Genomic DNA, 54733 nt, shown 5'->3' with positions numbered 1-54733 from the left:
GGATCCGGCATCCATTCTTGGTGATCTGATCCCACGCAATATTTCCGTCCAGGTTTTCCGCGCTCTCCTTGAAAACGCGGCATCGGAACAGGGTGCGCGCATGTCCGCCATGGACAACGCAACCCGCAATGCCGGTGACATGATCAACAAGCTGACGATGTCGTACAACCGCCAGCGTCAGGCTCAGATCACCAAAGAACTGATCGAAATCATTTCGGGCGCGGAAGCGCTCTAATCGCGAAGGTAAGGATCGATGGCAAAAGCAGCGACCCCGAAAACACCCGCAGCCGCCAAAGCAGCTGCACCCAAGGCAGCGGCTGCAAAGACCGCTGCTCCGAAGGCTGAGGCAAAGGCTGCTCCTGCAGCAAAGACGGCCAAGGCATCAGCAACGCCAAAGACGACCGTGAAGGCAACCGGCACTGCGGGCCGCATCAGCCAGGTCATCGGCGCCGTTGTGGACGTTCATTTCGAAGGCGAACTGCCAAAGATCCTGAACGCGCTGGAAACCGACAACCTCGGCAATCGCCTTGTTCTGGAAGTAGCCCAGCATCTTGGTGAGAACACTGTTCGCACGATCGCCATGGACTCGACCGAAGGTCTGGTTCGCGGTCAGCCCGTGTACGACACCGGTTCGGCCATCATGGTCCCGGTCGGCGAAGCAACGCTCGGCCGTATCATGAACGTTATCGGCGAGCCGGTTGACGAAGCAGGCCCGATCAAGACGAAGCTGACACGCGCTATCCACCAGTCAGCTCCGGCATATGTCGAGCAGTCGACGGAAGCCCAGATCCTGGTAACCGGCATCAAGGTTATCGATCTGCTGGCGCCTTACGCGCGCGGCGGCAAGATCGGCCTCTTCGGCGGTGCCGGTGTTGGCAAGACGGTTCTGATCATGGAACTGATCAACAACGTGGCGAAGGCGCACGGCGGCTATTCGGTATTTGCCGGTGTGGGTGAACGTACCCGCGAAGGCAACGACCTTTACCACGAAATGATCGAGTCCGGCGTGAACAAGGCTGGCGGCGGTGAAGGCTCCAAGGCCGCACTGGTTTACGGTCAGATGAACGAGCCGCCAGGGGCACGTGCCCGCGTTGCGCTCTCCGGTCTGACGGTTGCGGAACATTTCCGCGATGAAGGCCAGGACGTTCTGTTCTTCGTGGACAATATTTTCCGCTTCACGCAGGCTGGTTCGGAATTGTCGGCGCTGCTCGGCCGTATTCCGTCCGCCGTGGGTTATCAGCCTACGCTGGCAACCGACATGGGCCAGATGCAGGAACGCATCACCACGACGCACAAGGGTTCGATCACATCCGTGCAGGCCATTTACGTGCCCGCCGACGATTTGACCGATCCGGCTCCAGCGACATCCTTCGCGCATCTGGATGCGACGACGAACCTCAACCGTGCGATCTCCGAAAAGGGTATTTATCCGGCTGTGGATCCGCTCGACTCGACATCGCGCATGCTCGATCCGCTGATCGTCGGTGAAGAACACTACCAGATTGCGCGTCAGGTTCAGTCGATCCTGCAGCGTTACAAGTCCCTGCAGGACATCATCGCCATTCTCGGCATGGACGAACTGTCGGAAGAAGACAAGATCACGGTCGCCCGCGCCCGCAAGATCGAACGCTTTCTGTCGCAGCCGTTCTTCGTTGCTGAAATCTTCACCGGCTCGCCGGGCAAGCTGGTTGATCTGGCTGACACCATCAAGGGCTTCAAGGGCCTTTGCAACGGTGACTACGATCACCTGCCGGAAGCAGCATTCTACATGGTCGGCTCGATTGACGAGGCGATCGAAAAGGCACAGCGTCTGGCAGCGGAAGCTGCCTGATCTGGAACATAATGGCGGGCTCCGGCCCGCCCTTTCTTGTCAAGGCCATCCCTTCTATCAGGTCAATGACCGCAGGAATTGAGTGAATATCATGGCAGAAGCCTTCCATTTCGAACTCGTATCGCCAGAACGTCTGCTGCTCTCGGAACAGGTCACCGAAGTTGTGGTTCCGGGCACGGAAGGTTACATGACCGTGATGGCCCATCACGCGCCACTGATGGCCACCGTCAAGCCAGGCGTTGTCACCGTGAAGACGCAGGATGGCAAGCCGGACAGCTATGTCGTGTTCGGCGGCTTCGTCGATGTGACGCCGGATGGCTGCACGCTCCTCGCGGAATCGGCGGTACACGTCACCGATATAAAGGCTGATGAACTTCAGAACCGTATCAAGGACGCCCGCGAAGACTTCGAAGACGCGACGTCGCGGGAACAGAAGGCCAAGGCGGAAGATCTTCTCGGCCAGCTGACGACGCTGCAGGAAGCCATCAAGGCTGCCTGACCGGTTTCAAATCACTGATACTGACGAAAGCGGGCTTTTGGCCCGCTTTTTTGTTGTTTCAATTGCGCTTGCGCCGCGGATCAACCTGCCAGATGCTTGAACGCGGCGACAACCTGCTCATAGACGGTGCGCTTGAACGGCACTATAAGGTCGGGCAGCACGGTCATGGGTTTCCATGCCCAAGCGTCGAATTCAGCGGTGTGACCACCCGGAGGCGGGTTGATCGCGATCTCGCTTTCATCGCCGGTAAATTCGTAGGCGAACCACTTCTGTGTCTGGCCGCGATACTTTCCCTTCAGGGCGATTCCGACAAGCGCGGGCGGCAGGTCATAGTTGATCCAGTTCGGCGCCTCGGCGAGCAGGGAAACGGTTTTCATGCCCGTTTCCTCGTAGAGTTCGCGGCGGGCCGCAATTTCCGCGTCCTCGCCTTTGTCGATGCCACCCTGGGGCATCTGCCATAGCTGGGTCGACCCGTCCATTTCATCATTGGGTATGACAATGCGATGGCCCGCCCAGACGAGTTTATCGGCATTGAGCACCATAATGCCGACGCAGGGCCGGTAGGGGAGCGTCTCGGGGTCGACATGTTTCTTGCTCATGCGAATACTCCGCTGGATGATGGGATAGTGATGGGTGCCTAGCCCTTTTCAGGATCGCGGACAAGGGCCGAAACCGGTACGATCTCGATGCCGCGGGTCTTGGCTTCGTTGGTCCAGGCGGCCACGGCATCCACGGTCACGCTGAAGGCCGAACCGGTTCCGATCGCCGTGCCTTTGGCTCGGGCGATACGCTCCAGCTCATCCAGTTTCTTGAGGATGCTGCCCCGGTCCTGCGTGCCATCAATCAGCACATCGGCGGCAGCAAAGGGCGTTCCCTGCTGACCGGCGATTGTGTCGGCCTGGCTGCGCGCGGAGCTGCCGTCATCGAGATAGAGCAGCCCGCGTTTCGCGATATCCTGCATGACAGGCGTCATGGCTTTGGCATCCGCGGTAAAGCGGGCCCCCATGTAGTTTATGATGCCGGTGTAATTGGTTATGCGGCCCATGGCCTTGTGCAGATTGTCCAAAGTCTCGGCGGTGGGCGCATCGACCGTCAAGGTGTTGCGGCCGGGATTGACCCGCGGATAGTCAAAAGGCTCAAGCGGCACCTGCATCAGCAGTTCATGGCCATTCTGGCGCGCCGTCTGCATCCACCGGATGAGGCTGTTGCCTTCAGGCGCAAAAGCCAGCGTCACCTCCGCCGGGAGCGTCGCGATTGCCTGCTGTGTGCCGGTCTGGGACATGCCGAGCCCGCCAATGACGAGGGCGATCCGCGCGCCGCGGGCGCCCGACCATGACCGCGCATAGACATCGAGTGGCCGTCGTCCGTCCGGCCCGATGACTGGCAGAGAGCCGAGCGCAGTTGTCTCCAGCAGATCCCGGTCGGGGATATGGGCGGTCAGCGGATTCTGGCTCGCTCTGGCGGGATCGCCTACGACGATGATTTTCGGGCCGCCCGGACTGGTGGTAACATTTCCCTGCGTGACGACGCCTGCAGGGGCCTTGTCGGATGCTGGTATCGTCTTGGCCGGCGCTGGCGGAGTTACCGCTGCCTGTTCGGGCTTTTCCATTTCCGGAGGCGGATTGCGAAATCCGTGATTGCTGGTGAACGAGATCAGCAGTGCGGCACCTCCCACCCCCAGCACGGCGATGGCCGGCAAGAGCCAGCGAGCGCCAGCCTTCGGTTTGTCCTTGGGCCGTTTGCTGTTTTGTCCCAGCGGCCTGTTGATGTCGGAATTCACGCGCTTTGGCCGATGAGGAGGATGAAACGGAAGGAATGATCGGTGGGAAATGAAGTGGGGACCAGGTGTGTAAGAGCCAGCCTGATCCCCTTTGTCATATCAGTTCGGTACGCCCTTGGACGGGTCTGCCGGGAATGCCGCATTGGCCTGTTCGCCGCGCAGCAGCTTCAGGGCTTCGATCAGCTGCAGGTCATCCTTCGGATCCGGCGGGACATAGGCAATCGAGCCCGATCCTTCCGCATCCTCCTGAACGCCCTTGATATGGCCCTTCAGGCTGGATTCGCTCATCGGCTCGGCCCGGCCCTTCAGATCGTCCGGCAGCGGCTGTTCGACCGCGATATCCGGCACGATGCCCTTGCCCTGGATCGATTTGCCGGCCGGCGTGTAATACAGCGCCGTCGTCAGCCGCAGTGCGCCGTTCTCGCCCAGCGGGATGATCGTCTGGACCGAGCCCTTGCCGAAGGACCGCGTGCCTAGCACCGTCGCCCGGCGATGATCCTGCAGCGCACCGGCAACAATCTCCGATGCGCTGGCAGAACCGCCATTGATCATGACGATCATCGGCTTGCCGTTGATCAGATCGCCCGGACGGGCATCGAAGCGGGTGATGTCCTGCGGGTCGCGGCCACGGGTCGAGACGATCTCGCCCTTGTCGAGGAAGGCATCGGAGACGGCAACCGCCTGGTCCAGCAGGCCGCCCGGATTGAGGCGAAGATCCAGCACGAAGCCCTTGAGCTTGTCGGCGGGAACCTTGCTCTGGATGTCCTTGATCGCCTTCTGCAGGTCTTCAAAGGTCTGTTCGGTGAAGGAAATCACCCTGACATAGCCGACATCGTTCTCGACGCGGTACTTGACGGCCTTCACCTTGACCACGTCGCGCACGATGGTCAGCTTGATCGGCTTGTCGGCGCCCTGACGGATCAGCGTCAGCTCGATGGGGGTGTTGACATCGCCGCGCATCTTGTCGACCGCGTCGTTTAGCGACAGGCCGCGGACATCGGTCCCGTCGATCTGCGAGATATAATCGCCGGCAAGAACACCGGCCTTGGAGGCAGGGGTGTCTTCGATGGGGGCAATGACTTTCACAAGCTCATTTTCCATCGTGACTTCAATGCCAAGGCCGCCAAACTCGCCCTTGGTCTGCACACGCATATCCTGGGCCTGGTCGGCGTTCATGTAGGACGAATGGGGGTCAAGCGACGTCAGCATGCCATTGATGGCGCTTTCGATCAGCTTCTTGTCATCTGGCGGCGTCACATACTGGTTGCGCACCCGCTCAAAAATATCGCCGAAAATCGACAACTGCTTGTATGTGTCAGTGCCCGCAGCTTCTGCAACGGTTGTGGGCAGTGCACCCTGCACAACCACCATTGCCGTTGCACCCAACAGGGCTCCGGCCATGAGAAGCGTTAACCTACGTATCATTTGTGGTCCTTCCAGCGAGCCTATCCGCCCACCAAGGAGCGGGATTAACAGGTTTTGTATCTTTTCGGAACTCAATGTAAAGCATTGGCGCTCCATTTCCCAACGGAACGGTGCCGGTACTCGCAACAAGTTGCTCGTTCATCACACCAACCGGCTCTCCCGCCAAAACAAACTGATTCTGCGAAACATTGATTCTCTTCATTCCTGCCAACACGACATGATAGCCATTGCCGGCATCCAGGATCAAGAGTTGGCCATAGGAACGAAAGGCGCCGGCATACAGCACCACGGCGTCCGTGGGCGCGGTAATTGTTGCGCCTGCCGGGGTTTCCAGCGTGTCGCCCTGCACGACACCGCCCAATCCGTCCTCGTCGCCAAAATGCCGAACCAGTTTTCCGGCACCCGGCATGGGAAGATGTCCCTTCAGCGAGGCAAAATTCACCTTGGCTGACAGGCGTTCCTGGTTGGAGGCGAAATTGTCGGCCCGCTCCTTGCTGGCTGCAAGCTTCTGTTCTTCCTGCTGGTTCGCCGCGCTGGCTGCCTTGCGCGCCTCTTCCATGTCCTGTTCCATAGAGGCGATCAATTCGCGCAGGGATGTCGCCCGCCGGGCCAGTTCTTCCGCCCGCTGCTGTTCGGCCTTGTGCGTTTCCTCGGATGTTGTCTGCAGTTTCTGCTTTTCGGCCAAAAGCAGATCGAGGCGCTTCTTTTCCTCCGCCTGTCCTGACAGGGAAGCGGTCAGACGGGTCTGCTCATCGGAAATCGATGTCCTGATCCGCGAGAGCTCCTTGAGATCGGCAATCAGCACTTCCGTCTGTTCGCGCATTTCCGGAACGACAGCGCCCAGCAAGACGGCGCTGCGGACCGACGCAAGGGCATCGTCGGGGCGAACGAGGATGGCGGGAGGCGGATTGAGCCCCATGCGCTGCAAGGCGGCAAGGACCTCAGCGAGCGCCGCGCGCCGGCCTTTGAGAGAGAGCTTTATTCCGTCTTCCCGTTCATGCAGATCGGTCAGCTTGTCGCCGATAGCGGCTATATCTTCAGTCAGTTTTTTCTCGGTCTTGGCCGACTGGATCAACGCGGCCGTCAGGGTGGTCTGATCCTTCTTCAGATCGGCAATTTCCTTGTCGAGGGAAGCCAGGCGATCAGCAGACAAACTGATTTGGCCGGTGAGTTCGTCCAGTTGTTTGACGGTTTCAGCGCGCTTTGCGTCGACCTGTTCCTGCGCGTGCACCGGCGAAACGCAGGCAAACAGCAGGACAAGGAGGCCAGCACCCATGCGGGAACTCTTCCTTGAACCAATGATTGCATCTGTAACCCGAAAATGCATATGCGGACCGAAATGAATTAAGATTAGAGCCCGACAATAGGAAGACTTCGATTAATGAACTATTAACCATAGAGCATCCACGCGGGATATTAGCGTGATGCTAGCATTTTAGTGCCGATCGGGATGGCGGAATTACGACGTCAGCTTCACTCTTGCGTGAAACCGCGGCGGGATCAGCCGGTATAAGGGGAAGCGGTTTCCGTTCGACGCGAACATTTGTTTTGCTTTCTCCTTTTGAATGCTATGGGAACGGGCAGAGAACGTATCGAACATCCTGACGCATTGCGCCGATGCAATGATCTTTCGAAGCTGACCGGCATGACCGGATTTTGATCGTAGTGCGGAAGGTTCACCTTGGTTTCTGGATTTTTCAAATGACCGATCTGTCAGTCGTAATTCCTGCCTATAATGAATCCGGAAACATCGGCGCCCTTGTCACCGAGATCAATCAGGCTCTTTCGGGTGTGGCCAGCTATGAGATCTTGATCATCGATGACGGCTCGAATGACGGCTCGGCGGAAGAAGCGTTGAATGCGGGTCGCCACGTTCGCGTGCTGCGCCATAAAAACCGCACGGGCAAATCCAGGGCTCTTGTCAGCGGTTTTCAGGCCGCAAAGGGACAATGGATCGCGACGCTGGACGGTGACGGGCAGAACAATCCGCTGGATCTGGCGCGCCTCTGGCCGCGTATTGCGCAATCCCAGCCTGCGCTGTTTGCCGGGGTCAGAAAACGCCGCAATGACGGGGTCGTGAAGTTGCTGACATCGAAATCCGCCAATTTCATCCGCAAGCGTCTTCTCAGGGACAATTGCCGGGATGCAGGGTGCGGATTCAAAGTCCTGCCGGCGTCCGTGGCAAGAGGGCTGCCCTACTTCGACAACATGCACCGTTTTCTTCCTGCCCTCTCGATCCGGGCCGGGCTGACTGTCGTCGAAGTCGATGTGGAGGATCGTCCCCGGCTGGCCGGTGTCTCCAAATACGGGTTTTTCGATCGCGCTGCGGTTGCGTTTCTCGACACTGTAGGTGTCTTCTGGCTTATCCGCCGATACTCTGATCCGGCAGGGGTAAGTGAGATGAATAACGCTGAAAGCTGAACGTCCTGATCTGGCCGTTGAAGTTTCTCAATGGGCTGTCAACGCGGGTCATGGGACCGGTCGCGGCCGCATCGGCGGGCAGGAGTTCGAGCGTTTCTTTATCCGGTGCAGCGCCGCCCTCCCAGACAAGGACGATATCGTCGGCCTTGCCGCTTGCCGGCGGCCAATGGAGCTGCACGGCGATGTTGGCGGCGTCATCCTGCCGCTTCGCTGCTATCCGCGCCGGGGTTGAATTTTGCACGTGAATGGCATTGGCAACCGCATCGAATGGTATCGACAGGCGATCGTCACCGAACAGCAGCACAATGGCGAAGGCAACGGGCGCCAATGCGTAGAAGCCGCCGGATATGATCAGCAGGTTTCGCGCGCCATGCTTTTGCGGGAAGTACAGCGCCAGCAAAATGGCAGTCGGAGCCAGAATGGGTGCCATATAGCGCTCTGCGACGGAATGGTAGTCGGCAAAAAAGACGATCAAGCCAAAGGCCGTCAAACCGAGTACGACGGTACGGAACAGGACTTTCCTGACGTCAGTGTCTCCGTCCGGAGCGGGTTTTGGATCGTCCTGCCAGCGGCCGATCAAAAAGATCACAAGAGCCGGGCCTGACCAGAGGAAGGTCGAGATGAAGAGACTGAGAAGCCCGTCCACCCCAAACCCAGGAAGATCAAAAGGCTGGAGCATCGGGATCAGGTGGTTGAGCTTGACCATTCGGCCGGCTGTCGCAGCCAGGGGTGCATTCAAGGAGGCCAAGGCCACAGGGCTCATGGCAAGCATGAAAATGCCAAGGGATATCAATGCAGGTCTGCAGAAAATCTGACGGCGAATGGTCCTGTTGAGCGCGCAGGCGATCAGAAAGCTGAACAGGAACATGAAGAAGTTATACTTTGCCAGCCCGCCAATGGCGGCCCATAGACCAAGCCAGACATAGGCGCGGTATCCTCGTCCCGATCGGATCAGAGCCAGAGCATGGATCGTGCCGATGGATGCGACGATCACCAGAAGCGTATGCGCCGTTGTCTGGATCGACATCCAGACAATCTGCGGCAGAAGGGCGGATGCCGCCAGGGCCAATACCCCGGCACGGTCGCCGCCCAAGCGGCGTGCGGTATCGAATGAAAGCCAGTGATAGAGGCCGAGCAGGCAAAGACGGACCAGAACCGTCGCAACAACCCAGTTCCAACCGGTAAGATCGAGGGCCAGCCGCACCAGCCAATTGTAAAGCGGCGGGTGCGAATTGCCGTAAATCCAGGAAAAATCAACCGATCCGACAAACTGGGCTTCATCGATGTCGAGGAATGGCGACAGTGCCAGCCTGATCGCGATAAGGCCCGCTGTGTAGCATAGTATTGCAAGGGGGATTCGCCGGGCGAGGCAGGTCCAGTTGATCATCGGGCCGTCCAGTTTCAACGCTGCATGGAATCGAGAGGTGAATGCAGCCTGACCGTCAATTTCACATGTGTCGTATCCCACTACAACCAAGTGCCGGTCGCTGCAATGCTACAAATTTCCAATGAGAAACCGCGCCAATAAACAAAGGCCACCGGCTTGATGCCGGCGGCCTTTCACGCATTCAAATTCCTGTGACTATGCCTTGCGAAGCAGACCGGCGATCAAGGAGACGAGCAGCAACGCCAGGAACACAAAGAAAACAATCTTGGCTATCCCGACAGAAGCCCCGGCTATTCCGCCAAAGCCAAGTGCACCGGCCACGAGGGCAATAATAAGAAACACAACCGCATAATATAGCATTATCAACTCCCTATCCTGTTGCATGCACAACGATCTCGGGGGTGCCTTTGTTCCATGCGGCAGCAGGTGCGAATGCTTTGCCGGCTCCTATGCCTTTGCCTTGCTGCTTTCCTTGAAGAACAGCGCCTGTGTAATCAGGGCCTTGACCATGTCAGGGTTGAAAGGCTTGGTGACAAGGAAGGTCGGTTCCGGCCGTTCGCCGGTCAGGAGCCGCTCAGGAAACGCTGTGATGAAGATCACGGGAACCGCGTCCTGGCTCAGGATGTTGTTGACCGCATCGATGCCTGAGCTGCCGTCGGCGAGCTGAATGTCGGCAAGAATCATGCTCGGATGTGTTTCCGCATAGAGTTTCACGGCCTCGTCGCGGGTACGGGCGATACCGACAACCCGATGACCCAGACTTTCCACCATATGTTCGATGTCCATGGCGATCAGCGGTTCGTCCTCGATGATCATGATATCGGTGGCGATCTGCTTGGAGATGCCGACGGAAGCCTCGTCGAGGAGAGCATAAAGCTCCTGCTCGTCTATATCGAGAATATCGAGGGTTTCAGCCTGGCTGAAGCCTTCAAGGCTGATGAGAAGGAAAGCCTGACGCGCGCGGGGGGCGATGGCCGTCAGGTTTGCCGCTGCGTGCTTTTCCCAGCCGAATTCCGATTGCAATTCGAGCGGGCGGACATTGACGGAATTGAAGTGCTTGATCAGCAGCTTGTAGAGGCTGACCCGGTCAGAGGTGGCTTCAGGAAAAAGGGAGACATCGCTGATAAGGATTTCGAGCGTCGCCGCTACATAAGCATCGCCTGATGATTGCGACCCGGTAATGGCGCGGGCGAAGCGGCGAAGATAGGGCAGATGTGGAGCGATCCGAGTGGACAATGACATTATGGTGATTTCCCGTTCCCGTTTGGGCATTGAAGACTAGTACGAACCAAAACACATTGGCGAAAAAAAAGTTCCCTGGCATGGAACTTTTCCTTCTCCAGGGGATTATCGACATTAATGTGCCTGCCAAAAGCTTTTGCGACGAACGACCAGCAAAGATAGTAGAATGAACGCCAACAAAAGTATCTCAGACGGCTCCGAAAAGGGTCGTGTCCGCCGCCGCGACGTCAGAAACGCGGAATCAGAAATTGGTTTGAAGCTGCGTGCGCTTTATGCCTCCGTACAGGAGGAGGAAATACCGGCACGTTTCCTCGACCTTCTGGAAAAGCTCGACGAAGCTGAACGCAACCATGCTCAGTCGTCAAAATAACAGGCGGTCGAATGGTACATGAATCCCCTGATTTCAAGAGAAATCTGATTGCGTCCCTGCCGAAGCTGCGCGCATTCGCAGTATCGCTGATCGGCAATCCCGACCGCGCGGATGATCTTGTCCAGGACACGATCATGAAAGCGTGGGCCAAGCAGGATTCGTTCGAGCCCGGCACCAACATAAAGGCCTGGCTGTTTACGATCCTGCGCAATGAATTTTATAGCCAGATGCGCAAGCGCGGGCGCGAAGTGCAGGACTCGGATGGCATTTTCACCGAACAGCTTTCGGTGCATCCCTCGCAATACGGCGCGCTTGATCTGCAGGATTTCCGCAAGGCTCTGGAAAAGCTGCCCGACGATCAACGCGAGGCAATCATTCTTGTCGGTGCGTCCGGCTTTTCCTATGAAGAGGCGGCGGATATCTGTGCATGCGCCGTTGGCACAATCAAGAGCCGCGTCAGCCGTGCAAGAACACGGTTGCAGGAACTTCTCGATGTCCAGGGAGAGGTTGATTACGGCCCAGACTCCATTTCCACGCAGGTAACATCAAACAAGTTCGCCTGACGCGCCGTCTTCTTTTGCCGGCAGTGTTCTCAGAGCCATTCTGGCAAAAGCGGTGGTGACGGCTTGCAGGATCTGGGTCTTGCCATAGGGCTTCAAAACCACGGGAACATCGGCAAAACCGGCAATGCCGCTCCTTTGCTGATCATAGGCGGTGGCAAAGACGACGGGAACGCCCCGTTGCAGCATGAGGCTTGCGGCGTCCAGAGAGGAGGTGCCCCGTGCCTTGACTTCGAGAATGGCGATGTCGCATGGCGGCTGGCTCTCAATCCAGAATAGAAGCTCTGCAACGGTCGAGACGACATGAACGGATTTTGCGCCACATTCCTCCGCAATGCGCTCCAATTCGAGTGCGATCAGATATTCGTCCTCCAGAACCAGAAGTCGCTTGCCGGTCAATTCCATATCAACTGCTCCTAAAAGCAGTGCTTATGCGCTGAACGGAATAGGGTGTCATTTAACTATGACATGTCGAACGCGAAGAATTATCGGTCATTTCAATGGCAGCATGTTAGCGTGCTCAACAACTCTTAATTGAGAAATCAAATGAAAACAGCAACAGCTTCAGCAGTACGGCAATTCCCCTGCGAAAAATGCCCCTTGCAGGATTTCCCGCATTTCCAACCGCACGACAAGGACGAACTGGAGTTCCTGTCGGGCTTCAAGACGGGCGAGCTTGTTGCCGATGCCGGGACGACATTTCTGGTCGAAGGTGCCAACAGCGCGCACCTTTTCACGGTTCTGTCCGGCTGGGCGTTTCGCTACAAAACACTGGAAGACGGCCGCCGGCAAATCCTCAACTACGTACTTCCCGGCGACCTCATCGGGCTGCAGGGATCGCTGATGAAGGAGATGCAGCACTCCATCGAAGCCATGTCGCCCGTGATTTTGTGCGTTTTCCAGCGTGACAAACTCCCCAACCTTTTCCGCACCTTTCCAAGCCTTGCCTACGATATTACCTGGCTGGCGTCCCGCGAAGAACAGATGCTGGATGAAATCCTGCTCAGTGTCGGGCGTCGCACCGCATTGGAGCGCGCGGCCTATCTGTTTGCCTTCATTTTTCAGCGTGCCAAGTCGGTCGGCATGGTCAAGAACAACAAGCTGTTTGTGCCGCTGAGACAACAGCACGTTGCCGATACGCTCGGATTGTCCATCGTGCATACGAACAAGACGCTCAAGAAACTAGCGGCGCGCGGTGCTTTGCGATGGGTTGACCGGGGCTGTGAAGTCCTCGATGAAACGACCCTTCTGGATATATCGGGATGGCAAGGTTTGCCGAAGCTGCCAAGACCCTTTATCTAGTTCGTGTATATGGCGGGCCGAGCATACGAGGCCTGTTTTGGCAGGAGCAGTGCAGTTGGTGCAGTGGCGCAGAGTTTTGGCAGGTTTTTCGGAGAGACCCCGGCGCGGGTTGGCCATCATCATCTCGCTTGCCCTGATCATCACCGCTGCGACGTCGACCATCATCCTGACCCGCGGCTTCAACAACCAGATGGACGACGTCATTGCCACCTACCGGGTCCGGGAGCAGGCGGATGGCGCACTCGCCCTCTTGAACGAAGCGCATACCAGTCAACGCGGTTATCTCCTGACCCAAAACCCCGCCTTCCTCGATCTCTACCGTGCGGCCGCATCCCACCTTGCCGAATCGCTGAATACGCTGAACGAGATGACAAGAGGCAATCCCCGGCAACAGGCCATTGTCAGCCAAATTCAGGATTTGGCGAAGCAGAAGCAGCAAAAGGTCGAAGCGGCCATATCGATGTCTCTTGCGGGGAACAACAGCGAAGCTCTGGCTTCACTCGGTTCCGATTTCGGCATCGGCCAGATGGATGAAGTCAGGAAAACCATCAACAGTTTCCTGGGTGAAGAAGATCGTCGGCTTATTGCCCGCAACATAGCCATGGACAAGTTGCGCTTTTGGCTGACCATTGCCTCGATCCTCGCCCTCGCAGGTGCACTGATACTCGCCTATATCCTTGCCAGCCGCACCAAGCGCTATGTGCGCAAGCTGACCGAAGGTCAATCGACGCTGCTTTCTGAAAAATCGCAACTGGAAGAAATGGTTCAACTGCGCACCGCCGAGCTCGAAAAGGCGATGCTGATTGCCAAGCGGGAGAGAGCGCGCGTGGAAACGCTCCTGCAGGATTCCGATCATCGCATCGGTAATTCGCTGGCGACCGTGTCATCGCTTCTTGGCATCCAGATGCACGGCGTTTCGTCAGACGAAATCCGAGTGGCCCTCGGCGCGGCGCGTGATCGAATCCAGACGATTTCTTCGGCACACCGTCGGCTCCGGCTGGGAAAGGATCATGAGACCGTTCGGGCCGATGAATATTTGCCGGAGATTATGGCCGACATCAGGGAAGCGCATTTTCACGGCCGGGATATCCGGATCGAAGCCCATTTCGAACCGATTGATCTGAGCTCCCGGGATGCCACAACCCTCGGTATCATTATCGGTGAGCTGACGATGAACGCGATCAAACACGCATTTCCGCATAATCGGGCGGGGTTGATCGAAATCGGCCTGCAGCGCGATGCCCACGGCATTATAGCCCTCACCATTGCTGACGATGGCATCGGCATCCAGAAAAAACTCCACAAGCGGGCGACAGGTTTGGGCTCCGTGATCGTCGCACAACTCTGCCAGCAATTTGGCGGTGCGGTGACCTATGGCGCCAAAGATGGTGGCGGCACGATCGTGACGGTCACGTTCCCCTCCCTTCACAGTGCAGCTGCGCCCGAAAACGCGAAGGCGGAAGACGAATGAGTGGCAGTCAGAGGGTTGCCGCCCCGGTTTCCGGCATGTCGGCGTTCAGCTGTTCCAGCGCAAGTTCGATGTCGCGCAAGGTCCGGGTGGAGCCATCCTCATTGTCCATTCCGCCTTCCGTCGCTGCCCGCTGCAATCCTCTGGCTTCGCTGAGCAGTTCCCGCAGCTTTTCGATTTTCACGGTCCTGTCCAGACTATTGTCCGATAGAATGTCCTTCGCGTCGCGCATAGATTTCTCCTTTGCATTCTTCACGCAACAGAAACGACGGGCGCTATTAAATGTTCCGGGCGGGGAACAAAGGGGTATGCGTTGCGTTGATAATCGAAGCTGTTTCAACGTTAAGAGTAAGGACGGCTCGATGAGGGGCGTCATGTGACTATGAAGTCAGACCAAATTTCAGAAAACATGTCAGGATTTCTGTCAGAGCCCGCTCGTCTGGATGCTGTTTCCGTGCTGAGCGGCCTTGAATTTCAGCCTGAAAGCGAGCTTCACGGACTGGCCTCCCTGGCCTTGTCATTCTCGAATGCCGATGTTGCGCTGATCGTGGCGGTCGGTGAGACGCAAATCCGGATACTGGCGCAGGCCGGAAACGCGCCGGCGGGACGCACCGATTTCTGGGCATTCGGCGCAAATGCGCTGGTCCTGCCAGAGGGAGAATCGCTGGTCGTTCCCGATGTGACGGCAGACAAGCGATTTTCCGGGGGTGTGGCGGGCTCGGCCGGCAACGATGTGCGGTTTGTTGCAGCGACGCCGGTCGAGGTTGGTGGCGCGCGTGTAGCTGCGCTTGTCATCGCCTCGGCGCAGCCCGGACAAACGGCAAGCACGCTGCTGCAATCCCAGTTGAAGCAGGTGGCCAGGCTTGCCGGTTCCTTTCTCAAGATGAAGTGCGATGCACAAAGCAATGTTCGGTCCATCGAAACCCTGAACAGGGATGAACTGCGCCATGATATGGCGCTGGAGGTCGGGAATGTCGGCAGCTGGGTTTGGGACCTGAAGACCGGAAAATTCACCGGCAACAAGATGGCTTATTCCATGCTCGGCCTCAGCGACGACAAGCCGATAAGCGGCGAAGATGTTTTCCGCGCCATGCATCCGGATGATTTTCCATTGATGAAATCGGCGTTCACCCGCGCAATGGCACATAACCAGGATTACGTCGGCGAATTTCGCGCCGCATCCTCCGGTCAGTGGCTGCTCGGACGCGGCCGTGTTTTTGAACGGGATGCCGCCGGCAGGCCGCTGGTAGCCGTTGGTGTCAATATCGATATCACCAGCACGCGAAATGCCGCCGAGAAAACCCGGCTGCTGTTGCGGGAATTGAACCACCGGGTCAAGAATACGCTGGCCATGCTGCAATCGCTGGCGCGGCAGACCTTGAACCGGACCTCGGATCCGGCGGAATTCATGGAGGCTTTCTCCGGCCGGCTGCGGGCGATCTCCGAGGCACACACGCTTTTGTCCGATCGTGAATGGAGCGGCATCAGTCTCGTTGACCTCATCACCAAGCAGGTCGAACCCTATGCGATCTATGATCCGGCCCAGGTCGTGCTGGAAGGCGAGGACATGATTCTCCCGCCCGATCACGCCTTGGGACTTGGCATCGCATTGCACGAACTTGCCACCAATGCGGCCAAGCATGGTGCGCTGTCCTCCGCGCGCGGCAGGGTGCGTGTGTCATGGCAGACGGAAACCGGGCTCGATGAATCCAGGGTGGTCATTCACTGGGTCGAATCCGATGGCCCCCGTGTCATACCTCCGGCCGCCCGCGGACTTGGCGAGCGGCTGATTGAACGCAGCCTGGACAAGGTTCTGTCGAGCAGTGTTCGGTTGAGTTACCCCGAAACCGGCATGGAAGTTCTGATTTCGATGCCGATAAAGGAAGGGTCAGCTGCTGTCGTTGGATGATGGTTTCTTCCTGGTGAGAAGCGAAAGTCCGGCAAAGGCGATGACCGGTACGGCCAGCATCAGCAACCCCCGCGATTTCAAGACGGTTGGTGCGGCGGCAAGTGCAGCGACGGTCAGCAGGGTTGATGTATCGACCTTTGACCGCTCGCGCTGCCGCTTGCGTGCAACCGTTTCAGCAACTTTCATGATGATGTAGGCCAGAAGCGCAAGGGCGATCGCGCCGCCGGCCAGGATCAGGGCGGTGTACAAATCGCCGAAATGCCGAGAAAGCGCGATATAACCCGCGAGGAGCAGGAAGACGCCGGCAATCGCCAGCAGAATGCCGATCAGCGCAAGGAAGACCGCACGGCGCTTTGCCCGGCTCACAGCGGAACCGAGCTCTCCAGAAACCGCACTGGACAGAAGGGGGGCCAGCAGTTTCAGCATGTCAGCGGCGGGCGATCAGAGCCAGAAGAAATCCGACGCCCGCAGCGACGGCAACGGTTGTCAGGGGGTTCTCGCGCACGGTCTCTGTCAGTTGATCCTCGAGCGCCTTGGCCTGAGACCGTATTTCATCCAGAGCGTCTTCGCCGCGTGCCCTGGCGTTCTCGAAGGTCGAGGATGCATTGCTGCTCGCCTCTTTTGCCGAGGTCTTGCCAATTTTGGCGAGTGTTGCCGCAATGTTCGCGATGTCCTCTTTCAACGCGGCAACCTGAGCTTGCAGATCCGGGTTGGACTCCGTTGCATCGTCCACGGCTTTGCGAACTTTCGAAGAAACTGACGCCATTAAAGGAACTCCTTGAGAAATATAAGTTTCATAGGGATTGAAACGCCCCGCATGCGGTTTGGTTCCATGCGGAAGCGGAGACCGCTGCTCACGCAGCGGTCTCCCTGCATTGGGCTGCGAACACTGTTATTCGGCGCTGCCGCGCAGCAGGATTTTCTCGCTGTCGGCCTTGTAGGCTTCCTCGCTATAGGCGGGATGGGCCTGCAGCTGCTGCTTCGTGAAGGGCGTGTAGACGGCGATCTTGCCGTCCTTGCCCGACAAAAGGTCGAGATTCTCGATGGAAATGGCGATGGGTTTCTTGCCCAGGCCAAGGAAACCGCCGACGTCCACGACGAAGGCTTCCACCTGACCGTCTGGGGTCATCAACGCGTCACCCACGGAACCAAGGGTCTCGTCATCCGAGCCATAGACGGTCGTGCCGATCAATTTTTCCGCGCTGACGGCAGTTGCCGGTACAGCTTTCAGCCCGTCACGCGTCGCCATCGTGGCTTGCGGCGCCGTTTTCGCAGGCGCAAGAGACGGCTTCAGAACATCGGTCGCGGGGTGCCCGTCGAGCAAAGCCGCCTTGTCAAAGGCAGGCGCCTTTTCCAGCTCTTCCTTGCTGGTGGCGATGATGAGCCAACGTGTGCCGTCCGCCCGGTCAGCCCAGGCCAGACCATCCAATCCAACAGCCACATCCTTCTCGCCGATGCCGACAAATCCACCAACGCCGATGATTGCCGCCTCAGCCGTGCCATTGGCGTCAAGCACCAGGTCTTTGACCGCGCCGATCGAGACGGAATCGTCCTTGGCACCGTTATAGACTTTCTGCCCGATCAAGCCGGAAGCCAGGATTTGCCCGGCTGCAGATTTGACATAGCGCCCGGTATTTTGTGCCGGCTTGCTTTTGTCGTGGAAAATGCCGTGCGTTGCCGCTGAACCGGGTTCCTGGGCCTGGGCGAAACCGGATGTCGCCAGGACTGTGATCAAGGCAGTGGTCATCAAGAGACGTTTGGTCATGCGAATATGATTCCTGTATAATATCGTGATGTGAAGAAGCGCCGGGACAATGGCCGGCATGAAGGCAGCGCCGCGCAACGTTCCTAAGAGAGATAGCCGAGGAACCAGAGAATAAGGATGATCGGTAGTGGCAGGCCGATGAGCCAAAGTAAAACTCCACGCAGCATAGTGTGTCGATCCTTTCGTCAGGTCTGATCCGGGCAATCAGAGTTCAAACAGTTCCGTTAGATGCGGCCCAAAAGCAGCAAGATGAGCAGAATCACCAGGACAATCCCAAGCAAACCGGAAGGGCCGTAACCCCATGCCCGCGAGTGGGGCCAGCTTGGAAACACGCCGATCAGCGCCAGTATCAGAATGATGATCAGGATCGTTGTCACCGGCATTCTCTGCTTCTCTCCTTTGAGCGGCCCGATGCATTGAAAACTTCCGATATCGATTTTTGTTCCGGCCGCTGCAGCGTTTCGGTGCTGCTCCATGCAGTGCGAAGGAACGGGTTGGCGTCGTTTTCGCAGGTCTTGGCGGGGGGCATGCAACCAAATTCAGCCGGCTTCGTTTCAGAGTGTCATTGAACGGAGAGGGATTTTCATGAATTCGGAGAAGCGGGCTGGTTATGCCGTCTGAGAATGTAAGGGAGGCGTCGCCGCGCGCCGTTGAGCGCGTCAGTCAAAGGTCAATTTATGCGCCTGCTCCTCCCGATACCGACGGGCGAATGCAGTTCCCGCCCATCATTGTTGCCATTGCAGTGGTCGCTGCGCTGTATTTTGCCCGGGATATTTTTGTCCCGCTGGCGCTGGCGCTGCTCTTGACCTTTGCCTTGTCGCCGCTGGTCACGCAGCTTCACCGCTTCGGTGTGCCGAAGATTCTTTCGGTTATCGCCGTGGTGCTGACCGCGTTTATCGCCATATTCCTGTTTGCCACGATTGTGGTTGGGCAGCTCACGGTTCTGGCGCAAAACCTGCCAAGCTACCAATACAACATTGAGGCAAAGATCAGGACCATCAAGGACGCGCAGTCCGGTAACGGTATTTTTGACCGCGGTGCGCGCATGTTCAAACGGCTCAATGAAGAAATAGGCCGCTCCGATGAAGTGGAGCGGTTTCCCGCACAAAACGGCGCGGGCACACAGGCACAACAACCTCCTGAGAACGTGACGCCGAACAATCAGGCAGAAAACAAGTCTCCCCTGGCGAAAGGTGATCCGGATAAACCCGTTCCGGTTGAAATCCGTTATCCGGCCCCGGATCCCCTGCAATTGCTGCAAACCGTCGCCGTGCCGTTGATTCAGCCGCTGGCAACGGTCGGCATTGTCGTTGTCTTTGTCATCTTCATGCTGCTGCGGCGGGAAGATCTGCGTGACCGCTTCATCCGGCTTGTGGGAGCCAGCGACATTCACCGCACGACCACGGCATTGCATGATGCGGGGAAGCGGGTCGGGCAATATCTCCTGATGCAGCTTGTGATCAATATCTGCTTTGGTGTCCCGATCGGCATCGGTCTTTGGCTGATTGGTATCCCCAATCCGATGCTGTGGGGCCTTCTCGCCATCGCCCTGCGTTTCGTGCCCTATATCGGACCATTCATTGCCGCATCTTTCCCGCTCATGCTTGCGTTGGCGGTCGATCCCGGCTGGATGCTCCTGTTGTGGACCGCCGCCTTGTTCATCGTTCTCGAGTTGATCAGCAACAATGTCATGGAGCCGGTGCTCTATGGCTCGAGGACCGGACTCTCGCCGGTTGCCATCCTGCTTGCGGCGATCGTCTGGACCTGGATATGGGGCCCGATCGGGCTCCTGCTTTCCACGCCGCTGACGGTCTGTCTCGTGGTGCTCGGGCGTCACGTGCCGCGCTTCGAGTTCCTGGATGTGCTGCTTGGCAACGAACCGGTGCTGTCGCCGCCGCAACAGCTTTATCAGCGGTTGTTGTCCGGCGATCCCGACGAGGCGACGGAAAAAGCGGAAGACTATCTGCAGTCATCGGCGATTGCGGATTACTACGCATCCGTTGCTGTCCCTGCGCTGTTTCTCGCCGAACATGACCGGGGACGGGGCGTGCTGGATGCTGCGCGCCGCAGCCGCGTGGCACAAAGCATGATACGCCTTGTGGAAAATCTCTCGGAACATCAGGATATGCAAGGCGAGGACGATGAAGATCATGTCGAACCGGCCAGGAGCAGGCGCAGCAAGAGCGAAGAGCCAAGGACGATCATTTCAGCGGGTGGGCGAGGCGATCTCGACGACGCGGCAGCGGTGATCATTGGCGATATCCTGGAGCGGGGTGACTTCGAGGTTCGCGACATCACGCATGACGAGCTTGAAGCCGTGAATATCGGCAAGCTCGACCTTGCCGATGCGAGTGCGATCTATATCAGCTATCTCAATATGTCTTCGGTGGCCCATGCCCGTTATCTCGTCCGCCGTATTCGCAGGCGGAATGCGCGCATCAAAATCATTGTCGGCTTCTGGGCCGAGGATGCGGGCACTGTTGAAGGTGACAAGATCGTTGGATCAAGCCGAAACTGCTATTTTGCCTCGAACATCGAAGCGGCAATCAAACAGGTTGCCGGGTGATATCCGGGATATTCGGGAAAGCCTTCCCGCGGATGGGAACCAAGATGACTCTGTGACGTTTCGCAGAAGCTGGTCACACGTTGACCGGCACGTTCAGAACCCGGTGCCTGTTCCCCCGTGGGCACCGGGTTTTTGCTTTGATCTGAAAAATTATCATTTTAATTCAATATTTTAAGTATTCTCGATTTCACGGGAACCGGAAGCGTCACCGCCCGTTTACCTCTGGTGAGTGAACATTCAAGGAGTGTACCGATGGGTAGCACAGGTGACAAGATTTCCGGGCTTGCCAACAAAGCCGCTGGCAACATCAAACAGGCAGCGGGCAAGGTAACAGGCTCCAAGAAGCTGCAGGCCGAAGGCAAGGCTCAGGAACTGAAGGGCGATGCCCAAGAGATGAAGGGCAAGGCCAAGGATGCCGTGAAGAAGGTCGTTGACCGCGCTTGACTGTTCCTGTGGCTGAAGTTTGAACCGGCTCGCAATCGAGCCGGTTGCTTTTTGCGCAATAGTCTGTCGTGCTGAGCTGCGATTTTCAAAAAGCGATATTCTTATAGGTTGATGGGGATGTGTTCATGAGACTGAATGTCGGGTGTGAATTGCGTTTTGATTTTGTTCAGGAAACACCCTTGATTGCCATCTTGAACGTGCACCATTCGCGCGTCGAGGACATTGAAGGCATCGAGACATTCCAGTCGACATTCGGTTCGAGCGTCGACGGTTATCACGACCAGTTCGGCAACTGGTGCAACCGCATCCTGGCTGCGCCCGGCCCGTTCATCTGTTCGACCAATGCGATTGTCCGCGATAGCGGTATGCCGGATTCTGTTGTGCTGGAGGCTGTTCAGCACCGCGTGCAGGACTTGCCTGCGGAGACACTGGTCTATCTCCTGGGCAGCCGCTATTGCGAGACGGATGTCTTGAGCGAAGAAGCATGGCGGCTGTTCGGCAATACGCCAGAGGGTTGGCAACGGGTGCAAGCCGTTTGCGACTACGTCCATAATCACATCACATTCGGCTACGCGTTTTCCAATCCGACACGGACCGCCGCATCGGGCTATGCGGAAGGCCGAGGCGTTTGCCGGGATTTTACCCATCTGGCCGTGGCTTTTTGCCGGTGTCTCAATATTCCGACGCGCTACAGCACGGGCTATATCACCGATATCGGGGTGCCGCCGCCCCACTCGGCGATGGATTTCTGCGCCTGGATGGAGGTCTATCTGGGTGGACAGTGGCATGCGTTCGATCCGCGCAACAACAAGCCCCGTATCGGACGGATCAAGGTGGCGCACGGAAGAGATGCGGCCGATGTTCCATTGACCAATATTTTTGGTCCCAATGTGCTGACAAAATTCACGGTTTGGGCTGAAGAGGCGGTGTGATATCCTGCTTTTTTCGCAACCTTCTCCGCTGCCAGCAGTTTTGACTGGTGATACACAGGAGGAAAGCATGAGCCAACGTGCGATTGATTTCGTCAATAGCTGGATAGAAGCCAATGTTCATGCCACGCGTCCGGCGGATATGGCGCATCATGATCCAAGGCCCAAACAACTGGTCGCCAAATGCACCGCCGCAGCGGAGGCTATCGGCATCTCGAAGGAAGAGATTCTGGATGGCTTGGGGGATCTGGAAATTTGCATGATCGCCGCCATTGACCGGGCTGTATTGGCCAAGGATATCAAGCGGGCCTAGGCTGCGACTCAATGAAAATCCCGGGATTTTGGCAGAATCCGGACCTTGCGCGGATGACGGGCTCTCGATTGATCGGGAACCGGATGAACCACTTCATCGGCATGCGATACCGGCAAGGTCGGCAGTTGTTCCGAAAGCCGATATAGATCCGCCGTCCGGTCAATCAGTTTCCGGGCAACGATATGCGTGACATTATCGCTGCTCTGGACCGTTCCCTCGATCAGGATGAGGCGGGAACTCATCACTTCCTTGCGATAGGTGGCCATTGTCTTCGCCCAGACGATGATGTTGGCAATGCCGGTTTCATCCTCGATCGTCATGAAGACAACACCTTTGGCGCTGCCCGGCCTCTGGCGGACCGTGACCACGCCGGCAAGCTTGACGCGCCTGTTGCTGGCCAGAGCAGTGGCCTGTCTGCAGGTCACGACGCCTTCACTGCCAAGCATGCCCCGCAGAAACTGCATGGGGTGTCCCTTGAGCGATAGCCGGAAGGATTCATAGTCGGCAATGACATGCTCAGCCATCTGCATAGGCGGCAACCGTGTCTGCGCTTCGACTGCAAGTTCGTTGGTTTCGGCAATCTGGAAGAGTGGCAGGGTTGTACTGTCGGGAAATCTGCGCACGGCCCAGAGTGCCTCGCGCCGGTCAATGGCTAACGAGCGAAACGCATCCGCATCGGCGAGCAGGACAAAGGCGCGGCGCTCCAGCCGCGTCAGACGGCGAACCTCTTCAATGTCCACATAGGGTTTTTTCCGCTTTGCGCAAATTTCGTCGGCCCAGGCTTTCGAGAAGCCGTCGACCTGCCGAAAGCCCATGCGCATGGCAGGATTTCCACTGCTTCTCTTTTCCAGCGTGTTGTCCCATTCGCTGAAATTGACATCGACAGGACGCACTTCGACATCGTGTTCCCGTGCGTCACGGATGATCTGGGCCGGGGCATAAAAACCCATGGGCTGCGAATTCAGGAGAGCGGCGGCAAACACTTCCGGATGGTGGTATTTGATCCAGGAGGAAATGTAGACAAGAATGGCAAAACTTGCCGCATGGCTTTCCGGAAAACCATATTCACCGAAACCCTTGATCTGGTTGAAGCAGTTTTCGGCAAAGCTGCGCTCATAGCCGCGGCGTACCATGCCCTCGACCATCTGCTCCTGCATCTTGTGAATGGTGCCGCGGTTGCGGAATGTTGCCATGGCGCTGCGGAGCTTGTTGGCCTCATCGGGGGTGAACCCTGCCGCTTCAATGGCAATGCGCATGGCCTGCTCCTGAAACAGGGGAACACCCAATGTTTTAATCAGAACCTTTTTCAATTCGTCCTTGTCGCCATATTCGGGAGACGGCGATGGGTAATCGACGTTCTCGATGCCTTTGCGGCGCCGCAGGTAGGGATGAACCATATCGCCCTGAATCGGACCCGGGCGCACAATGGCGACCTCGATGACCAGGTCGTAAAATTTCTGCGGGCGCAGGCGCGGCAGCATGTTCATCTGGGCACGGCTTTCCACCTGAAACACCCCAAGGGAGTCCGCCGCGCACAGCATATCGTACACCTTCAGATCACCTTGCGGGACAGTCGCAAGTTCTAAGCGCTCGCCCCCCTTATGCAGATGAATGAGATCGAAAGCCTTGCGGATACATGTCAGCATGCCGAGTGACAGCACATCGACCTTCATGATCCGGAGCGTGTCGATATCGTCCTTGTCCCACTCGATGAAGGAACGGTCCTCCTTGGCTGCGGGGCCGATGGGAACGGTTTCATCAAGCCGTTCCCGTGTCAGGACGAAGCCGCCGACATGCTGCGAGAGGTGGCGCGGAAAGCCGAGCAGCTCCGTTGCCAGTTTAACGGCACGGCGGATCATGATGTTGTCGGGGTCAAGACCCGCCTGCCGCACATGCTGCCGGTCCACGGTGGAGCCCCAGCTGCCCCAGACCGTATTGGCAAGCGCAGCCGTCACATCTTCGGTCAGCCCCAGGGCCTTGCCGACATCGCGGATGGCGCTGCGCGGGCGGTAGCTGATAACCGTCGCGACGATGGCTGCACGGTCGCGGCCGTAGCGCTTGTAAACCCATTGCATGATTTCCTCGCGGCGCTCGTGTTCGAAGTCGACATCGATATCGGGCGGTTCCTTGCGCTCGGCCGAGAGAAAGCGCTCGAACAGCGCATTGCCGTTCGTCGGATCGACAGCGGTGATGTGCAGGCAATAGCAGACGGCTGAATTGGCTGACGAACCCCGGCCCTGGCACAGGATATTCTGCGACTGCGCATAGGTGACGATATCATGCACCGTCAGGAAATACGGTGCGTATCCCAATGTTGCGATCAGTGTCAGTTCCTTGTTCAGGAGGTCGCGGACCATTTCCGGAATGCCGTCGGGATAACGTTTCGCCGCGCCCTTCCATGTCTCGTCAGCCAGATGCTGCTGCGGGGTTTTGCCCGGCGGCACGGGTTCATCGGGATAATGGTATTGCAGTTCACCAAGAGAGAAGGTGACCGGCGCGGTGAAACGGCGGATTTCCTCAAGGGCTAAGGGAAAATGCCGGAAGAGATGCTGCATTTCCTCCGGTGATTTCAGATGCCTTTCTGCGTTCTTCTCCAGCCTTCGCCCGGCCGTATCAATGGTGACGTGGTCCCGGATGCAGGTCAGCACATCCTGCAGGGGGCGGCGGGAAGGGGTGTGGTAGAGCACATTGTTGACCGCCAGCAGCGGAACACCGGCTGTAGTGGCGATACGCTCCAGCTTTTCGCCATGACGCCGGTCAGCGCCTTCGTAAGACACGGCAAGACCAAGCCAGACACATCCCGGCGCGACGACGCTTAGTTTTTTCAGTACAGGTCCGAGATTTTCATCCGGCTGTCCTGATGGCATGACCACCGTCTGGAAATCCTTGGCGCGGAAAAGGAAATCCTCCAGCACCAGATGGCACTCGCCCTTGATCTCAGCCCGCTTTTTCCCCTCGCTCAAAAGGCGGCACAGCTGCCCATAGGCCGGGCGGTCGCGCGGATAGACGACCAGATCGGGCGTGCCATCGATGAACATCAGCCGACAGCCGATAAAGAGGTTGAGCTTTATTCCCTGCTCCTCCGTCAGTTCCTGATGCGCCTTGTAGGCCCGGACAACCCCGGCAAGCGTGTTGCGGTCGGCGATGCCTATACCTTCAAGGCCGAGCAATGCTGCTGCCTGCACCAATTCCTCCGGCTGCGAGGCGCCTTCGAGAAAGGAGAAATTGCTGGTGACGGCAAGTTCCGTGTAGCCGGGCATCAGGCAAAAAGCCCATGCAGATACCAGCGCGGGGTGGTCTGGCCGCGCTCGTACAGGCCTTCGCGAAAGACCCAGAAACGATGCCCCTGATTGTCTTCGAGACGATAATAATCCCGCGTCAGCGCGCCGGCATGTTCCCGCCACCATTCCGGCGCGATGCGCTCCGGCCCTTCGGCCAGGACGATATTGTGCCGGACCCGCCGCCAGACGAATTGTGCCGGGGCGCCATCGGGAATTCCTGCCGTGGTTTCAATCTGTTCCGGCGGCTGGAACAGCCGGACCGGGCGCTCGGGCGGCTCGCCCGGGTGCTGAACGGGCGCCCATTCGACAGGCAGATTTGCGGTGGTGTGAACAGCCGGTTCCAGTGAAACGGCGCGCTCGGGAATATGCGTATCGACGGGGTGCGGACGCAGAACCCGGCTGGTGCCGAGACGAATGGACAGGCGGTCGATCAGCCCGCCAATCTCTTCGGTTTCCTGAACAGTGCTGTCGAGGCTTTTTTGCATGGTTTGGGTTCGCTCGGCCCGCACCGCCGCAAGACGGATGATGTCAAAGCCGTAACCGGCATCGAGCGGTTCTGCGAGGGTGGTGAGCCGCTCCTTCAGCAGCCTGAACAGGGTTTTGGTGTCGGTCAGCGGCCGGCCGGCCTGAATGCAGATCCGCCTGACTTCGCCATCGACGCGGAAAAACGAAGCCTCGACTTCCCGCGCGCCCTCGACACGCTGCTGCAGCTGCCGGAAAAGTTCATCGCCCAGCGCATGCAGCACCAGCTCAACACTGTCCATGACAATCAAGGGTTCGGCCATGCGCCGCTCGACCATGCAGGCGGGTACGATGCGTCGGGGGGAGATCGGGTGGTGCGCATATCCGAAAAGGGCATCGAGGCGATCGACCAGCCCGGCGCCGAAACGCGCGGCAAGGGCAGCACGGGGAAGCACTTCGACATCGCCGACGGTGCGCAGCCCGGCCCTCTTCAGACCGGCCAGATGAACATCCTCGATCTCGAGGCTGACGAGGCGCAACCGCCGCAATTTTTCCTTGAGCGCGGAATCCTCGATCACATCTCCCGGTGAATGACGGGCAAATGCGTGGGCTGCCGCCGCATTGCCCGTAATGGCCGAGCGGACCACAACGCCATGCTGGCTCAGGCGCTGGTGGATATCCCGGCGCAATTGATGCTCGTCACCGAAGAGATGCACGCAGCCGGTGATATCGAGCATAAGCCCATCGGGGCCGTCGAGTGCGACCAGTGGCGTGTAGCGGTCGCACCAGTCAGCGAGTTTCTCCAAGAGGGCGGCGTCCTTGCGCGGTGAGGCGAAGGCGATGTCTAGGTTTTCAAACTGCGCCCGGGCGTCGGTCAAAGCCATGGTCTTGAACAGGCCTGCCTTGGCGGCACGTTCGTCAAGGGCTGTCAGGCGCAAGGCGTTGGCGACCTTGTCGACGACAATCAGGAACTGTCCGGACTCAGCCCGTTGCGGATTTTCGCGTTTGAGGCGGTCGGTGGGCAGGTGTGGAAACCACAGCGCCAGAAACCGGTTCGATCTGTCTGAAAACATGATTGTCACTCTCCCATTGCAGGATCCAATGGCCTGTCATGCCCTGCCTGTTGCGTATTAGGGTGGCGTCAAACACCGGGTGACCCGGCGCACTGGCGCCGCTCGACCGCGACGCGTTCGAGCGGATCATCCAGCGTGTCACGGCGGAATTGTCGATTGGAACGGCGCCGAGCCGCAGCAGGAAGGCGGGCACGCCCGTCTGCTGGGCGGTCAGCAGCAATTTGCGCGTGGCTGTCAGGTCAAGGCATTTCGGATTGCTCCACGGCGCTATGATGACCGCGCCCGTTCCCCGGATGCCAAGGCTGTCCGACGCAGCTTTCAGTACATCCTGCGGCGACGAACAGCGCACGATGACGAGCCGCTGCGGATCAAGCCCGAGATGCTTCAACCCCGGCGCATAGGGAAAACCGTGTTCCTGCGCGGCAAAATCCTCTTCCAGCCAGATAAGAGGGCTCCGGGCGCTGGATGAGCGCAGGGCAAGGGCGATGACGAAGCCCGTTGCTGCGCCCGCATCGTGCATTTCCGCCGAAAAGACCTCATGCAGCGCGCCGCGTTGCAATCCCTTGCCAAGCACCCTGTCGATGCTTCTGTCGCCAAAACCAAAGGCACTGCGCGGCGCCTGCGCTTCCAGCGCATTCCGCTCGCTTAAAGACGCGATGTCGCGCCGCAACGCCGTAAGGTCGACGGTTGTCACCACGGTTACCTCTGAATGTTCATGATATGTTCTATTATGGAATCCATTCGACCAAAGAGTCAAGCGGAGTCCATGGAGGGACGGATTATATGACTCAGCGGTCGATGCGTGTGGAAAGGATGATGGACGAAATGGTGCGTTCCACGCCTTCCAACGCGCCGATCCGATCCAGCAGTGTATCGAGTTCGCTGATGGAGGGCGCTTCCAGGATGACAATCATATCGTACTGTCCGCTGACCGAATGCAGGGTCCGCACCCAGGCAATCTCGCGCAATGCCGCTTCGACCCGCTTGGCAAATTTCGGCAGGGCCGTGACCAGCACATGCGCCTTGACCAGATCCCGCTCATATTCGGGGGAAAGCAGCACGCTGTAGCCGCGAATCATGCCGCGCTTTTCCAGCCGTTCGATGCGGCTTTGTACGGTGGTGCGCGACACGCCGAGCTTGCGGGCAAGGTCGGCGGTCGAGGCGCGGGCGTTCTCGCGCAGCAGGGAAAGCAGGGCGTGGTCGGCATCTGTCAGCATAATGTCAAACTCATACGGCGTATTGCCAAAAAATAGGGTGTTATATCGTCAGTTTACACACTTCATTTCGACGAACAAGGGTGAGAAAATAATGAAAGTTCTGAAATCCTGAGGGGAATCACATGAAAGAGATCGTCATCGTCGGTGCAGGCAAAATCGGCGGAACAATCGCCAACCTGCTCGCAAACACCGGAGACTACCGCGTAACGGTCGTCGACCGGGCCCAGGCACAGCTTGATGCCCTGGATGTTTCCCCGCTTGTCGTTACCCGTTGCATCGAGATTGCTGAAGAGGGCGCGCTTGAAAAGGTTCTCGCCGGCAAATTCGCCGTGCTCAGCGCAGCTCCCTTCCACCTGACCACGCGGATTGCGCAAGCCGCTGCGTCGTCGGATGTGCATTATCTCGACCTGACCGAAGATGTTGCCAGCACCCGCATCGTCAAGCAGCTTTCGGCGACGGCAAAGACAGCCTTCATTCCCCAGTGCGGTCTGGCCCCGGGCTTCATCTCGATTGTCGCCAATGATCTGGCCAAGCGCTTCGATACGCTGGAAAGCGTGCGCATGCGCGTCGGTGCATTGCCGCAGTACCCGTCGAATGCGCTCAACTACAACCTGACCTGGAGCACGGACGGCGTCATCAACGAATATTGCGAGCCATGCGAAGCCATCGTCGACGGTGAGCTGACCGAAGTGCCGCCGCTGGAAGAGCGCGAGGAATTCTCTCTCGACGGCGTAACCTACGAGGCGTTCAACACGTCGGGCGGTCTTGGCACCTTGTGCGAAACGCTGCTCGGCAAGGTCCGTACGCTGAACTACCGCACGATCCGTTATCCCGGGCATGCCGCCATCATGAAGGCCCTGCTCAACGATCTTGGCCTGCGGGACCGCCGCGATGTGTTCAAGGACATCCTGGAAAACGCCCTGCCTTCGACCATGCAGGACGTCGTGGTGATTTTCGTCACGGTCAGCGGCCGCAAAAAGGGCCGTCTCTTGCAGGAAACCTACGCCAACAAGGTCTATAGCGGCCATATCGGCAACGTGCTGTACAGCGGTATCCAGATCACCACGGCATCGGCCATTTGCGCCGTTCTCGACATGCTGGCCAATGGCGACCTGCCGCAGCAAGGCTTCCTCAAGCAGGAGGATATCGCGCTTGATGCCTTCCTCGCCAACCGTTTCGGCAAGGCCTATGCCCAGACCGAAACGGCGGGGCGCCTCGTCGCCTGATCGCTCCACTCGTCGGCTAACCTTTAAAACAACGCGCCGGATCCCGTATCCGGCGCGTTTTTTGTTGCGGTGTTTCGTCCATTTCCTTGCCTTGCGCTTCCGGAATCCGGGTGGTAGCGTTTTGAAAACATGTGAAAACAGTAAACATCACGCGGCTCGCCAAGGCGTTTCTATGTCTTGCTGAACGGGAGGTGATGCCGGGAGGAAGACAATGGAACGGCGTGAATTTCTTGTGGGCGCAGCGGCCCTGTCCATGCTGGCTGCATCGAACACGGGACTGATGGCACAGACAGGCGGGGCGCTGGAAAAGACCAGCCTGACGCTGGGTGTCGGCGGAAAGCCGCTTCTCTATTACCTCCCGCTGACCATTGCCGAGCGCCGCGGCTTTTTCAAGGATGCCGGTCTTGATGTGACGATCAACGATTTCGGCGGCGGGGCAAAATCCCTGCAGGCGCTGGTGGGCGGCTCCGTCGATGTGGTGACCGGTGCTTACGAGCACACGATCCGCATGCAGGCGAAGGGACAGGATGTCCGTGCACTGTGCGAGCTCGGGCGTTTCCCGGCCATCGTCATTGCCGTGCGCAAGGAACTGGCCGACAAGGTCAAATCTCCCGCCGACTTTGCCGGCCTGAAGCTTGGTGTCACCGCCCCCGGTTCGTCGACGGCCCTGACCATCCAGTATGCCATGGTAAAGGCGGGCTTGAAGGCCAACGATGCGCCGCTGATCGGCATTGGTGGTGGTGCCAGCGCTGTCGCTGCGATCAAGCAGGGGCAGGTGGATGTGATTGCGCATCTGGATCCTGTCATTGCCAAACTTGAAGCGGATGGCGATATAAAAATCCTCATTGATACGCGGACCGAAGAAGGTACCCGTGCCCTGTTCGGTGGCTCCAATCCGGCGGCAGTTCTCTATGTGAAAAAGGACTTCGCCGATGCGAACCCCAACACCTCGAAGGCGCTGGTGGGTGTCTTCGTCAAGACGCTGAAATGGCTGCACAGCGCTACGCCGGAAGAGATCGCCGACAGCGTTCCCGCTGAATACCAGCTGGGTGACAAGCCGCTTTATCTCAAAGCCATTGCCAATTCGCTGCCGACCTACTCGCTGGATGGGGTTCTTCCCATGGAGGGCATGCAGTCGGTTCTCAATACGCTGAAAATCCTCGACCCCGAATTCGCCAATGCGACGATTGACCTTGCCGCGACCTATGATGACCGCTTCATCAAGGGGTGAGGCATAAGGCCCAATGATCATTGCACGGAAGACCACGCGGGACCTGAACGAGGCCCAGGATGTCAATGCCGTTGAGCTCAACGGCATCCATATTGCGTTTCCCCTGCAGGGGGGCGGCACCTATGAGGCTGTCGGTGAGACGAACCTCGTGGTCAGCGACCGCGAGTTCGTGGCGATTGTCGGCCCCACCGGCTGCGGGAAATCGACACTGCTCAATGCCACGGCGGGTCTTCTCAAGCCGGCGCAGGGGCAGGTCCGCACGTTTGCCAAGCCGCTGTCGGGCTTGAACAAACATGCAGGCTATCTCTTCCAGCAGGATTCACTGATGCCCTGGAAGACCGCGATCGACAATGTGGCCATCGGGCTGGAGGTGGCGGGCACGCCGCGCCGCGACGCCTTGGGGCAGGCGCGGGTCTGGCTCGGTAAAGTGGGTCTCGCGGCCTTCGCCGACCGCTATCCGCACATGCTGTCGGGCGGCCAGCGTAAGCGCGTCGGGCTGGCGCAGGTGCTGATCCGTCATCCCAAGATATTGCTCATGGACGAGCCGTTCGGACCGCTCGATGCCCAGACACGGCTGATCATGGGTGACCTCCTGCTCGATCTTTGGTCGGCGGACCGCAAGGCGGTGATGTTCGTTACCCACGACCTTGATGAGGCCATCGGTCTTGCCGACCGGGTTATCATCATGTCGGCAGGGCCGTCATCCCGCATCATCGGCAATTACACGATCCCGCTGGCCCGACCGCGCAACATGGCCGACATCAAGTCGGAGCCGCAATTCCACGATGTGCACCGGGAAATCTGGAATGCCTTGAAAGAGGAAGTCCTGAAGGGTTATCGGCAGACGGAAGAGGTCCGGCCATGAACAGGCTTACACTGATCAGCCTGCAGGTGCTTGTGGCGGTTGTCACCTTGCTGTTCTGGCACATTGCCTCGACGACAACCCTCATCGGCAACCCGAAAACCATCAGCTTTTTCTTTGCCGAACCTCTCGCCGTCGGCAAGCGCATGATCCAGTGGTTCATGGAAGGATCGATCTGGTACCACCTCGGCATCACGCTGACCGAGGCGGCGCTTGCCTTCATCATTGGTTCGCTCGGCGGGGTCATCATCGGGTTCTGGTTTGCCCGCAAGCCCTTGCTCGCTGCGGTGTTCGATCCCTATGTCAAGGCGGCCAATGCCCTGCCGCGCGTCGTGCTCGCGCCGATCTTTGCGTTGTGGCTGGGGCTCGGCATCTGGTCCAAGGTGGCGCTGGGCGTGACGCTGGTGTTCTTCATCGTCTTCTTCAATGTCTATCAGGGCGTCAAGGAAGTCAGCCCTGCCGTTCTTTCCAACGCCCGCATGCTCGGAATGAACGAGCGCCAGCTGCTGCGGCATGTCTACATGCCGTCGGCCCTTTCATGGATGTTCTCGTCGCTGCACACATCCGTGGGTTTTGCCGTGGTCGGTGCGGTGGTGGGAGAGTATCTGGGATCCGCTGCCGGGCTCGGCTACCTCATCCACGAGGCCGAAAGCGTGTTCGATGTCACCGGCGTTTTCGCGGGGATGTTCGTGCTGATGGGCTTTGTCATACTGGTGGACTGGCTGGTTACGCTGGTCGAAAACAGGCTGCTCGTCTGGCGGCCCAGGGCCTCGGTCATTACCAACAGATAAGAGACTGCCACCGGCATTCCGGTGGCAGTCTTTGCTCAGATGGCCGTCAGATCCGCTCCGCGCGTTTCCTTCGACAGGAGCACGCAGATAATGCCCGGTATGACCATGACCGCCGCGTAGATGATGACCGCATGCGGCGTGCCGGTTGCGTTGAGGAGCAGCGTTGCAATCAGCGGTGCAACAGAGCCGCCGACCACCGAGGCGACCTGATAGCTGATGGACATGGCGGAATAGCGCACATGGGTCGGAAACAGCTCCGTGAAGAACGGGGCCATGCTGCCGACGATAATGCCGTGGAATGTCAGGGTGAGCAGGGTTGCCTGCAGGACCAGACGCGGATCGGCACCGTGCGGCAGGCTGAACAGATAGGCACCCGCAGCAAGGCCGCCAACCAGTCCCAGCAGCATCAATGGCTTGCGGCCAAAACGATCCGAGGCATAGGCTGCGGCCATGATGACGATGACTTCAAGGATCGACCCCCAGAACAGGGCGCCCACGCCGACGGACCGCGCCAGTCCAAGGAACTGGACGGTGAGAACGAGAAAGAAGGTCGTGAACAGATAGAACAGGGTGTTTTCGGCTGTTTTGACCAGAAACACCTGGCCCATGGGCTTGCTGAAATGCTTGAAGGCTTCCGACAGAGGGGCGGCCGGTACGGATTTGCGCTTTTCGACCAGCTCGATGAAGGCAGGGGATTCCTCCACCTTGCGGCGCATCCAGAAACCAAGGACAACCAGAACGATTGAGAACAGGAACGGCAGGCGCCATGCCCAGTCGACAAAGGCCTGCTCACCGAAGCGTAGGGTCAGGAAGCTGATCGTGGCTGCGGCCAGCACGTTTGCGGCGGGGCCGCCGATCATCGGGAAACTGGTCCAGAAGCCGCGCTGCTTGCCCGGCATGGATTCGGCGACGATGAGCAGCGCTCCGGTGGCTTCGCCGCCCACGGCAATCCCCTGGAAAATGCGCAGCAGCACCAGCAGGGCGGGTGCCAGAACGCCAACCGAGGCATAGGTCGGCAACAGGCCCATGGCAAACGTTGAACCGCCCATCATGGCGAGGCTGACCACAAGCGCGTTCTTGCGGCCGATGCGGTCGCCCAGCACGCCGAAGATAATGCCGCCGAGCGGGCGGGCGATAAAGCCGATGGCAAAGGTGCTCAGGCCGAGCAGAATGCCGATTGCCGGGTCGGCGGTCGGAAAAAACGCCTTGTCGAAAACCAGCACCGCGCAGGTGGCGAAAACAAAGAAGTCATACCATTCGATGATGGTGCCCACCGCGCTGGCAAAAAGCAGCCGCGCGCGTTTTCCGAATCCGTCCTGAGCCATGAATTTTCCTCCCAATGGCATGGTTGACCCCGGGAGGCGTTCTACTGGCTCATTTTGTAACCATCAACGCATGCGTTTCAGGTGTTTTTCAGGCCCATTCTCCCCGGCGCATGACGGGGACTGTGTTGCCGTCCGCATTGACGCCATCCACATCGATCTCGCCCGATCCGATCATCCAGTCGATGTGAATGAGGCTCTTGTTGCCGCCGCGTGCTGCAACCTCTTCGGCTGACAGCGTGTCGCCATTGACGAAGCACTTGGAATAGCACTGGCCGAGCGCGATATGGCTCGCGGCATTTTCATCGAACAGGGTGTTGAAGAAGAGAAGGCCGGAAGCAGAGATCGGCGAGGAATGCGGCACCAGCGCCACTTCGCCCAGACGCCGCGCCCCGTCATCGGTGTTCAGCACCTTGTTGAACACCTCTTCGCCGCGCGAAGCCTTCGCCTCGACGATCCTGCCGCCTTCAAAACGCACCGAGATGTCTTCAATCAGCGTGCCCTGATGGGACAGAGGCTTTGTGCTGGAGACATGGCCGTCCACACGCGAGGCGTGCGGCGTGGTGAAAACCTCTTCTGTCGGGATGTTCGGGTTGCAGGTGATGCCATTCTTGGCGGTCGAGGCGCCGCCCTGCCACCGGTGCTCGTCGGCAAGACCGACAACCAGATCGGTACCCGGGCCCTTGAAGTGCAGGGAGGCGAAGTTGAGGCCATTCAGCCATTCGCGGCGTTTGGCAAGCACGGCATTGTGCTCCCGCCATGCGGTGACAGGATCATCAATGTCAACGCGTGATGCGGCAAAGATGGCGTCGGCCAATTTGACAACCGCTGCGTCCTCGGAAAGATCCGGGAAAACCTGCTTTGCCCAGGATGGATTCGGATACGAAACAATGTTCCAGTTGACGTCGAAACCGGCAATTTTCTCCAGTGCCGGCTGATAGGCCTTGGAGGTTGCCCGGTTGGCGCGGGCGACCTTTTCCGGGTCTTCCGCCGAGAGCAGCATCGGATTGTCACCGGCTATGGCAAGCCGCGCTGTGTTCGATGAAAAGGCCTTGGCCATTCCCTCGAAGAGCCATGTGGCGGCGTGGTCGAAACTCTCCGCCGGCGCGTGGCGATAGCGCATCAGCGTCGCTTCTTCGTCCGCATAGAAGGAGGTGACCAGACCGGCGCCCGCCTTGTAGGCGTGCTCGGTGATGCGGCGCACCAGCGGCAGGGCAGCCAGCGGCGCGGTGATCAAGAGGTCTTGCCCCGCTTGTAGTTGCAGGCCGATTTTGACGGCAACTTCGGCCAGACGGTCGAGCTTTGCGGAATCGATGGAGGTGGTCTTTGCGGATGTGGTCATGGCGGTTCCAGGGTGACGGCGGAATGGAAAACGGGAGATAAGGCGGGGATCGCGGGATAGTCTGCTCCCCGCCTGTCTGATCAATCCTCGTGGATCAGGCTGTGGTCGCGGCTGTCGCGCATCTTGATATAGACGATCAGGGACAGGCCGATCATGATGGTGACATACCAGAAGAACCAGGTTTCGTGGCCCTTCTCCTTGAATTTCAGCGCCACCCATTCGGCAGTGCCGCCAAAGAGCGTGTTGGCAAGCGCATAGGGCAGGGCAACGCCAAGCGCCCGGATATGCGCGGGGAAAAGCTCAGCCTTCACCACGGCGTTGATGGATGTATAACCCGTCACGATCAACAGACCGACCAGCGACAGGGCAAAAGCGGTATAGGGGTTGGTTGTGACCGCCAAAGTCGAGAAGATCGGATAGGTGAAGAGAACGCCGAGAATCCCGAAGCCGACCATCAACGGCTTGCGGCCGATCTTGTCCGAAAGAGCCCCGGCAATCGGCTGGCACAGCATGAAGATCAGCAGGGCAAGCGCGGTGATTTCGGTGGAGGATTCCTTGCTGAAACCGGAGGTGTTGACGAGGAATTTCTGCAGGTACGTGGTGTAGGCATAGAAGGCGAGCGTACCACCGGATGTCAGCGCCAGAACGGTGAAGGCTTCTTTCGGATAGTGCCGGAACAGGGCAAACCCGCTGGATTTCGGCTTGTCATCGTTCTTGGCATTGTGGAAGGACTGGGTTTCGGCAAGGCCGCGACGAATGTAGAAAACCGCGATGGCCAGGAAGCCGCCAATGGCGAAAGGAATGCGCCAGCCCCACGCTCCAAGCTGTTCCGGCGTCAGGATACGCTGCAGGATAAGCAGAACCACAAGGGCAACGAGCTGCCCGGAAATCAGCGTCACGTACTGGAAGCTTGAATAGAAGCCGCGACGGTTCTTGCCGGCCATTTCGCTGAGATAGGTTGCGCTGGCGCCATATTCGCCGCCGACGCTCAGGCCCTGCAACAGGCGTGCCAGGACCAGAAGGGTTGGAGCCAGAAGGCCGATCGATTCGTAACCCGGTGTGATGGCAATCAGCAGCGAGCCCAGGCACATCAGCGTCACCGACAGGGTGAGGCCAGCCTTGCGACCCTTGCGGTCGGCATAGATGCCCATGACCCAGGCACCGATCGGACGCATCAGGAAGCCGACGGCGAAGACAGCTGCGGCGCTCAGAAGCTCGGCGGTCTGGTTGCCGGAAGGGAAAAAGACGGGCGCAAAATAAAGCGTGAAAGCGGCATAGACATACCAGTCATACCATTCGACAAGATTACCCGCTGAACCACCGATGATGGATTTCAGTCGGGTTTTAACGTCGGGTGCAACGGCAATGGGTGCGGTTTCGGCAATATCGCTCATGAAAATTCCTACCTTTGATTGTGGCTGACCGTCTGCGCGGCGCTGACTTCCGGCATGGCGTTTCTTCGGTGTGAAACAGGGACTCCCTGCCTCCAAGTCTTAGGGCAGCCCCTGCCAGAATTCAAATCCTTATCTGCCCGGCCGATTTTGACGCGATCCGCTGACGTGCAACTGCACCAAAGCGTGATCGAAAAGATCAGAAAATTGCCATGATCCGGGAACTCCCTCTGGCCGGTGCCGTTTTTCACGATGGGAAGGACGCGAGACAAGATACGTTGCACTCGAACACCCCTGTCATTTTGCCCGCAACAATCCTCAGGAGAAGAAGATGGATCTCAACAGACGCGATATGCTCGTCCTCTCGGGCGCCGTGGCAGCCACAACGCTCTTTGCTCCAAACATCCAGGCGCATGCGGCCGCCCCTTTCAAGCAGCCGGAACTGCCCTATGCTGAAGACGCTCTGGCGCCCGTGATCTCCGCGCGCACGGTCGGACTGCATTACGGCAAGCATCATGCGGGCTATTTCAAGAAGCTGAACACCCTGGTGGAAAAGACGCCCTATGCCGACCTTTCCCTTGAAGAAGTGGTGGTGCGGGCGAAGAAGGAAGGCAATGCGCCGGTCTTCAACAATGCGGCGCAGGCCTGGAACCATAACCTGTACTGGCAGCAATTCCAGGGCGGGTCCGCGCCCGCCAAGGGTGCCTTTGCAACGGCGGCAGAAAGCGGCTTTGGTGGGCTCGATGGCCTGAAGAAGAAGATCGTTGCCGAATCAGACAATGTTTTCGGGACAGGCTGGGTCTGGCTGGTCAGGGATGGCGACAAGCTTGCCGTGGCGGGTATGAAAGACGCTGGCGATCCGTTGGCTGAAGGCGGCAAGGCCGTGCTTGGCATCGACGTCTGGGAGCACGCCTATTATCTCGACTATGAAAACCGCCGTGCCGAGCATGTGGCCGCGGTTCTCGACAAGCTGGTTAACTGGCAGTTCGTTTCCGACCGGTTTGACGCCTGATCCGGCTCTTGCTGCGATGGTTCAGAAAATATCCTAGCCGAAATTCGGGACGCGGATGTAGTGTTCGAGCGGGCTGATGTGTCCTTGCGATTCATCATCCTGCCCGTCATCCGCCGCTTCCTGCGCCAGCGCTGCATCCTTCTCCAGGCGCGCCTCGCGGATTTCCTTTTCCGAACTTTCGCCCATGCACAGGGCGCCAAGCAGGATCATGCGCGCCTTGCCGGCAAGGCCGGAATGGTCTTCATCCAGGGCGATATCGAGAATGACCCGGCTGAAATCGGTTGGCTCCGGCGCAGCTTCAGCGGTGTGGCGGCGCCGATTCTCCGCATCGATCAGGCTGTAGAGCTTTTCGCGCAGGTCCGCGCCGACGTTCTCGTATTGAGCTGCAAGGCTCGGTGCAGCCGCGGCGAGCTTCTGCTTTTGCCGCTCCCGGTGCCGTTTCTGTCTCTCTGCGTTGGATAGTGCCATGGGTATGTCTGTGCCGTAACGAACGCGAATCACTTGCATGAACTTGATAGGGGTGTGTTCCCTAACGGGCAACATTATGGTCACGTAACACACAGACTGTGGATAACAATCGTTACGATTGCGTGAGTTACGTAACGCGAGCCGTTATGGCATCGGGCCTCGCCGTAACGCCTGTGACGGAACCATAAGAAGGTGGTGGCGTTCTTTGACGCGCAGGGTTAGGGATATTGCACGATAAGGTTGCAAATCTGTCGGCCTGAATGAATGGAATTGTGAATGGAAACCAAGGCCAATTATCTTGTGGTCAGTATTTTCACCCTGCTGGTGAGTGCGCTGGCCCTTGGTTTCGTCTACTGGATCGAGCGTTTGGGCGACACGCGGCCCACGGCAATGCTTGAGATCCGCATTCCAGGCTCTGTTACGGGACTGGCCGTGAAAAGCCAGGTTCTGTTCAACGGTCTGAAGGTTGGCGACGTGACCCGGCTTTTCGTCGATGCCAGCAATCCCGATGTGGTGATCGCCCAGACGCAGATCGATGCAACCACGCCAATCACGCGGTCGACCCAGGCGCAGCTGGCTTTCGTCCTTTTGACCGGGCAGGCCTATATCGAGTTGAAGGGCGGCAAGAGTTATGAACCGAAGCTCCTTGAAGAAGCGGAAAAGGAAGATACGGTCGCGCGTATCGATATTGACCCGTCATCCCTGAAAACCCTTGTCCAGACGGTGCAGGATGTGCTGCAGCGCGTGGATCGTGCCATGGATGCCACCGAAAACTATCTGGACGAGATGAAAGGGCCGGCGCTCGACCGGGCGCACGAAGCCAAGGCGTTCACCCAGCAGCTTGCCGACAGCACGGATATGATCAACCGTTACGGACAGCGGGCACAGGACGTGCAAGCGGTGATACAGGATGCGCGTGAAACCATGTCGCGGATCAACCAGGCTTCTGTCAAAGTCGACGATGCGCTGACGAAGCTGGACAAGGAACTCTCCGAAGACAAGGGCAGCACGGTCGCCAATATCCGCGAACAGCTGCAATCCTATCGCGATACGGCTGACAGCCTGCAGGCCCGGCTGGCGCCAATCCTGAAAACACTGGGAACCTATACCGGTGAAAAGCTGCGCAACGCGCAAAAGTTCATTTCCGACAGCCGGCGCTCGGTCGACTCTATCGAACGGGCGATTTCGAACTTTGACAGCAATCCGCGGGACGTTCTGTTCGGTGGAGACAGCAAGGTTCCGGAGTATAACGGGCGGCGCTGAATCCGGGATCGCCGCCGCATAGGCGCTCAAGCTAGTGCTCGACACACCGGCATTCGATGGATAGCGTTGCAACCCTGTATGGGGGATATGATGCGGTTCAATGTGATCGGAACGGGACTTTTGATTGCGGCACTTGCGGGCTGCACGACGCCATCCGGCGGCAGGAGCGGCGAAGCCGCGCTTGTGGCGGATGTCAAACAACTGGTGACCACATCCTATCGGTGCCAGAATGCGCTTGGCCGCGAGCCGCATTACTCCGCCATTGAAAGCAGCGAGACGATCCTCAAGGCGCTTGGCCGCTCACCTGAGGAGGCTGACCGGACCGTTCGCGGCTGGCTGAAAGGCCTGATCGCGTCACCGAGGCAGCCAACGGATATGGACCGCAAGTCGTGCAAGGATACGCTGCTGAAACTGGCGGAGAAAGTCAGGGTCGAATTCGAGGCGCGCAAAACCAGGGGATGATGCATGGTTGAGCCGGAACCCCCGCAATCTGCCTCCCTGTCACCGGTATTGTTTGTTCTGGTGCTTGTGTTCGCTGCCGGTGTGAGTTCGGTTTTGTTCTATCCGGCAATGTCTCTGCTGGGCCGCATTGTCGGGCTGTTCCGGGCGACGGGTTAGCCCCCACATTTCAAACGGTCTTGACGCCTTGCGGACATGTTGCCGTAATCCGTGCGATGTATATTGCCGCGCCTATGGAGGCTTCGTAATGGCTCGCATGTCTGGCATGTTTCTGGTTGTTTTGTTTTTCATTGCTCTGGTTTCCTTCGAGATTCTCAAGAAAGAGCAGATCGCCGGTTCGGGACATGTCATTGCCAAGACGATCGATATCGAGACATTCGACGGGATTACGCTGGAAGGTATCGGCAATGTCCAGATGAAGCAGGGCGACGGCGAGAGTCTCGTCGTCACGACGGACGACAATATCCTCCCGCTGCTGGATATCGGTGTTCGCGGCGGCGATCTCGTGCTTGGCACCCGGGGCAGGATCGAAATCGTGCCGTCGAAAACGGTTGCATACGATATTACGGTCAAGGACCTCAGCCGGGTCACATTGTCCGGTTCCGGCAGCATCCGCGCCGGCGCATTCAAAGGCAGCACGGTGAAGATCGATTTGTCCGGCTCCGGCGATATCCAATTCGACGCGCTGAGCGCTGAGCAGATCCTGCCCCGGGTCACCGGCTCGGGCAGCGTAAAGCTGGACAATATAGCGGCCGGCGATGTCGCTGCCGCGATCACCGGATCGGGGCAGATCAGCCTTGGCGGCAAGGCGCAGACGCAGGAACTCGATCTGGACGGCTCGGGCGCCTATAACAATGGCGACCTGGCCACCGATGTTACGAAGGTGGATATTTCGGGAAGCGGCAGCGCCTTGGTCCAGGCAAAGAACACGCTGGATATTTCGGTGAACGGCAGCGGCAGGGTGGAATATTACGGCCAGCCGGCGGTCGAACAGCGCGGCCACGGTTCGATGCGCGTCACGCCGCTCGGGGAGAGGTAGGCATTTCGCCGTTTGCGTGGATGTGGTTGAACTGTCCGGCGAAGCGGACCGGGCTTAAGTCTGGAGACGCGTCTTCAGGAAAGTAATGGCGGAGAGGGAGGGATTTGAACCCCCGATGGAGTTGCCCCCATGCCGCATTTCGAGTGCGGTGCTTTCAACCACTCAGCCACCTCTCCGCGTAAAAGCGCCTGTCGTGGACAGACGCCTGATAAAGCCGGGATGTTCTCCCTGCCGATGCCGCGATGTCCCGAAGGACTTGGCTTGAGCGTGCGACGCGCTAGATAGCGGGCAAAGCGCAAGGATACAAGAGCAATTTTGCGTTAAATTTCTTGACTCTCGCATAATCCTCACCTTATAAGCGCCCGACGACTGGCGTGGGGGATTCTCCGCGCCGTTTGTTTTTGAGTCCGGATGCCCGGATCCGCAAGGGTTGCAGGCATCTTTCGATTAATATGTCACGACTGACAAAAAGACGGTTAGCGCCCTTCAAACGGCAAAAAACCGAACCGAACGCCGAAAGGGCATAAAATGTTCGCAGTCATCAAGACCGGTGGTAAGCAGTATCGCGTTGCCGCCAATGACCTTCTGAAGGTCGAGAAAGTTGCCGGCAATGCCGGTGATATCGTTGAATTTGCCGAAGTTCTGATGGTTGGCGTCGGTGCAGACGCTACGATCGGTGCTCCGACCGTTGGCGGCGCGCTGGTCACAGCCGAAGTCGTCGAGCAGGGCCGGGCACGCAAGGTCATCGCTTTCAAGAAGCGTCGCCGCCAGAACTCCAAGCGTACACGCGGTCATCGTCAGGAACTGACGACGATCCGGATCGCCGAGATCCTGACGGGTGGTGCCAAGCCTTCGAAGACTGCCGCTGACAAGCCGGTCAACAAGAAGCCTGCTCCGAAGGTGGAAGCTGCCGCTGCGGAAGCAACCGAGACGAAAGCCGCCCCGAAAGCCAAAGCTGCGCCGAAGAAGGCTGCTGCCAAGGCCGAAAAGCCCGCTTCGGGCGAGTAAGAACAGGTTTAAAGGAGCAATCCCATGGCACACAAAAAAGCTGGTGGTTCGTCGCGCAACGGTCGTGATTCCGAATCAAAGCGTCTTGGCGTGAAGAAGTTTGGCGGCGAGCGCGTGCTTGCTGGCAACATCCTCGTTCGTCAACGCGGCACCAAATGGCATGCGGGCGTCAATGTTGGCATTGGCAAGGATCATACACTCTTCGCACTTGAAGCCGGTGTTGTATCTTTCCGTACCAAAGCCAACGGCCGTAGTTTCGTGTCGATCGTGAACCCGATCGCCGAAGCAGCAGAATAGCTGGTCCTGCTTGAAGCACCGGCGTCCCCATCGGACCCGGTGACTGGCATCCAAGCCAAGAGATCAAAGGGGAGATGGGGTTTCACCCATCTCCCTTTTCGCATCTGGAGGATAGCAAAATGGTTGCCGAATTACTGGAAGACGATGAAGACAGGCTGGATCTGATAGACTGTCCGGTCCTCGTGACCGAACGCCTGGTCCTGCGCGCGCCGCACACCGAGGACGTTGACGCAATTGCCCGTCTCGCCGACAATCCCCGTGTGGCGGAAATGCTTTCCCGCATGCCCCATCCCTACACGCAGGATCATGCGGTGGACTTCGTGCGCCGCGCCAATGCGGGCGAGATCGGCAAATGCGTCTACGCGATTACCCTTGCGCAATCCGGCACCTTCATCGGCTGCTGCGGCATCAATTACCGCCGCAGCAAGGACTTGCGGATGAGCGAGCCTCGCCGGGATGAGCTGGAGATCGGCTATTGGCTAGGCGAGCCTTACTGGGGCAAGGGCTATGCCACGGAAACCGCCCATGCGCTGGTGGATCTCGTGTTCCGCGCCACGCAGGTGGAAAAGCTGCATGCGTCGTGCCGGGTCTCCAATATCGGTTCGCGGCGCGTGCTCTACAAGAGCGGGTTCCAGTATGCCAATACCGGCATGATGGATTCGCTCGCTGCAGGCAATGTGCCCGTCGAACGCTATATGCTGGATCGCCGGACATGGATCGGGCTTCGCAGCTGGAACGCATAAATTACAATTGGCCGCCGCGATCTCTTGCGACGGCCAGTTTTCTTCCCGCGTATTTTCCTGTAATGGCTCGGGACATCAAAAAGGACTGAACTTCCATGAAATTTCTCGATCAGGCGAAAGTCTATATCCGCTCCGGCGATGGTGGTGCCGGCTCGGTATCGTTCCGCCGTGAAAAATTTCTGGAATTCGGCGGTCCCGATGGCGGCGATGGCGGGCGCGGCGGTGACGTCTGGGCCGAGGCCGTGGACGGTCTCAACACGCTGATCGACTATCGCTACCAGCAGCATTTCAAGGCCAAGACCGGCATGCACGGCATGGGCCGCAACATGACGGGCGGCAAGGGTGCCGATGTGGTGCTCAAGGTTCCCGTGGGAACGCAGATCTTTGAAGACGACAATGAAACCCTGATCTACGATTTCACCGCCGTGGGCCAGCGCTACCGGCTTGCCAAGGGCGGCAATGGCGGCTTCGGCAATCTGCACTTCAAGACATCGACCAACCAGGCGCCGCGCCGCGCCAATCCGGGACTCGAGGGCGAAGAGCGCAATCTGTGGCTGCGGCTGAAACTGATCGCCGATGCCGGTCTTCTCGGCAAGCCGAATGCCGGCAAGTCGACATTTCTCGCCAGCGTGACGGCAGCCAAGCCGAAAATCGCCGACTATCCCTTCACCACCCTGCATCCGAATCTGGGCGTTGCCCGCGTCGATGCGCGCGAATTCGTCATTGCCGATATTCCGGGATTGATCGAAGGCGCGCATGAGGGCGTCGGTATCGGCGACCGGTTCCTTGGTCATGTCGAGCGCACACGGGTTCTCCTGCATCTGGTTTCGGCACAGGAAGAGAATGTGGCCGAAGCCTACAAGACCGTGCGCACCGAGCTTGAAGCCTATGGCCACGGGCTTGCCGACAAGCTGGAGATCGTGGCGCTGAGCCAGATCGATACGCTGGATGCCGCAGCGCGCAAAAAGAAGGTGGCCGCGTTGAAAAAAGCCGCGGGCCGCGAGCCGATGCTGCTGTCTTCGGTCAGCCGCGAGGGTGTCGAGCAGGTGCTGCGGGCGTTGTCTGCGATCATTCTCGAATCGCGCCAGTCAGAGGCCCCGGCAGAGGTCGATACCCGCTTCAAATATTGAGTGCATCATGTCCGTGCAGAACGAGCTCGCTTCTCCCGCCACCCTCAAGCTTTCCGCCTATCGGCGGATCGTGGTCAAGATCGGTTCGGCATTGCTGGTGGACCGCGCCAAGGGGCTGAAGCGCGACTGGCTGGAGAGCCTCGGCGCCGATGTGGCAAAGCTGGTGCAGGCAGGTGTCGAGGTAATGATCGTCTCCTCCGGCGCCATCGCCCTAGGGCGGACGGTGCTCGGACTGCCGAAGGGCGCGCTACGGCTGGAGGAAAGCCAGGCTGCTGCTGCGGCGGGCCAGATCGAGCTTGCCAAAGCCTATTCCGAGGTGCTGGGCGGGCATCAGCTGCGCGCGGGCCAAATTCTCTTGACCCTGTCGGATACCGAGGAACGCCGCCGCTATCTCAATGCCCGCGCCACGGTCGGCACCCTGCTGCGGCTCAAGGCCGTACCCGTCATCAATGAGAATGACACGGTGGCGACCACGGAAATCCGTTATGGCGACAATGACCGCCTTGCCGCGCGGGTGGCGACGATGATGGGGGCGGACCTCCTGATTCTCCTGTCCGACATTGACGGGCTCTATACCGCGCCGCCGCATCAGAATCCCGATGCGCAGTTCCTGCCGGTTGTCGACGCCATCACCCCTGACATCGAGGCCATGGCCGGCGCGGCCGCGTCGGAATATTCGCGCGGCGGCATGAAGACCAAGCTCGATGCCGGCAAGATTGCCAATGCGGCGGGCACGGCGATGATCATTGCCTCCGGCACGCGCATGCATCCGCTGGGTGCCATCGATGCGGGCGAGCGGTCGACCCTGTTCAAGCCGAGCCTCAATCCGGTGAACGCATGGAAGACGTGGATATCGGGCAATCTCGAGCCGGCCGGGCGTCTGGTGATCGACGAGGGTGCGCTGACGGCGCTCAAATCCGGCAAATCGCTTCTGGCTGCCGGTGTCCGTGACGTTGCCGGTCAGTTCACCCGCGGCGATACGGTTGCGGTTGTCGGTCCGGATGGACGCGAAGCCGCGCGCGGCCTTATTGCGTACGATGCCGCAGATGCCGTAAGGATTGCAGGACGCAAGACCAATGAGATTGCCGCGATCCTCGGTTACGATGCCCGGTCGGCGATGATTCACCGGGATGATCTGGTTGTACGTGCAGCAAAACGTGCTGCGAAGGAGTGAGAAATGCTGGGACGGGTCGAACCGATTGACGACGTTGCTGAATTGATGGCCGGAGTCGGCCGCAAGGCCCGTGCCGCTGCCCAGCCGCTGTCCATCGCTTCGCCGGAACAGAAAATGATTGCCCTGATCGCCATGGCGGATGCGGTGGATCGCCGTGCCCCGGAGATTCTGGACGCCAACCGGCAGGATATGGCCGATGGTGAAAAGGCCGGGATGGCCGCCTCGCTGCTCGACCGGCTGAAACTGGATGCCAGCCGTATCGCCGCGATCTCGGAAAGCATCCGCACCATTGCCGCCCTCAAGGACCCCGTCGGGGACATCATTGCCGAATGGGACCGTCCCAACGGCCTGCATATCGAGCGCGTGCGCACGCCGCTCGGTGTTATCGGCGTGATTTACGAAAGCCGCCCGAATGTAACAGCCGATGCGGGTGCCCTTTGCCTGAAGTCGGGCAATGCCGTCATCCTGCGCGGCGGGTCGGATTCCGCCCACTCCTCCCGCGCCATCCATGCAGCGCTGACCGAAGGGCTCGAAGCGGCGGGTTTGCCCAGGGATGCCATCCAGCTCATCCCGGTGACGGACCGTGCCGCGGTCGGTGAAATGCTGAAGGGGCTGGACGGCAATCTCGACGTCATTATTCCCCGTGGCGGCAAGAGTCTCGTGGCCCGGGTACAGGCGGAAGCGCGCGTGCCGGTCTTTGCCCATCTGGAAGGGCTCTGCCATGTCTATGTTGACGCCTCGGCCGATCTCGACATGGCGCGCCGGATCATCGTCAATGCCAAGATGCGCCGGACCGGCGTCTGCGGTTCGGCCGAGACACTGCTGCTCGACCGGCTGATCGCCCCCGCCCGCCTGTTGCCGCTGCTTGAGGATTTGCAGGCAGCAGGGTGCGAAATTCGCGGTGACGCCGCAGTGGTCCAGCTGTTTGCCGAAGCAAAACCGGCGACGGAGGAAGACTGGTCGACGGAATATCTCGATGCCATCATATCCGTGAAGCTGGTTGACGGTATTGGCGACGCGATCGCGCATATCAATCACTATTCGTCCCACCATACGGAAGCGGTGATTGCCGAAGATGTGCACGTGGTCGAGCGGTTCTTCAACGAAATCGACTCTGCCATCCTGCTGCACAACGCCTCGACACAGTTCGCCGACGGCGGTGAATTCGGCATGGGCGCGGAAATCGGCATCGCGACGGGCAAGATGCACGCACGGGGCCCCGTGGGTGTGGAGCAATTAACATCCTTCAAATACCGCGTGCGCGGCAATGGCCAGACCCGCCCGTGACATCCATCGATGCGTTACGTCACGATTTTCCCGGCGTGAGCGATGCGCATCTGCGCATGCCTTTCGTTGAAAAGGGCATGACCGTCGGGCTGTTTGGCGGATCGTTCAATCCGCCCCATGCGGGCCACGCGCTGGTGGCGGAAATCTCGCTGCGCCGGCTGCAGCTCGACCAGCTCTGGTGGATCGTTACGCCGGGCAATCCGCTGAAGGACACGCGCCATCTGGCTCCTCTGGCGGAACGGCTGAAATTGTGTGAGCAGCAGGTGCATGACCCGCGCATCAAGGTGACGGCGTTCGAAGCGGCCTATAATGTGCGCTACACGGCCGACACGCTGGCTTTGATCAAGGCGCGCAATCCGGGTGTGAATTTTGTCTGGATCATGGGAGCGGACAATCTTGCCGATTTTCACCGCTGGCAGCGCTGGCAGAAGATTGCCATGACGTTTCCCATCGCCGTGATCGACCGTCCGGGCTCGACCCTGGCATTTCTCTCGTCGCGCATGGCCAAGACGTTTGACTATGCCCGCTTCGATGAGGATGACGCCCCGCTGCTGGCACGGGCACCCGCGCCGGCCTGGACTTTCATCCACGGGCCGCGTTCATCGCTGTCATCGACGGCGATACGCAACGGAGCCGTAAAACGGCAGGAATGAAAACGTGAACAAAGGCCGTGTCGCGACGTCTTGAAAGTGTCATGCGACTCTGCCTATCTTAATAACGTGCAGCAAGATTAAAGGCTGCGGCGCGTTGTTCTTATTGGAAAGGAAATACACTGAGAACAGCAATTCAGAAGAAGGATGCCTTGGCACCTTCAACGGCGGAGATGAACGGTGCAACTTCCGTTTCTCTTGCCCTCCAGACGGTCCTTGCCAGTCTCGATGACTCCAAGGCTGAAAAAATTGTCCCCATCGATCTTCGCGGAAAATCTGTCATCGGCGACCATATGGTCATCGCATCGGGCCGTTCGCACCGTCACGTAACGGCGGTGGCTGATCAACTCCTGCGTGCGCTGAAGGAAAGCGGTCACGGAAACAATGCGAAGGTTGAAGGTCTTTCCAGCGGTGACTGGGTGCTGATCGACACGGGCGATATCATCATCCATATTTTCCGTCCTGAAGTGCGCGAGTTCTACAACATCGAAAAGATGTGGCAGGCTCCCGAACTTGACGGGGAAACCGTACATTAGAGCAAAGTGTGCCGTTACGGCACACGGAGCCTTGTGTGAGAAAGTTCTGACGGATCGGGGTATCCCGGCATAACGCCAGCGGGATGCTTCGGGCGGCTTACTGGATATGGACCGGTCATGCGCCGAAGAGCTATTCTTCGCGCCGAGTGATAAAGGACTGGACGTGCCATGCGTATCACCGTTTTTGCCGTGGGCCGGATGAAATCTGGCCCCGAACGGGAACTGGCAGACCGTTATTTCGACCGGTTGAAGAAAACCGGTTCGCCGCTTGGCCTCGAATTCAACTCCGTCACCGAAATCACCGAAAGCCGCGCCCAGCAGCCGGACCTGCGCAAACAGGAAGAGTCCGCCAAAGTACTGGAAGCGCTGGATCAGGGCGGCGTGCTCGTTCTTCTCGATGAGCGCGGCAAGACCATGCCATCGGAAGACTTCGCCAATGCAATCGCCCGGTTTCGCGACGACGGTAAACGCCAGCTGCTCCTGGCGATAGGCGGGCCCGACGGCCACGATGCGGATTTAAGGAAGCGTGCCGATCTTGTTCTGGCGCTGGGTGCCATGACCTGGCCGCACCAGATTGTCCGGATTCTCGTGGCGGAACAGCTCTACCGTGCGACCACGATCCTTTCCGGGCACCCGTATCACCGGGTGTGAAGTGTTTTCGCCACCTCCGGCCGGAGATGGCGAAAAACGAGGCCCGTAATGCCGATCAATAATCGTCCGGCTGGTAGTAACGGTCATCGCGGTATTCACGCCGGTAGTCGCGGCGGGGATAACGATCATCCCGCCAACGCGGACGATCATTCTGATCCCGCCAGCGCGGACGCTCGGCACTGTCGGCAAAGACCGCCGAGCAGCCCTTGTCCACCCAGATGGTGCCGCGGCTGAAGCCCCAGCTCTGGCCGGGAATACAGGCCGAACCCGAAAGCTGCCGGATGATCCGCGGCCGGCGCATGTCGGTCTCGCACTCATTGTAGCGGAAGCTGCGTGATTCGCATCTGATGGGCCGTTCCTGCGCCTGTGCGGCTGGAACCGTTACGAACTGCATACCCCCCAGGGTCACAGCCAAAGCTAGTATATATCGGTACATTTTCCCTCTCCGATATGATGACAACACACGCTGAAAGCGCATGTGTTCAAGGCGCAATTGTGGTGTTTGTTCCGTGCTCGTCAATCACATTTCCACCGCTGCCTGTTATGCTTTGTCAGGTGAATCGTCCAGTCTCGCTGTTCACGAGATCGGAGATGAAGCTGGAGACCGCCGTGATGCGGCGCAGGGTGCGTACGGATTCGTGATAGGCAAGCCAATAGGACCGGTGAATCGTCCGTTCCGGCAGGACCGGCACAAGGTCGGGATATTCCCGTGCGATGAATGTATGCAGAATGCCGATGCCCGCCCCGGCCTTCACCGCTTCCACCTGTCCGATGGCACTGGAAATCTCGAAAGCGGGGCGCCATTCGCGGGTGATTTCAGGCGCATAATTCAGCGAAGGGCTGATGACCAGATCATCGACATAACCGACCAGCCGGTGCGCCGCGAGATATTCGATGCTGCGGGGTGCCGGGTGCGCAGCCAGATAGGACCGGCTGGCGTAGAGGCAGAGCGTATAGTCGACGAGCTTTTTCGCCACGAGGCGGCCCTGATCGGGCCGGTCGACCGTAATGGCTATGTCAGCCTCACGCCGCGACAGCGAGAAGGAACGGGGAACCGGAACAAGCTGGATCTTGAGATCGGGATAGCGGGCGGTGAGGGTGGCAAGGCGCGGCGCGAGGAAGGAGACACCGAAGCCATCCGGCGCGCCAATGCGCACCGATCCGGAAATGGACACATCGGCATCGCCAAGCGAGGAGCGGATCGACAGCATTTCCGCTTCCATGCGCTCAGCTGACAGGAGGAATTCTTCACCGGCATGGGTCAGCTCGCAGCCGTTGGTGCGGCGGGTCAGCAGCTTGGTGTTGATGTCATTTTCCAGCGCGGTGAGACGGCGCGCCACGGTCGCATGGTTGACGCCAAGCCGTTTGGCCGCGCCGAGTATTTGACCCGAACGCGCGACAGCCAGAAAAATCCGTACATCGTCCCAGCTCATCGTTTGACCTCCTGTGCTATTCGTACTTCAATTTTTGCACAACGGATACGCTTTCGCTCGGCTTGCAATAAAAAATTTGAAGCGCGATGATGGGGCAACGAAATTCAGTCAATCCCAGGGAGGTTGCTCGCAATGCGTGAAGTCGGACATTTTATCGGTGGCAAGCATGTCGCCGGAACAAGCGGTCGTACGACCGAAATTTTCCAGCCCATGGACGGCACCGTTCAGGGCCGCGTGGCGCTGGCAACCCCCAATGAAGTGCGCGCTGCCATTGCCAATGCCAAGGCGGCTCAGCCGGCATGGGCCGCAACCAACCCGCAGCGCCGTGCGCGCGTGTTGCGCAAGTTCCTTGATCTCGTCGAAGCCGAATACGACTCGCTTGCCGAGCTTCTGGCGCGCGAGCATGGCAAGACCATTCCCGATGCCAAGGGCGATATCCAGCGCGGTCTGGAAGTGGTTGAAGTTTGCCTCGGCTCAGCCCACATGCTCAAGGGCGAGTTCACCGACAATGCCGGCACGGGCATCGATGTTTATTCCATGCGCCAGCCGCTCGGCGTCGTTGCCGGTATCACCCCATTCAATTTCCCGGCAATGATTCCGCTGTGGAAGGCCGGTCCGGCGATTGCATCGGGCAATGCCTTCATTCTGAAGCCTTCCGAGCGCGATCCGGGCGTGCCGATGCGTCTGGCCGAACTCTTCATCGAGGCCGGTTTGCCGGCGGGCATCTTCAATGTCGTCAATGGCGACAAGGAAGCTGTCGACACCATTCTCGATGATCCGGATATCAAGGCTGTCGGCTTTGTCGGCTCGACGCCGATTGCCCAGTACATCTATTCGCGCGCCACGGCCAACGGCAAGCGTGCCCAGTGCTTCGGCGGTGCCAAGAACCACATGATCATCATGCCCGATGCGGACATGGACCAGACGGTTGATGCCCTCATCGGTGCCGGTTACGGTTCAGCGGGCGAGCGCTGCATGGCGATCTCCGTTGCCGTTCCCGTCGGCAAGGATACCGCGGATCGTCTCGTCGAGCGCCTGATCCCCCGGGTTGAAAGCCTGAAGGTCGGACCCTCCACCGATGCGTCGGCGGATTACGGCCCGGTTGTGACCCGGCAGGCGCTGGATCGCATCAAAGGCTATGTCGATCTGGGCATCCAGGAAGGTGCGAAGCTCGTCGTCGACGGCCGCGGCTTCAAGATGCAGGGCTATGAGAACGGCTTCTACATGGGCGGCTGCCTGTTCGATCATGTCACGCCTGACATGCGCATCTACAAGGAAGAAATTTTTGGTCCGGTTCTGGGCATTGTCCGCGCCGATACCTATGAGGATGCGATCCGTCTGCCGAATGAACACGAATACGGCAATGGCGTTGCGATCTTCACCCGTGACGGCGATGCTGCCCGGGATTTTGCCTCGCGCGTTCAGGTCGGCATGGTCGGTATCAATGTGCCAATTCCGGTTCCGATCGCCTATTACACTTTCGGCGGCTGGAAGGGTTCCGGCTTCGGCGATCTGAACCAGCATGGCCCGGATGCATTCCGCTTCTACACCAAGACCAAGACCGTCACATCGCGCTGGCCGTCGGGCGTCAAGGACGGGGCCGAGTTCGTCATTCCGACGATGAAGTAAATCGCTTTGAGCTTTAAAATCGCCGTCCGGTTCCGCACCGGGCGGCGATTTTCTTTTGTGCGAAACCCGGTTTACGGGGCCATTGTCCGGAGATAGCCGATCAGCCGGGTCGCCTCGTCGGCGGCCTTGTCCGGTTCGCGGGCGATGATCGCCTTGATCAGCGCCGTGTGCGCCCCGGCGGATTGTTCGAGGCTGCCGGGCCGCTGCAGGCGGAACCAGAACCGGCGGCTATGGGTTTGCAGCGGGGACGCGAGACGGGCCGCATAGGGGTTTTCCGCCGCCTGTCCGAGCACCGTATCGAAAATCTTGTCAGCGTTGAGAAAGCCGATCACATCGTTGCCGGAGCGTGCAGCCATCATCGCGTCGGATGCCGCCTTCAGTCTTTCATGGTGTAGCGATGCGCCATAGAGCGCCGCATCGCGTGCAAGAACCCGCTCGACACCCTCGCGTGCATCGAGAACCTTGGTAAAGTCCTGCGGATTGAGCGCGGCAATGGCAATGCCCGAGCGGGGGCGAATTTCCATCAAACCTTCCCAGGCCAGCTTCTGCACCGCTTCGCGCACCGGCGTGCGGCCCATATTGGTAACGTCCGTGAGCGTGCGCTCGTTGACGACCGCGCCAGGCTCAAGCTTCAGCGTGACGATCATCTCTTCGATCTGGCGATAGGCCAGTTCAGCAAGACTTTCGCCCGTCTGGGCCATGGTGTGGACTGCGGTTTGATCCATCAGATAAACTTTCTGTTCAAGGCAATTGACAGCCACACGTCCTATAGATATATTTCTGATATATCAAGAAGGAGAAGAGACATGTGGTCAGGCGTTTTCCCTGCGGTTACAACCAAATTCACTGAAGATGATAAACTCGATCACAAGGAAATGGAACGTTGCTTCTCGCTCCTGATGGATGCGGGTTGCGATGGTTTGATTGTTGCAGGTTCGCTCGGCGAAGGCCCGATGCTGAGCCACGAGGAAAAACTCGCGGTGCTGAAAACGGCGCAGGGTGTTGCCAAGGGCAAGCCGGTGCTTCTCACCATCAATGAAGCGGCAACCCGCGATGGCGCCGCGCTTGCCAAGCAGGCGGCCAAGGCCGGTGCCGACGGCCTCATGCTGGTTCCAAGCCCGATCTATCATACGGACCCGGAAGAAACGGTCACCACCTTGAAGGCCGTTGCAGCTGCCGGCGATCTGCCCGTGATGATCTATTCGAACCGCATTGCCTATCGCGTCGATGTGACCAGCGAAATCCTGGCGGAACTTGCGTCCGACAAGCACTTCGTTGCGATCAAGGAATCCTCCGACGACGTGCGCCGCACCACCGATATCATCAATACGTTCGGCAAGCGTTACGACCTCTTCACCGGCGTCGACAACCTTGCTTTCGAAGCGCTGACAGCAGGCGCCATCGGTTGGGTCGCCGGGCTGGTCACGGCCTTCCCGAAAGAGACCGTTGCGATCTACAAGCTCATCGGTGCCGGCCGCTATGCCGAGGCACTGGATATCTATCGCTGGTTCCGCCCCTTGCTTGACCTCGATGTCTCCACCTATCTTGTGCAGAACATCAAACTGGCGGAAGTCCATGAAATCGGAACCAATGATCGCGTGCGTCTGCCGCGCCAGCCTTTGCGCGGTGCGCGCCGGGCGGCTGTCGACACGATCGTCAGGGATGCCATGGCATCGCGGCCGAAGCTGCCTGTTCTCTGAGGCTGCGCCATGAGCGCCGCTCCGGAAAAGCATGATGTTGTCATTGTCGGCGCCGGTATCATCGGCGTCGCCATCGCGGCTTTTCTGGGCGAAGCCGGGCGCAAGGTTCTGGTGATCGATCACCAGGGCATCTGCGAAGGGACGAGCTCCGGCAATGCCGGGGCCCTGGCTTTTTCCGACATATTGCCGATGGCCTCGAAAGGGGTCATGGCCAAGGTTCCGGGCTGGCTGATGGACCCGCTCGGGCCGTTCACCATCCGGCCGTCCTACCTTCCCAGGCTGGCGCCATGGCTCTACCGGTTCTGGCGCGCCAGCCGGCCGGACGTGCTGGAGCACACCACGGTGGCGCAGGGCGCGATGATGCGCCTCGCCGAGCCGGAAATGCTGGATCTGATGCAGCGCGTCGGTATCCGCCACATGGTGCGCGAGGATGGTTCGCTTGAGCTTTACGAGAGCGAACACGAGCTCAATCTCTGTCTGCCCGGCTGGGCGGCACGGGAGAGGGCGGGCATCGCCTTCGAACATTTGCGCGGCGAAGCACTGGCCGCATGCCAGCCGGGTCTGGCACGGCGCTTTGTCGCCGGAACGTTCGTTCCGGGATGGAAGACAGTCAGTGATCCCAAACATGTCGGCAAAGGGCTGTGGGCCCATGCGGAAAAACTGGGCGCCCGCTTCGAGCGCGCAGACGTCGTTTCCGTCGGCGCGAACGATACGGGTGGTACAGTCACGCTTGCCGATGGGCGGACGGTCGAAACAGGCAAGCTCATCATTGCGGCCGGAGCCTGGTCACACCGGCTGGCGCGGCATCTCGGAGACCATATTCCGCTGGAGACGGAGCGCGGCTACAACACCACATTGCCTGTCGGGGCCTTTGATCTGAAACGCCAGTTGATTTTCTCCGGTCACGGATTCGTCGTAACGCCGCTCGAAACCGGCGTGCGCGTCGGCGGAGCCGTCGAACTGGGCGGTCTCGACTTGCCCCCTAATTACAAGCGCTCGGACGTCATGCTGCAGAAAGCCAAGGCTTTCCTGCCGGATCTCGATGTATCCGGCGGGAGGCAATGGATGGGATATCGTCCGTCGATGCCCGATTCCCTGCCGGTTATCGGCTATTCCAGGCAAAGCAAAAATGTTCTTTATGCCTTTGGCCACGGGCATCTGGGATTGACCCAGTCCGCCGCCACGGGACGACTGATCTGCGATCTCATCGAAGGCCGGCGGCCGTCGATCCCGATCGATCCCTTTAATCCGCAACGCTTTTAGGACCCTGTACATCATGGCGCGTCATTCCTTCTTCTGTGTCGACGGTCACACCTGTGGTAACCCGGTACGTCTCGTGGCAGGGGGAGGGCCAAACCTCACCGGCTCGACCATGATGGAAAAGCGGGCGCATTTCCTGCGCGAATTCGACTGGATCCGCACCGGTCTGATGTTCGAGCCGCGCGGCCACGACATGATGTCCGGTTCCATTCTCTATCCGCCAACCCGCGAGGATTGCGATGTGGCGGTGCTGTTCATCGAGACGTCGGGCTGTCTGCCCATGTGCGGCCACGGCACCATCGGCACGGTGACGATGGCGATTGAACACGGCCTGATTACCCCGAAGACACCGGGCATATTGAGGCTGGATACCCCGGCCGGTCTGGTGGTCGCCGAATACACGCAGGAAGGCCAGTATGTCACCAGCGTGCGTATCACCAACGTTCCGGCCTTTCTCTATGCGGAAGGGCTCGAAGTGGAATGTCCGGATCTCGGGACACTGCATGTGGATGTTGCCTATGGCGGCAATTTCTATGCAATCGTCGATCCGCAGAAAAACTTCCGGGATATGGCGGATTACCGGGC

Annotated in this window: 59 protein-coding genes and 1 tRNA gene (2 of these 60 cut by a window edge); 35 read left to right on the top strand and 25 right to left on the bottom strand. The window is 58.9% G+C overall.

Features of this window, described 5'->3' with window-relative positions:
- From J1W56_RS13500 to J1W56_RS13490, 3 genes are all read left to right on the top strand, one after another.
- A protein-coding gene (locus J1W56_RS13500) for a F0F1 ATP synthase subunit gamma (RefSeq protein ID WP_223613797.1) crosses the window boundary here: on the top strand, positions 1 to 235 show its 3' end. 644 nt of this gene lie to the left of the window's left edge; the window shows 235 of its 879 coding nt (coding positions 645-879); its start codon lies off the left edge, out of view; its stop codon occupies positions 233 to 235.
- Between the two features lie 18 nt (positions 236 to 253).
- Complete coding sequence (gene atpD, locus J1W56_RS13495) at positions 254 to 1831, top strand: F0F1 ATP synthase subunit beta (protein ID WP_223613796.1); 1578 nt, start codon at positions 254 to 256, stop codon at positions 1829 to 1831.
- A 91-nt stretch (positions 1832 to 1922) separates the two neighbouring features.
- Positions 1923 to 2330: a F0F1 ATP synthase subunit epsilon gene (locus J1W56_RS13490; RefSeq protein WP_223613795.1), complete on the top strand. Its 408-nt coding sequence runs from the start codon at positions 1923 to 1925 to the stop codon at positions 2328 to 2330.
- 80 nt (positions 2331 to 2410) lie between these two features.
- On the opposite strand, the gene J1W56_RS13485 is transcribed toward J1W56_RS13490, so the two are convergent.
- From J1W56_RS13485 to J1W56_RS13470, 4 genes are all read right to left on the bottom strand, one after another.
- A complete protein-coding gene (locus J1W56_RS13485) occupies positions 2411 to 2929 on the bottom strand; it encodes an RNA pyrophosphohydrolase (RefSeq protein WP_223613794.1) in 519 nt (172 codons plus the stop codon).
- A 38-nt stretch (positions 2930 to 2967) separates the two neighbouring features.
- Positions 2968 to 4110 carry a divergent polysaccharide deacetylase family protein gene (locus J1W56_RS13480; protein WP_223613793.1) on the bottom strand — a complete coding sequence of 381 codons (1143 nt, stop codon included), beginning with the start codon at positions 4108 to 4110 and terminating at the stop codon, positions 2968 to 2970.
- A 99-nt stretch (positions 4111 to 4209) separates the two neighbouring features.
- The gene (locus tag J1W56_RS13475; RefSeq protein ID WP_223613792.1) at positions 4210 to 5535 is read right to left on the bottom strand and encodes a S41 family peptidase; all 1326 of its coding nucleotides are present in this window, start codon (positions 5533 to 5535) and stop codon (positions 4210 to 4212) included.
- On the bottom strand, positions 5525 to 6862 hold the full coding sequence (locus J1W56_RS13470) for a murein hydrolase activator EnvC family protein (protein ID WP_404928135.1): 1338 nt from the start codon (positions 6860 to 6862) through the stop codon (positions 5525 to 5527). Before J1W56_RS13470 ends, J1W56_RS13475 begins: the two co-directional genes overlap by 11 nt.
- 374 nt (positions 6863 to 7236) lie before the next feature.
- Between J1W56_RS13470 and J1W56_RS13465 the strand changes: the two genes are divergently transcribed.
- Positions 7237 to 7956: a glycosyltransferase family 2 protein gene (locus J1W56_RS13465; RefSeq protein WP_223613790.1), complete on the top strand. Its 720-nt coding sequence runs from the start codon at positions 7237 to 7239 to the stop codon at positions 7954 to 7956.
- Here J1W56_RS13465 and J1W56_RS13460 read toward each other — a convergent pair.
- From J1W56_RS13460 to J1W56_RS13450, 3 genes are all read right to left on the bottom strand, one after another.
- The gene (locus tag J1W56_RS13460; protein ID WP_223613789.1) at positions 7898 to 9343 is read right to left on the bottom strand and encodes an ArnT family glycosyltransferase; all 1446 of its coding nucleotides are present in this window, start codon (positions 9341 to 9343) and stop codon (positions 7898 to 7900) included. The two genes, J1W56_RS13465 and J1W56_RS13460, sit on opposite strands and share 59 nt — an antisense overlap.
- A 195-nt stretch (positions 9344 to 9538) precedes the next feature.
- Complete coding sequence (locus J1W56_RS13455; RefSeq protein ID WP_223613788.1) at positions 9539 to 9703, bottom strand: DUF1328 domain-containing protein; 165 nt, start codon at positions 9701 to 9703, stop codon at positions 9539 to 9541.
- An 87-nt stretch (positions 9704 to 9790) separates the two neighbouring features.
- Complete coding sequence (locus tag J1W56_RS13450; protein ID WP_223613787.1) at positions 9791 to 10585, bottom strand: response regulator; 795 nt, start codon at positions 10583 to 10585, stop codon at positions 9791 to 9793.
- A 166-nt stretch (positions 10586 to 10751) separates the two neighbouring features.
- Here J1W56_RS13450 and J1W56_RS13445 point away from each other — a divergent pair, with 166 nt between their 5' ends.
- A complete protein-coding gene (locus J1W56_RS13445; RefSeq protein ID WP_223613786.1) occupies positions 10752 to 10955 on the top strand; it encodes a NepR family anti-sigma factor in 204 nt (67 codons plus the stop codon).
- An 11-nt stretch (positions 10956 to 10966) separates the two neighbouring features.
- Positions 10967 to 11518, top strand: coding sequence for an RNA polymerase sigma factor (locus tag J1W56_RS13440; protein ID WP_223613785.1), 552 nt, complete (start codon positions 10967 to 10969; stop codon positions 11516 to 11518).
- On the opposite strand, the gene J1W56_RS13435 is transcribed toward J1W56_RS13440, so the two are convergent.
- Complete coding sequence (locus J1W56_RS13435; protein ID WP_223613784.1) at positions 11501 to 11920, bottom strand: response regulator; 420 nt, start codon at positions 11918 to 11920, stop codon at positions 11501 to 11503. The genes J1W56_RS13440 and J1W56_RS13435 overlap by 18 nt on opposite strands.
- Positions 11921 to 12061: 141 nt before the next feature.
- Here J1W56_RS13435 and J1W56_RS13430 point away from each other — a divergent pair, with 141 nt between their 5' ends.
- Positions 12062 to 12817: a Crp/Fnr family transcriptional regulator gene (locus J1W56_RS13430; RefSeq protein ID WP_223613783.1), complete on the top strand. Its 756-nt coding sequence runs from the start codon at positions 12062 to 12064 to the stop codon at positions 12815 to 12817.
- On the top strand, positions 12750 to 14288 hold the full coding sequence (locus J1W56_RS13425) for a sensor histidine kinase (protein ID WP_223613782.1): 1539 nt from the start codon (positions 12750 to 12752) through the stop codon (positions 14286 to 14288). The genes J1W56_RS13430 and J1W56_RS13425 overlap by 68 nt, the downstream gene beginning before the upstream one ends.
- Positions 14289 to 14295: 7 nt before the next feature.
- On the opposite strand, the gene J1W56_RS13420 is transcribed toward J1W56_RS13425, so the two are convergent.
- Positions 14296 to 14517, bottom strand: coding sequence for a hypothetical protein (locus tag J1W56_RS13420; protein WP_223613781.1), 222 nt, complete (start codon positions 14515 to 14517; stop codon positions 14296 to 14298).
- Positions 14518 to 14739: 222 nt separating this feature from the next.
- On the opposite strand from J1W56_RS13420, the gene J1W56_RS13415 reads away from it, so the two are divergent.
- On the top strand, positions 14740 to 16194 hold the full coding sequence (locus J1W56_RS13415) for a sensor histidine kinase (protein WP_223613780.1): 1455 nt from the start codon (positions 14740 to 14742) through the stop codon (positions 16192 to 16194).
- Here the strand turns inward: J1W56_RS13415 and J1W56_RS13410 are convergent.
- The 4 genes from J1W56_RS13410 to J1W56_RS13395 form a co-directional block, all read right to left on the bottom strand.
- Complete coding sequence (locus J1W56_RS13410; protein WP_223613779.1) at positions 16174 to 16560, bottom strand: hypothetical protein; 387 nt, start codon at positions 16558 to 16560, stop codon at positions 16174 to 16176. The genes J1W56_RS13415 and J1W56_RS13410 overlap by 21 nt on opposite strands.
- Before the next feature lie 61 nt (positions 16561 to 16621).
- Positions 16622 to 16960 (bottom strand): DUF883 family protein, encoded by a 339-nt coding sequence (locus J1W56_RS13405; RefSeq protein WP_223613778.1) that lies wholly within the window; start codon positions 16958 to 16960, stop codon positions 16622 to 16624.
- Positions 16961 to 17086: 126 nt separating this feature from the next.
- Complete coding sequence (locus tag J1W56_RS13400) at positions 17087 to 17959, bottom strand: PRC-barrel domain-containing protein (RefSeq protein WP_223613777.1); 873 nt, start codon at positions 17957 to 17959, stop codon at positions 17087 to 17089.
- Between the two features lie 224 nt (positions 17960 to 18183).
- A complete protein-coding gene (locus J1W56_RS13395; protein WP_223613776.1) occupies positions 18184 to 18342 on the bottom strand; it encodes a DUF3309 family protein in 159 nt (52 codons plus the stop codon).
- A gap of 326 nt (positions 18343 to 18668) precedes the next feature.
- Here J1W56_RS13395 and J1W56_RS13390 point away from each other — a divergent pair, with 326 nt between their 5' ends.
- The 4 genes from J1W56_RS13390 (at position 18669) to J1W56_RS13375 (ending at position 22211) form a co-directional block, all read left to right on the top strand.
- On the top strand, positions 18669 to 20525 hold the full coding sequence (locus J1W56_RS13390) for an AI-2E family transporter (protein WP_223613775.1): 1857 nt from the start codon (positions 18669 to 18671) through the stop codon (positions 20523 to 20525).
- Between the two features lie 252 nt (positions 20526 to 20777).
- Complete coding sequence (locus J1W56_RS13385) at positions 20778 to 20969, top strand: CsbD family protein (RefSeq protein ID WP_223613774.1); 192 nt, start codon at positions 20778 to 20780, stop codon at positions 20967 to 20969.
- Positions 20970 to 21094: 125 nt separating this feature from the next.
- Positions 21095 to 21901, top strand: coding sequence for a transglutaminase-like domain-containing protein (locus J1W56_RS13380; RefSeq protein WP_223613773.1), 807 nt, complete (start codon positions 21095 to 21097; stop codon positions 21899 to 21901).
- Between the two features lie 67 nt (positions 21902 to 21968).
- Positions 21969 to 22211, top strand: coding sequence for a DUF768 domain-containing protein (locus J1W56_RS13375; RefSeq protein WP_223613772.1), 243 nt, complete (start codon positions 21969 to 21971; stop codon positions 22209 to 22211).
- A gap of 8 nt (positions 22212 to 22219) precedes the next feature.
- Here the strand turns inward: J1W56_RS13375 and J1W56_RS13370 are convergent, their stop codons facing one another.
- From J1W56_RS13370 to J1W56_RS13355, 4 genes are all read right to left on the bottom strand, one after another.
- Positions 22220 to 25471, bottom strand: coding sequence for an error-prone DNA polymerase (locus J1W56_RS13370; RefSeq protein WP_223613771.1), 3252 nt, complete (start codon positions 25469 to 25471; stop codon positions 22220 to 22222).
- On the bottom strand, positions 25471 to 27027 hold the full coding sequence (locus J1W56_RS13365; protein WP_223613770.1) for a Y-family DNA polymerase: 1557 nt from the start codon (positions 27025 to 27027) through the stop codon (positions 25471 to 25473). The genes J1W56_RS13370 and J1W56_RS13365 overlap by 1 nt, the downstream gene beginning before the upstream one ends.
- Complete coding sequence (locus tag J1W56_RS13360) at positions 26936 to 27721, bottom strand: ImuA family protein (protein WP_223613769.1); 786 nt, start codon at positions 27719 to 27721, stop codon at positions 26936 to 26938. Before J1W56_RS13360 ends, J1W56_RS13365 begins: the two co-directional genes overlap by 92 nt.
- A 94-nt stretch (positions 27722 to 27815) precedes the next feature.
- Positions 27816 to 28244 carry an Lrp/AsnC family transcriptional regulator gene (locus J1W56_RS13355; protein WP_223613768.1) on the bottom strand — a complete coding sequence of 143 codons (429 nt, stop codon included), beginning with the start codon at positions 28242 to 28244 and terminating at the stop codon, positions 27816 to 27818.
- Positions 28245 to 28366: 122 nt separating this feature from the next.
- Here J1W56_RS13355 and J1W56_RS13350 point away from each other — a divergent pair, with 122 nt between their 5' ends.
- The 4 genes from J1W56_RS13350 (at position 28367) to J1W56_RS13335 (ending at position 32354) form a co-directional block, all read left to right on the top strand.
- Positions 28367 to 29470 (top strand): saccharopine dehydrogenase family protein, encoded by a 1104-nt coding sequence (locus J1W56_RS13350; protein ID WP_223613767.1) that lies wholly within the window; start codon positions 28367 to 28369, stop codon positions 29468 to 29470.
- A 211-nt stretch (positions 29471 to 29681) separates the two neighbouring features.
- On the top strand, positions 29682 to 30701 hold the full coding sequence (locus J1W56_RS13345) for an ABC transporter substrate-binding protein (protein WP_223613766.1): 1020 nt from the start codon (positions 29682 to 29684) through the stop codon (positions 30699 to 30701).
- A 13-nt stretch (positions 30702 to 30714) separates the two neighbouring features.
- A complete protein-coding gene (locus tag J1W56_RS13340) occupies positions 30715 to 31566 on the top strand; it encodes an ABC transporter ATP-binding protein (protein WP_223613765.1) in 852 nt (283 codons plus the stop codon).
- Entirely contained in the window at positions 31563 to 32354 is a 792-nt protein-coding gene (locus tag J1W56_RS13335; RefSeq protein ID WP_223613764.1) for an ABC transporter permease, read from the top strand. Before J1W56_RS13340 ends, J1W56_RS13335 begins: the two co-directional genes overlap by 4 nt.
- Positions 32355 to 32389: 35 nt before the next feature.
- Here the strand turns inward: J1W56_RS13335 and J1W56_RS13330 are convergent, their stop codons facing one another.
- The 3 genes from J1W56_RS13330 to J1W56_RS13320 form a co-directional block, all read right to left on the bottom strand.
- On the bottom strand, positions 32390 to 33679 hold the full coding sequence (locus J1W56_RS13330; RefSeq protein WP_223613763.1) for an MFS transporter: 1290 nt from the start codon (positions 33677 to 33679) through the stop codon (positions 32390 to 32392).
- An 88-nt stretch (positions 33680 to 33767) separates the two neighbouring features.
- Positions 33768 to 35018, bottom strand: coding sequence for an aminopeptidase (locus tag J1W56_RS13325; protein ID WP_223613762.1), 1251 nt, complete (start codon positions 35016 to 35018; stop codon positions 33768 to 33770).
- Between the two features lie 80 nt (positions 35019 to 35098).
- Complete coding sequence (locus J1W56_RS13320; protein WP_223613761.1) at positions 35099 to 36412, bottom strand: MFS transporter; 1314 nt, start codon at positions 36410 to 36412, stop codon at positions 35099 to 35101.
- Positions 36413 to 36740: 328 nt separating this feature from the next.
- Between J1W56_RS13320 and J1W56_RS13315 the strand changes: the two genes are divergently transcribed.
- Complete coding sequence (locus J1W56_RS13315; RefSeq protein ID WP_223613760.1) at positions 36741 to 37421, top strand: superoxide dismutase; 681 nt, start codon at positions 36741 to 36743, stop codon at positions 37419 to 37421.
- A 33-nt stretch (positions 37422 to 37454) separates the two neighbouring features.
- Here the strand turns inward: J1W56_RS13315 and J1W56_RS13310 are convergent, their stop codons facing one another.
- Entirely contained in the window at positions 37455 to 37889 is a 435-nt protein-coding gene (locus J1W56_RS13310) for a hypothetical protein (RefSeq protein ID WP_223613759.1), read from the bottom strand.
- A gap of 276 nt (positions 37890 to 38165) precedes the next feature.
- Between J1W56_RS13310 and J1W56_RS13305 the strand changes: the two genes are divergently transcribed.
- From J1W56_RS13305 to J1W56_RS13290, 4 genes are all read left to right on the top strand, one after another.
- Complete coding sequence (locus J1W56_RS13305; protein WP_223613758.1) at positions 38166 to 39152, top strand: MlaD family protein; 987 nt, start codon at positions 38166 to 38168, stop codon at positions 39150 to 39152.
- A 90-nt stretch (positions 39153 to 39242) separates the two neighbouring features.
- Positions 39243 to 39614, top strand: coding sequence for a hypothetical protein (locus tag J1W56_RS13300; protein WP_223613757.1), 372 nt, complete (start codon positions 39243 to 39245; stop codon positions 39612 to 39614).
- 3 nt (positions 39615 to 39617) lie between these two features.
- Entirely contained in the window at positions 39618 to 39770 is a 153-nt protein-coding gene (locus J1W56_RS13295) for a hypothetical protein (RefSeq protein ID WP_223613756.1), read from the top strand.
- 88 nt (positions 39771 to 39858) lie between these two features.
- Entirely contained in the window at positions 39859 to 40650 is a 792-nt protein-coding gene (locus J1W56_RS13290) for a head GIN domain-containing protein (protein ID WP_223613755.1), read from the top strand.
- A gap of 86 nt (positions 40651 to 40736) precedes the next feature.
- Here J1W56_RS13290 and J1W56_RS13285 read toward each other — a convergent pair.
- Positions 40737 to 40826, bottom strand: a tRNA-Ser gene (locus J1W56_RS13285).
- A 352-nt stretch (positions 40827 to 41178) separates the two neighbouring features.
- On the opposite strand from J1W56_RS13285, the gene rplU reads away from it, so the two are divergent.
- From rplU to rlmH, 9 genes are all read left to right on the top strand, one after another.
- Positions 41179 to 41658 carry a 50S ribosomal protein L21 gene (rplU, locus tag J1W56_RS13280; RefSeq protein ID WP_223613754.1) on the top strand — a complete coding sequence of 160 codons (480 nt, stop codon included), beginning with the start codon at positions 41179 to 41181 and terminating at the stop codon, positions 41656 to 41658.
- Between the two features lie 24 nt (positions 41659 to 41682).
- Positions 41683 to 41955, top strand: a complete 273-nt coding sequence (gene rpmA, locus J1W56_RS13275; RefSeq protein WP_223613753.1) for a 50S ribosomal protein L27 — start codon at positions 41683 to 41685, stop codon at positions 41953 to 41955.
- 119 nt (positions 41956 to 42074) lie between these two features.
- Complete coding sequence (locus J1W56_RS13270) at positions 42075 to 42698, top strand: GNAT family N-acetyltransferase (protein ID WP_223613752.1); 624 nt, start codon at positions 42075 to 42077, stop codon at positions 42696 to 42698.
- 95 nt (positions 42699 to 42793) lie between these two features.
- A complete protein-coding gene (obgE, locus tag J1W56_RS13265; RefSeq protein ID WP_223613751.1) occupies positions 42794 to 43828 on the top strand; it encodes a GTPase ObgE in 1035 nt (344 codons plus the stop codon).
- Between the two features lie 7 nt (positions 43829 to 43835).
- A complete protein-coding gene (gene proB, locus J1W56_RS13260; RefSeq protein ID WP_223613750.1) occupies positions 43836 to 45002 on the top strand; it encodes a glutamate 5-kinase in 1167 nt (388 codons plus the stop codon).
- A gap of 3 nt (positions 45003 to 45005) precedes the next feature.
- Positions 45006 to 46289 (top strand): glutamate-5-semialdehyde dehydrogenase, encoded by a 1284-nt coding sequence (locus tag J1W56_RS13255; RefSeq protein WP_223613749.1) that lies wholly within the window; start codon positions 45006 to 45008, stop codon positions 46287 to 46289.
- A gap of 56 nt (positions 46290 to 46345) precedes the next feature.
- Positions 46346 to 46942 (top strand): nicotinate-nucleotide adenylyltransferase, encoded by a 597-nt coding sequence (locus J1W56_RS13250; RefSeq protein ID WP_223614128.1) that lies wholly within the window; start codon positions 46346 to 46348, stop codon positions 46940 to 46942.
- 149 nt (positions 46943 to 47091) lie between these two features.
- Positions 47092 to 47475, top strand: a complete 384-nt coding sequence (gene rsfS / locus J1W56_RS13245; protein ID WP_223613748.1) for a ribosome silencing factor — start codon at positions 47092 to 47094, stop codon at positions 47473 to 47475.
- 168 nt (positions 47476 to 47643) lie between these two features.
- Complete coding sequence (rlmH, locus tag J1W56_RS13240) at positions 47644 to 48126, top strand: 23S rRNA (pseudouridine(1915)-N(3))-methyltransferase RlmH (RefSeq protein ID WP_223613747.1); 483 nt, start codon at positions 47644 to 47646, stop codon at positions 48124 to 48126.
- Between the two features lie 55 nt (positions 48127 to 48181).
- On the opposite strand, the gene J1W56_RS13235 is transcribed toward rlmH, so the two are convergent.
- Positions 48182 to 48562 (bottom strand): DUF3011 domain-containing protein, encoded by a 381-nt coding sequence (locus J1W56_RS13235; protein WP_223613746.1) that lies wholly within the window; start codon positions 48560 to 48562, stop codon positions 48182 to 48184.
- Positions 48563 to 48677: 115 nt separating this feature from the next.
- A complete protein-coding gene (locus tag J1W56_RS13230; RefSeq protein WP_223613745.1) occupies positions 48678 to 49559 on the bottom strand; it encodes a LysR family transcriptional regulator in 882 nt (293 codons plus the stop codon).
- A 132-nt stretch (positions 49560 to 49691) separates the two neighbouring features.
- Between J1W56_RS13230 and J1W56_RS13225 the strand changes: the two genes are divergently transcribed.
- The gene (locus J1W56_RS13225) at positions 49692 to 51188 is read left to right on the top strand and encodes a CoA-acylating methylmalonate-semialdehyde dehydrogenase (protein ID WP_223613744.1); all 1497 of its coding nucleotides are present in this window, start codon (positions 49692 to 49694) and stop codon (positions 51186 to 51188) included.
- Positions 51189 to 51259: 71 nt separating this feature from the next.
- On the opposite strand, the gene J1W56_RS13220 is transcribed toward J1W56_RS13225, so the two are convergent.
- Positions 51260 to 51913 carry a GntR family transcriptional regulator gene (locus tag J1W56_RS13220; protein ID WP_223613743.1) on the bottom strand — a complete coding sequence of 218 codons (654 nt, stop codon included), beginning with the start codon at positions 51911 to 51913 and terminating at the stop codon, positions 51260 to 51262.
- 81 nt (positions 51914 to 51994) lie between these two features.
- On the opposite strand from J1W56_RS13220, the gene J1W56_RS13215 reads away from it, so the two are divergent.
- The 3 genes in view from J1W56_RS13215 to J1W56_RS13205 are tightly spaced (at most 13 nt apart) and all read left to right on the top strand, a layout consistent with a single transcriptional unit that may run on beyond the window.
- The gene (locus J1W56_RS13215; RefSeq protein ID WP_223613742.1) at positions 51995 to 52888 is read left to right on the top strand and encodes a dihydrodipicolinate synthase family protein; all 894 of its coding nucleotides are present in this window, start codon (positions 51995 to 51997) and stop codon (positions 52886 to 52888) included.
- 9 nt (positions 52889 to 52897) lie between these two features.
- Positions 52898 to 54151: an NAD(P)/FAD-dependent oxidoreductase gene (locus tag J1W56_RS13210; RefSeq protein WP_223613741.1), complete on the top strand. Its 1254-nt coding sequence runs from the start codon at positions 52898 to 52900 to the stop codon at positions 54149 to 54151.
- A 13-nt stretch (positions 54152 to 54164) separates the two neighbouring features.
- A protein-coding gene (locus J1W56_RS13205) for a 4-hydroxyproline epimerase (protein WP_223613740.1) crosses the window boundary here: on the top strand, positions 54165 to 54733 show its 5' portion. It continues 433 nt past the right edge of the window; the window shows 569 of its 1002 coding nt (coding positions 1-569); its start codon is at positions 54165 to 54167; its stop codon lies beyond the right edge, outside the window.

Origin of the sequence: Phyllobacterium calauticae (genome assembly GCF_019991125.1) — a bacterium.
GTDB classification, from domain to species: Bacteria; Pseudomonadota; Alphaproteobacteria; order Rhizobiales; family Rhizobiaceae; genus Phyllobacterium; species Phyllobacterium calauticae.
This window is presented reverse-complemented; position numbering and strand designations above follow the sequence as displayed.

Coding starts and splice junctions, on each gene's coding strand:
- J1W56_RS13465 (WP_223613790.1), top strand. CDS start 7,237: ATGACCGATCTGTCAGTCGTAATTCCTGCCTATAATGAATCCGGAAAC.
- J1W56_RS13350 (WP_223613767.1), top strand. CDS start 28,367: ATGAAAGAGATCGTCATCGTCGGTGCAGGCAAAATCGGCGGAACAATC.
- J1W56_RS13435 (WP_223613784.1), bottom strand. CDS start 11,920: ATGGAATTGACCGGCAAGCGACTTCTGGTTCTGGAGGACGAATATCTG.
- J1W56_RS13425 (WP_223613782.1), top strand. CDS start 12,750: ATGAAACGACCCTTCTGGATATATCGGGATGGCAAGGTTTGCCGAAGC.
- J1W56_RS13430 (WP_223613783.1), top strand. CDS start 12,062: ATGAAAACAGCAACAGCTTCAGCAGTACGGCAATTCCCCTGCGAAAAA.
- J1W56_RS13330 (WP_223613763.1), bottom strand. CDS start 33,679: ATGGCTCAGGACGGATTCGGAAAACGCGCGCGGCTGCTTTTTGCCAGC.
- J1W56_RS13450 (WP_223613787.1), bottom strand. CDS start 10,585: ATGTCATTGTCCACTCGGATCGCTCCACATCTGCCCTATCTTCGCCGC.
- J1W56_RS13335 (WP_223613764.1), top strand. CDS start 31,563: ATGAACAGGCTTACACTGATCAGCCTGCAGGTGCTTGTGGCGGTTGTC.
- rpmA (WP_223613753.1), top strand. CDS start 41,683: ATGGCACACAAAAAAGCTGGTGGTTCGTCGCGCAACGGTCGTGATTCC.
- J1W56_RS13395 (WP_223613776.1), bottom strand. CDS start 18,342: ATGCCGGTGACAACGATCCTGATCATCATTCTGATACTGGCGCTGATC.
- J1W56_RS13235 (WP_223613746.1), bottom strand. CDS start 48,562: ATGTACCGATATATACTAGCTTTGGCTGTGACCCTGGGGGGTATGCAG.
- J1W56_RS13295 (WP_223613756.1), top strand. CDS start 39,618: ATGGTTGAGCCGGAACCCCCGCAATCTGCCTCCCTGTCACCGGTATTG.
- J1W56_RS13290 (WP_223613755.1), top strand. CDS start 39,859: ATGGCTCGCATGTCTGGCATGTTTCTGGTTGTTTTGTTTTTCATTGCT.
- J1W56_RS13250 (WP_223614128.1), top strand. CDS start 46,346: ATGCCTTTCGTTGAAAAGGGCATGACCGTCGGGCTGTTTGGCGGATCG.
- J1W56_RS13485 (WP_223613794.1), bottom strand. CDS start 2,929: ATGAGCAAGAAACATGTCGACCCCGAGACGCTCCCCTACCGGCCCTGC.
- J1W56_RS13315 (WP_223613760.1), top strand. CDS start 36,741: ATGGATCTCAACAGACGCGATATGCTCGTCCTCTCGGGCGCCGTGGCA.
- rlmH (WP_223613747.1), top strand. CDS start 47,644: ATGCGTATCACCGTTTTTGCCGTGGGCCGGATGAAATCTGGCCCCGAA.
- J1W56_RS13230 (WP_223613745.1), bottom strand. CDS start 49,559: ATGAGCTGGGACGATGTACGGATTTTTCTGGCTGTCGCGCGTTCGGGT.
- J1W56_RS13470 (WP_404928135.1), bottom strand. CDS start 6,862: ATGCATTTTCGGGTTACAGATGCAATCATTGGTTCAAGGAAGAGTTCC.
- atpD (WP_223613796.1), top strand. CDS start 254: ATGGCAAAAGCAGCGACCCCGAAAACACCCGCAGCCGCCAAAGCAGCT.
- J1W56_RS13375 (WP_223613772.1), top strand. CDS start 21,969: ATGAGCCAACGTGCGATTGATTTCGTCAATAGCTGGATAGAAGCCAAT.
- J1W56_RS13210 (WP_223613741.1), top strand. CDS start 52,898: ATGAGCGCCGCTCCGGAAAAGCATGATGTTGTCATTGTCGGCGCCGGT.
- J1W56_RS13320 (WP_223613761.1), bottom strand. CDS start 36,412: ATGAGCGATATTGCCGAAACCGCACCCATTGCCGTTGCACCCGACGTT.
- J1W56_RS13365 (WP_223613770.1), bottom strand. CDS start 27,027: ATGTTTTCAGACAGATCGAACCGGTTTCTGGCGCTGTGGTTTCCACAC.
- J1W56_RS13420 (WP_223613781.1), bottom strand. CDS start 14,517: ATGCGCGACGCGAAGGACATTCTATCGGACAATAGTCTGGACAGGACC.
- J1W56_RS13355 (WP_223613768.1), bottom strand. CDS start 28,244: ATGCTGACAGATGCCGACCACGCCCTGCTTTCCCTGCTGCGCGAGAAC.
- J1W56_RS13380 (WP_223613773.1), top strand. CDS start 21,095: ATGAGACTGAATGTCGGGTGTGAATTGCGTTTTGATTTTGTTCAGGAA.
- J1W56_RS13300 (WP_223613757.1), top strand. CDS start 39,243: ATGCGGTTCAATGTGATCGGAACGGGACTTTTGATTGCGGCACTTGCG.
- J1W56_RS13445 (WP_223613786.1), top strand. CDS start 10,752: ATGAACGCCAACAAAAGTATCTCAGACGGCTCCGAAAAGGGTCGTGTC.
- J1W56_RS13340 (WP_223613765.1), top strand. CDS start 30,715: ATGATCATTGCACGGAAGACCACGCGGGACCTGAACGAGGCCCAGGAT.
- J1W56_RS13305 (WP_223613758.1), top strand. CDS start 38,166: ATGGAAACCAAGGCCAATTATCTTGTGGTCAGTATTTTCACCCTGCTG.
- J1W56_RS13490 (WP_223613795.1), top strand. CDS start 1,923: ATGGCAGAAGCCTTCCATTTCGAACTCGTATCGCCAGAACGTCTGCTG.
- J1W56_RS13475 (WP_223613792.1), bottom strand. CDS start 5,535: ATGATACGTAGGTTAACGCTTCTCATGGCCGGAGCCCTGTTGGGTGCA.
- obgE (WP_223613751.1), top strand. CDS start 42,794: ATGAAATTTCTCGATCAGGCGAAAGTCTATATCCGCTCCGGCGATGGT.
- proB (WP_223613750.1), top strand. CDS start 43,836: ATGTCCGTGCAGAACGAGCTCGCTTCTCCCGCCACCCTCAAGCTTTCC.
- J1W56_RS13440 (WP_223613785.1), top strand. CDS start 10,967: ATGGTACATGAATCCCCTGATTTCAAGAGAAATCTGATTGCGTCCCTG.
- J1W56_RS13345 (WP_223613766.1), top strand. CDS start 29,682: ATGGAACGGCGTGAATTTCTTGTGGGCGCAGCGGCCCTGTCCATGCTG.
- J1W56_RS13455 (WP_223613788.1), bottom strand. CDS start 9,703: ATGCTATATTATGCGGTTGTGTTTCTTATTATTGCCCTCGTGGCCGGT.
- J1W56_RS13215 (WP_223613742.1), top strand. CDS start 51,995: ATGTGGTCAGGCGTTTTCCCTGCGGTTACAACCAAATTCACTGAAGAT.
- J1W56_RS13310 (WP_223613759.1), bottom strand. CDS start 37,889: ATGGCACTATCCAACGCAGAGAGACAGAAACGGCACCGGGAGCGGCAA.
- J1W56_RS13220 (WP_223613743.1), bottom strand. CDS start 51,913: ATGGATCAAACCGCAGTCCACACCATGGCCCAGACGGGCGAAAGTCTT.
- J1W56_RS13370 (WP_223613771.1), bottom strand. CDS start 25,471: ATGCCCGGCTACACGGAACTTGCCGTCACCAGCAATTTCTCCTTTCTC.
- J1W56_RS13385 (WP_223613774.1), top strand. CDS start 20,778: ATGGGTAGCACAGGTGACAAGATTTCCGGGCTTGCCAACAAAGCCGCT.
- J1W56_RS13405 (WP_223613778.1), bottom strand. CDS start 16,960: ATGGCGTCAGTTTCTTCGAAAGTTCGCAAAGCCGTGGACGATGCAACG.
- J1W56_RS13325 (WP_223613762.1), bottom strand. CDS start 35,018: ATGACCACATCCGCAAAGACCACCTCCATCGATTCCGCAAAGCTCGAC.
- J1W56_RS13460 (WP_223613789.1), bottom strand. CDS start 9,343: ATGATCAACTGGACCTGCCTCGCCCGGCGAATCCCCCTTGCAATACTA.
- J1W56_RS13270 (WP_223613752.1), top strand. CDS start 42,075: ATGGTTGCCGAATTACTGGAAGACGATGAAGACAGGCTGGATCTGATA.
- J1W56_RS13225 (WP_223613744.1), top strand. CDS start 49,692: ATGCGTGAAGTCGGACATTTTATCGGTGGCAAGCATGTCGCCGGAACA.
- J1W56_RS13390 (WP_223613775.1), top strand. CDS start 18,669: ATGCAGTTCCCGCCCATCATTGTTGCCATTGCAGTGGTCGCTGCGCTG.
- J1W56_RS13255 (WP_223613749.1), top strand. CDS start 45,006: ATGCTGGGACGGGTCGAACCGATTGACGACGTTGCTGAATTGATGGCC.
- J1W56_RS13400 (WP_223613777.1), bottom strand. CDS start 17,959: ATGACCAAACGTCTCTTGATGACCACTGCCTTGATCACAGTCCTGGCG.
- rplU (WP_223613754.1), top strand. CDS start 41,179: ATGTTCGCAGTCATCAAGACCGGTGGTAAGCAGTATCGCGTTGCCGCC.